62 protein-coding genes and 2 pseudogenes (1 of these 64 running past the window's edge) are annotated in these 55,517 nt (G+C 70.4%); 52 read left to right on the top strand and 12 right to left on the bottom strand.

Annotation, left to right across the window (positions count from 1 at the left end):
- Window positions 1-2,741 carry the 5' portion of a protein kinase domain-containing protein gene (locus IG88_RS40400; RefSeq protein ID WP_158854094.1) on the bottom strand. 106 nt of this gene lie to the left of the window's left edge, so 2,741 of the gene's 2,847 nt are visible here — the first part of the coding sequence; the start codon lies at window positions 2,739-2,741; the stop codon falls past the left edge of the window.
- A 141-nt stretch (window positions 2,742-2,882) separates the two neighbouring features.
- Window positions 2,883-3,923 (bottom strand): LacI family DNA-binding transcriptional regulator, encoded by a 1,041-nt coding sequence (locus IG88_RS0127910; RefSeq protein ID WP_031046911.1) that lies wholly within the window; start codon window positions 3,921-3,923, stop codon window positions 2,883-2,885.
- A 602-nt stretch (window positions 3,924-4,525) separates the two neighbouring features.
- Between IG88_RS0127910 and IG88_RS43495 the strand changes: the two genes are divergently transcribed.
- Entirely contained in the window at window positions 4,526-4,753 is a 228-nt protein-coding gene (locus IG88_RS43495) for a hypothetical protein (RefSeq protein WP_031046909.1), read from the top strand.
- Between the two features lie 279 nt (window positions 4,754-5,032).
- Window positions 5,033-6,142 carry an ABC transporter substrate-binding protein gene (locus tag IG88_RS0127900; RefSeq protein ID WP_031046906.1) on the top strand — a complete coding sequence of 370 codons (1,110 nt, stop codon included), beginning with the start codon at window positions 5,033-5,035 and terminating at the stop codon, window positions 6,140-6,142.
- An 87-nt stretch (window positions 6,143-6,229) separates the two neighbouring features.
- On the opposite strand, the gene IG88_RS0127895 is transcribed toward IG88_RS0127900, so the two are convergent.
- Window positions 6,230-6,856, bottom strand: coding sequence for a TetR/AcrR family transcriptional regulator (locus IG88_RS0127895; protein ID WP_051852096.1), 627 nt, complete (start codon window positions 6,854-6,856; stop codon window positions 6,230-6,232).
- 94 nt (window positions 6,857-6,950) lie between these two features.
- On the opposite strand from IG88_RS0127895, the gene IG88_RS0127890 reads away from it, so the two are divergent.
- The 10 genes from IG88_RS0127890 to IG88_RS43485 all read left to right on the top strand — a co-directional run bounded on the left by IG88_RS0127890 (window position 6,951) and on the right by IG88_RS43485 (window position 17,929).
- Window positions 6,951-7,373 carry a nuclear transport factor 2 family protein gene (locus IG88_RS0127890; protein WP_031046902.1) on the top strand — a complete coding sequence of 141 codons (423 nt, stop codon included), beginning with the start codon at window positions 6,951-6,953 and terminating at the stop codon, window positions 7,371-7,373.
- Complete coding sequence (locus tag IG88_RS0127885) at window positions 7,373-8,227, top strand: NAD(P)H-binding protein (protein WP_031046900.1); 855 nt, start codon at window positions 7,373-7,375, stop codon at window positions 8,225-8,227. The genes IG88_RS0127890 and IG88_RS0127885 overlap by 1 nt, the downstream gene beginning before the upstream one ends.
- Before the next feature lie 755 nt (window positions 8,228-8,982).
- Complete coding sequence (locus IG88_RS0127880) at window positions 8,983-10,176, top strand: hypothetical protein (protein ID WP_031046897.1); 1,194 nt, start codon at window positions 8,983-8,985, stop codon at window positions 10,174-10,176.
- Window positions 10,177-10,864: 688 nt separating this feature from the next.
- Entirely contained in the window at window positions 10,865-11,248 is a 384-nt protein-coding gene (locus tag IG88_RS0127875; RefSeq protein WP_031046894.1) for a hypothetical protein, read from the top strand.
- A 369-nt stretch (window positions 11,249-11,617) separates the two neighbouring features.
- On the top strand, window positions 11,618-13,558 hold the full coding sequence (locus IG88_RS0127870) for an ATP-binding cassette domain-containing protein (RefSeq protein WP_031046891.1): 1,941 nt from the start codon (window positions 11,618-11,620) through the stop codon (window positions 13,556-13,558).
- A gap of 95 nt (window positions 13,559-13,653) precedes the next feature.
- The gene (locus tag IG88_RS0127865) at window positions 13,654-15,126 is read left to right on the top strand and encodes an NUDIX domain-containing protein (protein ID WP_031046889.1); all 1,473 of its coding nucleotides are present in this window, start codon (window positions 13,654-13,656) and stop codon (window positions 15,124-15,126) included.
- 62 nt (window positions 15,127-15,188) lie between these two features.
- Window positions 15,189-16,376, top strand: coding sequence for a M15 family metallopeptidase (locus IG88_RS43865; RefSeq protein ID WP_234332329.1), 1,188 nt, complete (start codon window positions 15,189-15,191; stop codon window positions 16,374-16,376).
- Window positions 16,377-16,521: 145 nt separating this feature from the next.
- Entirely contained in the window at window positions 16,522-17,349 is an 828-nt protein-coding gene (locus tag IG88_RS0127855; protein WP_037836836.1) for an NUDIX domain-containing protein, read from the top strand.
- Between the two features lie 49 nt (window positions 17,350-17,398).
- Window positions 17,399-17,539 (top strand): hypothetical protein, encoded by a 141-nt coding sequence (locus tag IG88_RS43490; protein ID WP_158854091.1) that lies wholly within the window; start codon window positions 17,399-17,401, stop codon window positions 17,537-17,539.
- A 132-nt stretch (window positions 17,540-17,671) separates the two neighbouring features.
- The gene (locus IG88_RS43485; RefSeq protein WP_158854088.1) at window positions 17,672-17,929 is read left to right on the top strand and encodes a hypothetical protein; all 258 of its coding nucleotides are present in this window, start codon (window positions 17,672-17,674) and stop codon (window positions 17,927-17,929) included.
- 202 nt (window positions 17,930-18,131) lie between these two features.
- On the opposite strand, the gene IG88_RS39160 is transcribed toward IG88_RS43485, so the two are convergent.
- On the bottom strand, window positions 18,132-18,545 hold the full coding sequence (locus IG88_RS39160; protein WP_051852095.1) for a winged helix-turn-helix transcriptional regulator: 414 nt from the start codon (window positions 18,543-18,545) through the stop codon (window positions 18,132-18,134).
- Between the two features lie 230 nt (window positions 18,546-18,775).
- On the opposite strand from IG88_RS39160, the gene IG88_RS0127835 reads away from it, so the two are divergent.
- The 3 genes and pseudogenes from IG88_RS0127835 to IG88_RS41710 form a co-directional block, all read left to right on the top strand.
- Window positions 18,776-19,669, top strand: a complete 894-nt coding sequence (locus tag IG88_RS0127835) for an NADP-dependent oxidoreductase (protein ID WP_031046881.1) — start codon at window positions 18,776-18,778, stop codon at window positions 19,667-19,669.
- 208 nt (window positions 19,670-19,877) lie between these two features.
- Window positions 19,878-20,528 carry an NAD(P)-dependent oxidoreductase gene (locus tag IG88_RS0127830; RefSeq protein ID WP_031046878.1) on the top strand — a complete coding sequence of 217 codons (651 nt, stop codon included), beginning with the start codon at window positions 19,878-19,880 and terminating at the stop codon, window positions 20,526-20,528.
- A 1,101-nt stretch (window positions 20,529-21,629) separates the two neighbouring features.
- Window positions 21,630-21,852: pseudogene (locus tag IG88_RS41710) on the top strand (transposase); the annotation flags it as partial.
- A gap of 522 nt (window positions 21,853-22,374) precedes the next feature.
- Here IG88_RS41710 and IG88_RS0127820 read toward each other — a convergent pair.
- Entirely contained in the window at window positions 22,375-23,547 is a 1,173-nt protein-coding gene (locus IG88_RS0127820; protein WP_031046872.1) for a cellulase family glycosylhydrolase, read from the bottom strand.
- Between the two features lie 496 nt (window positions 23,548-24,043).
- Here IG88_RS0127820 and IG88_RS0127815 point away from each other — a divergent pair, with 496 nt between their 5' ends.
- The 4 genes from IG88_RS0127815 to IG88_RS0127805 all read left to right on the top strand — a co-directional run bounded on the left by IG88_RS0127815 (window position 24,044) and on the right by IG88_RS0127805 (window position 28,051).
- Window positions 24,044-25,432 carry a cellulase family glycosylhydrolase gene (locus IG88_RS0127815; protein ID WP_158854085.1) on the top strand — a complete coding sequence of 463 codons (1,389 nt, stop codon included), beginning with the start codon at window positions 24,044-24,046 and terminating at the stop codon, window positions 25,430-25,432.
- Window positions 25,433-25,435: 3 nt separating this feature from the next.
- Entirely contained in the window at window positions 25,436-25,657 is a 222-nt protein-coding gene (locus tag IG88_RS45335; protein WP_078861633.1) for a cellulose binding domain-containing protein, read from the top strand.
- Between the two features lie 88 nt (window positions 25,658-25,745).
- Window positions 25,746-26,990: a mannose-6-phosphate isomerase, class I gene (manA, locus tag IG88_RS0127810; RefSeq protein ID WP_063760650.1), complete on the top strand. Its 1,245-nt coding sequence runs from the start codon at window positions 25,746-25,748 to the stop codon at window positions 26,988-26,990.
- A gap of 89 nt (window positions 26,991-27,079) precedes the next feature.
- Window positions 27,080-28,051 carry an ROK family protein gene (locus IG88_RS0127805; RefSeq protein WP_031046863.1) on the top strand — a complete coding sequence of 324 codons (972 nt, stop codon included), beginning with the start codon at window positions 27,080-27,082 and terminating at the stop codon, window positions 28,049-28,051.
- Between the two features lie 198 nt (window positions 28,052-28,249).
- Here the strand turns inward: IG88_RS0127805 and IG88_RS0127800 are convergent, their stop codons facing one another.
- Both IG88_RS0127800 and IG88_RS0127795 read right to left on the bottom strand, forming a co-directional pair.
- Window positions 28,250-29,278, bottom strand: coding sequence for a LacI family DNA-binding transcriptional regulator (locus IG88_RS0127800; RefSeq protein WP_031046861.1), 1,029 nt, complete (start codon window positions 29,276-29,278; stop codon window positions 28,250-28,252).
- Window positions 29,275-31,713 (bottom strand): glycoside hydrolase family 2 protein, encoded by a 2,439-nt coding sequence (locus IG88_RS0127795; protein ID WP_031046859.1) that lies wholly within the window; start codon window positions 31,711-31,713, stop codon window positions 29,275-29,277. Before IG88_RS0127795 ends, IG88_RS0127800 begins: the two co-directional genes overlap by 4 nt.
- 271 nt (window positions 31,714-31,984) lie before the next feature.
- Here IG88_RS0127795 and IG88_RS0127790 point away from each other — a divergent pair, with 271 nt between their 5' ends.
- The 3 genes from IG88_RS0127790 to IG88_RS0127780 all read left to right on the top strand — a co-directional run bounded on the left by IG88_RS0127790 (window position 31,985) and on the right by IG88_RS0127780 (window position 35,261).
- Window positions 31,985-33,307 (top strand): ABC transporter substrate-binding protein, encoded by a 1,323-nt coding sequence (locus tag IG88_RS0127790; protein ID WP_031046857.1) that lies wholly within the window; start codon window positions 31,985-31,987, stop codon window positions 33,305-33,307.
- A 110-nt stretch (window positions 33,308-33,417) separates the two neighbouring features.
- Window positions 33,418-34,392 (top strand): carbohydrate ABC transporter permease, encoded by a 975-nt coding sequence (locus tag IG88_RS0127785; RefSeq protein WP_031046855.1) that lies wholly within the window; start codon window positions 33,418-33,420, stop codon window positions 34,390-34,392.
- Window positions 34,389-35,261, top strand: coding sequence for a carbohydrate ABC transporter permease (locus IG88_RS0127780; protein ID WP_031046853.1), 873 nt, complete (start codon window positions 34,389-34,391; stop codon window positions 35,259-35,261). The genes IG88_RS0127785 and IG88_RS0127780 overlap by 4 nt, the downstream gene beginning before the upstream one ends.
- Window positions 35,262-35,795: 534 nt before the next feature.
- Here IG88_RS0127780 and IG88_RS0127775 read toward each other — a convergent pair.
- The 4 genes and pseudogenes from IG88_RS0127775 to IG88_RS43480 form a co-directional block, all read right to left on the bottom strand.
- A pseudogene (locus IG88_RS0127775) lies at window positions 35,796-36,587 on the bottom strand (pirin family protein); the annotation flags it as partial.
- Between the two features lie 29 nt (window positions 36,588-36,616).
- Window positions 36,617-38,224: a recombinase family protein gene (locus IG88_RS39155; RefSeq protein WP_267884671.1), complete on the bottom strand. Its 1,608-nt coding sequence runs from the start codon at window positions 38,222-38,224 to the stop codon at window positions 36,617-36,619.
- 15 nt (window positions 38,225-38,239) lie between these two features.
- Complete coding sequence (locus IG88_RS0127765) at window positions 38,240-38,605, bottom strand: hypothetical protein (RefSeq protein ID WP_031046844.1); 366 nt, start codon at window positions 38,603-38,605, stop codon at window positions 38,240-38,242.
- A gap of 3 nt (window positions 38,606-38,608) precedes the next feature.
- A complete protein-coding gene (locus tag IG88_RS43480) occupies window positions 38,609-39,088 on the bottom strand; it encodes a hypothetical protein (RefSeq protein WP_158854082.1) in 480 nt (159 codons plus the stop codon).
- A 244-nt stretch (window positions 39,089-39,332) separates the two neighbouring features.
- Between IG88_RS43480 and IG88_RS0127760 the strand changes: the two genes are divergently transcribed.
- From IG88_RS0127760 to IG88_RS0127615, 29 genes are all read left to right on the top strand, one after another.
- A complete protein-coding gene (locus tag IG88_RS0127760) occupies window positions 39,333-39,605 on the top strand; it encodes a helix-turn-helix domain-containing protein (RefSeq protein WP_031046842.1) in 273 nt (90 codons plus the stop codon).
- On the top strand, window positions 39,602-39,817 hold the full coding sequence (locus IG88_RS0127755; RefSeq protein WP_031046840.1) for a hypothetical protein: 216 nt from the start codon (window positions 39,602-39,604) through the stop codon (window positions 39,815-39,817). Before IG88_RS0127760 ends, IG88_RS0127755 begins: the two co-directional genes overlap by 4 nt.
- A gap of 100 nt (window positions 39,818-39,917) precedes the next feature.
- Window positions 39,918-40,271, top strand: coding sequence for a hypothetical protein (locus tag IG88_RS0127750; protein ID WP_158854079.1), 354 nt, complete (start codon window positions 39,918-39,920; stop codon window positions 40,269-40,271).
- On the top strand, window positions 40,268-40,771 hold the full coding sequence (locus IG88_RS0127745; RefSeq protein WP_234332328.1) for a hypothetical protein: 504 nt from the start codon (window positions 40,268-40,270) through the stop codon (window positions 40,769-40,771). Before IG88_RS0127750 ends, IG88_RS0127745 begins: the two co-directional genes overlap by 4 nt.
- 88 nt (window positions 40,772-40,859) lie before the next feature.
- Window positions 40,860-41,222: a hypothetical protein gene (locus IG88_RS0127735; RefSeq protein WP_031046832.1), complete on the top strand. Its 363-nt coding sequence runs from the start codon at window positions 40,860-40,862 to the stop codon at window positions 41,220-41,222.
- A complete protein-coding gene (locus IG88_RS0127730) occupies window positions 41,219-41,692 on the top strand; it encodes a hypothetical protein (RefSeq protein ID WP_031046829.1) in 474 nt (157 codons plus the stop codon). Before IG88_RS0127735 ends, IG88_RS0127730 begins: the two co-directional genes overlap by 4 nt.
- Window positions 41,689-42,273: a hypothetical protein gene (locus tag IG88_RS39150; RefSeq protein ID WP_037836834.1), complete on the top strand. Its 585-nt coding sequence runs from the start codon at window positions 41,689-41,691 to the stop codon at window positions 42,271-42,273. The genes IG88_RS0127730 and IG88_RS39150 overlap by 4 nt, the downstream gene beginning before the upstream one ends.
- Complete coding sequence (locus IG88_RS0127720) at window positions 42,270-42,848, top strand: hypothetical protein (RefSeq protein ID WP_031046828.1); 579 nt, start codon at window positions 42,270-42,272, stop codon at window positions 42,846-42,848. The genes IG88_RS39150 and IG88_RS0127720 overlap by 4 nt, the downstream gene beginning before the upstream one ends.
- Window positions 42,845-43,420, top strand: a complete 576-nt coding sequence (locus IG88_RS40395) for a hypothetical protein (RefSeq protein ID WP_051852089.1) — start codon at window positions 42,845-42,847, stop codon at window positions 43,418-43,420. The genes IG88_RS0127720 and IG88_RS40395 overlap by 4 nt, the downstream gene beginning before the upstream one ends.
- Window positions 43,417-44,244, top strand: coding sequence for a hypothetical protein (locus IG88_RS0127710; protein ID WP_031046823.1), 828 nt, complete (start codon window positions 43,417-43,419; stop codon window positions 44,242-44,244). Before IG88_RS40395 ends, IG88_RS0127710 begins: the two co-directional genes overlap by 4 nt.
- 1 nt (window position 44,245) lies before the next feature.
- The gene (locus tag IG88_RS0127705) at window positions 44,246-45,313 is read left to right on the top strand and encodes a hypothetical protein (protein ID WP_031046822.1); all 1,068 of its coding nucleotides are present in this window, start codon (window positions 44,246-44,248) and stop codon (window positions 45,311-45,313) included.
- On the top strand, window positions 45,310-45,480 hold the full coding sequence (locus tag IG88_RS43475; RefSeq protein ID WP_158854076.1) for a hypothetical protein: 171 nt from the start codon (window positions 45,310-45,312) through the stop codon (window positions 45,478-45,480). Before IG88_RS0127705 ends, IG88_RS43475 begins: the two co-directional genes overlap by 4 nt.
- Window positions 45,477-46,289 carry an exonuclease domain-containing protein gene (locus IG88_RS0127695; RefSeq protein ID WP_031046819.1) on the top strand — a complete coding sequence of 271 codons (813 nt, stop codon included), beginning with the start codon at window positions 45,477-45,479 and terminating at the stop codon, window positions 46,287-46,289. Before IG88_RS43475 ends, IG88_RS0127695 begins: the two co-directional genes overlap by 4 nt.
- Complete coding sequence (locus IG88_RS0127690; protein ID WP_234332327.1) at window positions 46,286-46,753, top strand: phiSA1p31-related protein; 468 nt, start codon at window positions 46,286-46,288, stop codon at window positions 46,751-46,753. The genes IG88_RS0127695 and IG88_RS0127690 overlap by 4 nt, the downstream gene beginning before the upstream one ends.
- Window positions 46,750-47,556, top strand: a complete 807-nt coding sequence (locus tag IG88_RS0127685; protein ID WP_107452314.1) for a phosphoadenosine phosphosulfate reductase — start codon at window positions 46,750-46,752, stop codon at window positions 47,554-47,556. The genes IG88_RS0127690 and IG88_RS0127685 overlap by 4 nt, the downstream gene beginning before the upstream one ends.
- Window positions 47,553-48,158 carry a hypothetical protein gene (locus tag IG88_RS0127680; RefSeq protein ID WP_051852087.1) on the top strand — a complete coding sequence of 202 codons (606 nt, stop codon included), beginning with the start codon at window positions 47,553-47,555 and terminating at the stop codon, window positions 48,156-48,158. The genes IG88_RS0127685 and IG88_RS0127680 overlap by 4 nt, the downstream gene beginning before the upstream one ends.
- The gene (locus tag IG88_RS39145; RefSeq protein WP_234332326.1) at window positions 48,155-48,361 is read left to right on the top strand and encodes a hypothetical protein; all 207 of its coding nucleotides are present in this window, start codon (window positions 48,155-48,157) and stop codon (window positions 48,359-48,361) included. The genes IG88_RS0127680 and IG88_RS39145 overlap by 4 nt, the downstream gene beginning before the upstream one ends.
- A complete protein-coding gene (locus IG88_RS0127670) occupies window positions 48,358-48,630 on the top strand; it encodes a hypothetical protein (protein WP_031046808.1) in 273 nt (90 codons plus the stop codon). Before IG88_RS39145 ends, IG88_RS0127670 begins: the two co-directional genes overlap by 4 nt.
- Before the next feature lie 2 nt (window positions 48,631-48,632).
- On the top strand, window positions 48,633-49,076 hold the full coding sequence (locus tag IG88_RS0127665; protein ID WP_031046805.1) for a hypothetical protein: 444 nt from the start codon (window positions 48,633-48,635) through the stop codon (window positions 49,074-49,076).
- The gene (locus IG88_RS0127660) at window positions 49,073-49,426 is read left to right on the top strand and encodes a hypothetical protein (protein ID WP_031046803.1); all 354 of its coding nucleotides are present in this window, start codon (window positions 49,073-49,075) and stop codon (window positions 49,424-49,426) included. Before IG88_RS0127665 ends, IG88_RS0127660 begins: the two co-directional genes overlap by 4 nt.
- A 15-nt stretch (window positions 49,427-49,441) precedes the next feature.
- On the top strand, window positions 49,442-50,188 hold the full coding sequence (locus IG88_RS0127655; RefSeq protein ID WP_031046791.1) for a hypothetical protein: 747 nt from the start codon (window positions 49,442-49,444) through the stop codon (window positions 50,186-50,188).
- Window positions 50,185-50,841, top strand: coding sequence for a hypothetical protein (locus tag IG88_RS40390; protein ID WP_051852086.1), 657 nt, complete (start codon window positions 50,185-50,187; stop codon window positions 50,839-50,841). The genes IG88_RS0127655 and IG88_RS40390 overlap by 4 nt, the downstream gene beginning before the upstream one ends.
- The gene (locus IG88_RS0127645) at window positions 50,838-51,065 is read left to right on the top strand and encodes a hypothetical protein (RefSeq protein WP_031046786.1); all 228 of its coding nucleotides are present in this window, start codon (window positions 50,838-50,840) and stop codon (window positions 51,063-51,065) included. The genes IG88_RS40390 and IG88_RS0127645 overlap by 4 nt, the downstream gene beginning before the upstream one ends.
- The gene (locus tag IG88_RS43860; RefSeq protein ID WP_063760649.1) at window positions 51,062-51,634 is read left to right on the top strand and encodes a hypothetical protein; all 573 of its coding nucleotides are present in this window, start codon (window positions 51,062-51,064) and stop codon (window positions 51,632-51,634) included. Before IG88_RS0127645 ends, IG88_RS43860 begins: the two co-directional genes overlap by 4 nt.
- Window positions 51,634-51,828, top strand: coding sequence for a hypothetical protein (locus tag IG88_RS0127635; RefSeq protein ID WP_031046781.1), 195 nt, complete (start codon window positions 51,634-51,636; stop codon window positions 51,826-51,828). Before IG88_RS43860 ends, IG88_RS0127635 begins: the two co-directional genes overlap by 1 nt.
- A gap of 26 nt (window positions 51,829-51,854) precedes the next feature.
- A complete protein-coding gene (locus IG88_RS0127630) occupies window positions 51,855-52,280 on the top strand; it encodes a hypothetical protein (protein ID WP_199807507.1) in 426 nt (141 codons plus the stop codon).
- Window positions 52,277-52,594 (top strand): hypothetical protein, encoded by a 318-nt coding sequence (locus IG88_RS0127625; protein ID WP_031046776.1) that lies wholly within the window; start codon window positions 52,277-52,279, stop codon window positions 52,592-52,594. Before IG88_RS0127630 ends, IG88_RS0127625 begins: the two co-directional genes overlap by 4 nt.
- The gene (locus tag IG88_RS0127620) at window positions 52,591-53,268 is read left to right on the top strand and encodes a 3'-5' exoribonuclease (RefSeq protein ID WP_078861632.1); all 678 of its coding nucleotides are present in this window, start codon (window positions 52,591-52,593) and stop codon (window positions 53,266-53,268) included. The genes IG88_RS0127625 and IG88_RS0127620 overlap by 4 nt, the downstream gene beginning before the upstream one ends.
- Before the next feature lie 94 nt (window positions 53,269-53,362).
- Window positions 53,363-54,274 (top strand): hypothetical protein, encoded by a 912-nt coding sequence (locus IG88_RS0127615; protein ID WP_031046770.1) that lies wholly within the window; start codon window positions 53,363-53,365, stop codon window positions 54,272-54,274.
- A 51-nt stretch (window positions 54,275-54,325) separates the two neighbouring features.
- On the opposite strand, the gene IG88_RS0127610 is transcribed toward IG88_RS0127615, so the two are convergent.
- The gene (locus IG88_RS0127610) at window positions 54,326-54,586 is read right to left on the bottom strand and encodes a hypothetical protein (RefSeq protein ID WP_234332325.1); all 261 of its coding nucleotides are present in this window, start codon (window positions 54,584-54,586) and stop codon (window positions 54,326-54,328) included.
- Window positions 54,587-54,731: 145 nt separating this feature from the next.
- Between IG88_RS0127610 and IG88_RS0127605 the strand changes: the two genes are divergently transcribed.
- A partial coding sequence (locus tag IG88_RS0127605; RefSeq protein WP_420712105.1) for a DUF2637 domain-containing protein occupies window positions 54,732-55,517 on the top strand: 786 nt, incomplete at its 3' end.

Here is a 55,517-nt window from a genome sequence, read left to right as displayed (position 1 = left end):
GCGTCGCGTACCCCGCCGGGCTGGTCGCAGCCGAGCATGGCGTGGGAGACCCGCAGACGCAGGGTCAGTGGGTGCCGTGCGCCCAGTCGCGCCTCGGCCTCGCCGAGGAAGGTGCCGCAGCCGCGGCGCGTCTCCGCCATGGACTTCCCCTCCTGCCCACGCTCCCAGCGAAGGACTCGGGCCGCCAGCTCCTCGGCCGCCTCGTCCAGCCTCCGCTCGCCGGAAGGGGCGGTGTCCGGCGCCGGTGTGGTGGCCGCGGTGTCGACGGCCGGCTCGGTCGGCTCCTCAAGGGCCACCGCGCCGGGAGCGGCGGGCGTGCGGGAGGGCTGGGGCACGGCCCATGTGGTGTCTTCGGAGGCGTGGGCTCGGGTGTGGGCGAGTGTCCGGTAGTGGCGGGTCGCGGGCACGGTGGCGTGTTCCGCGACCAGGGTGCGTGCCTGTTCGGACAGGAGCGGCGGGGCGATGCTGCCCTCGGCGGCTCCGGGCACCAGGATCTCGGCCACGTCGCGGGCCGTCGGCCGCTGTTCCGGGTCGGGGCGGAGGCAGGCCCGGATCACCTTCTGGAGGGCCTGGGGCAGACCGGCGAGATCGGGTGTGCCGGCCCGGATGGCGGCGACCACGGACGGCGCGTCCTGTCCCCAGGGGCTGCGCCCCAGCGCGAGGCGGGCGAGGACGGTGCCGAGGGAGAACACATCGCTGGCCGGCGTGAACGTGGGCTGCTCGCGCAGTTGTTCGGGGGAGGCGTACGCGTAGGTGCCGGCGAAGCCGCGTCGTGGCTCGGTGAGCCGTTCGATCTGGGCGATGCCGAAGTCGATGACGCGCGGGCCGTCCTCGGTCAGCAGGACGTTGGCCGGCTTGAGGTCGAGGTGCACGATGCCCTCGGCGTGGATGGCGCTCAGGGCGACGGCGATGCCCGCCCCCAGCGTGCGTACCAGGTCGGTTTCCAACCGCCCGCAGTGCTCCGCGAGTTCCTGCAAGGAGGGGGCGGCCACGTACGGCACCGCCATCCACGGCGTCGGACCGTCGGTGTCCGCGGCGATCACCGGCACGGTGAACCGCCCGTCGACCCGCTGGGCCGCCCGCACCTCATGGGCGAAGCCCCGCTTGACAGCGGGAGCCGCCGCGAGGTGGGCGTGCAGCGTCTTGACGGCGACCATCAGACCGTCGGGGTCCTGGCACAGGTAGACACGCCCGAAGCCGCCCTCGCCGACGCACTCCAGCACCTCGTACGTGCCGAAGGCTCCTGGCTGGTCCACGACCGGGTTGGGCCGGGCCCGTTCCATCTCCCGCCAGGTCCCGATGGCCGCCGCGTGCGGGTGCACCGCGATCCGGCCGTCCGCGGCGCCTGCGGACGCCCGCTTGCGCGCGGCCTGTTCACCGGTCGCGGGCTGCTCGTGCCGCACCACGACGACCCGTACCGGCACCGGTTCGCCCTCCTGGAAGACGTAGGCCTCGATCTGTACGTTCTCGTCGCTCGGGCAGGACACGTAGACGGCCGGCAGCCCCAACCGCTCGCATACGGCGGCCTCTTCGGGGGTCGGTTGCGGGTCACCGTGGGCGAAGCAGAGGGCCTTCGCCTCACATCCCTGCCGGGACAGGCCCTGTAGCACGGCCGCCCAGTGCTGCGCGTCCCACACGCGCCATGTCACGTCGTCCGGGCCGTCGTTCACGACGGCGAGGCGGGGCGCTTGGGAGCCGTCGGCCTCGCGGGCCAGCACCGCGCATGCCGCCTCCGGCGCCGCCCGCACGGCATCCCCCAACAGCGTCGCGGTCGGTTCGTCGATGCGGAGCACCGGGCGCCGGGCCATGCGGGCGAGTTCGTCGCGCTGTCCGCGGAGGATGTCGTACTCCGGCGAACCCGGCCCCTGGCCTTGCAGTTCCATGCACGCTAGTACTTTTCCGAAGGAGTCGACGGCCGTCTCGTAGTCCTCCGCCGCGACCGCCGCCTTCGCCTGCCGGACGCGTGCGGAGAGGGTCTGTGGGCTGTCCGCCCCGTGAAGTTCCTCGGAGCGCGCGGCTATCTGCCCGTACATCCGGCCTGCGCGCTGGAAGTCTCCTTCGGCTTCGACGGCGGCGGCGGTCGCGTGAAGGTCCCGCAGGCCGTCCTCGCCGCCCTCGTTGCCGAACGGCAGTACGCCGGCGACCTCGGCGTAGCGCTGGCGGGCGATGGTGACGAGCTGGTGGCCGGGGCCGAGTTCCCGTTGCGCGGTCCGCAGCATCTGGGAGAACGCCCGCAGCGCCGCCGCGTTGTCGCCGCTCTTCTGCTGCCAGTAGCCCACCTCGCACAGCAGGGTGAGGGCCGTCTCGGTGCGGTTCTCCGCCTCGGCGGAGCGGCGCATGGCCTCGTAGCGGCGCACGGCTTCCTCGGGATGGCCCGACCGCCCGTGCCAGTGGGCCAGTTGGTGGCGGGCCAGTTCGGTGTCCCGATGGCGTGGTCCCTGGATGCGCTCCCGGTCGGCCATCAGCCGGCCGAACAGGTGCACCGCGGCCTCCGGCTGTCCGGACTCGCCCGTCCAGTGGGCCAGTTGGTGCCGCAGCGCCAGTGTGCTGGCGTCGCGCGGCCCCAGGAAGCGTTCCGCCAGCGCGACCAGGTCCGCGTAGCGTTCGGCGGCCTCCCCCGCATTGCCCTGACGGCCCGTCGACTCGGCCTCCGCGCTGCCCTCCCGCAGCGCCGCGGCCCAGTCCGCGCGAGGTCTTGGCGCCGCCCCACGCAGCTTGCCGAACCACCCCACCAAGCCCACCCCCATCGCCGTAGCCGGACGTGCGTCCTGAGGCCAGTATGCTCTACCCAATCGTTTGCGCCAATCGTTTGGGTAACAAGGCCCGCTGACCTCGTGGGGAAGCGAACCGATGGCGCTCGGGGCGGCTCTACGCTCTCGCGTTCACCGTGGGGGCGGCCCGATCCGCACGCCCGAAGAGGCCCGCACCACCAGTTCGGGCCTGAGCGTCTCCGAGGCGACGGGCTCGCCCGCCATACGGCGCAGCAGCAGCCGCACGGCGCGTCTGCCCTGCTCGGCCATGGGCGAGCGAACGCTGGTGAGTGGTACGGGCAGTTCGGCGGCGAGCGGAGTGTCGTTGAACCCGGCCAGCGCGAGGTCTTCGCCGAGCCGCAGACCCAGGTCGCGGGCGGCGCCCATGGTGCCGATCGCCGCGAGGTCGTTCACGGCGAAGATCGCCGTCGGCCGGCCGGGGCCGCTCAGCAACTCGGCGGCGGCCCGGTGCCCGCCGGCCGTGTCGAAACCGCAGTGCCGCACACAGTGGGCGGGCAACGGCAGGCCGGCCTCGCGGTATCGGTCGGTGAAGCCGGTGGTGCGGTCGGTGCCGGTGCTGGCGAAGGGCTCACCGGCGATGACGGCCACCCGACGGTGGCCCAGGTCCAGGAAGTGCTCGGCCACACGGCGCCCGCCCAGCCGGTCGTCGCAGGTGACCGCAGGGTGGCCGGTGTCGGTGCGGCGGTTGACGAGCACGAAGGGCGTGCCGTCCAGGGCCGGGTCGGCCAGGGCGGCCCCGTCCAGGTGTGCGTCGCCGATGACGAGGCCGTCCACCCGGCGGCCCAGGACCATTCCGATCCGCTCGCGCTGGGTGGCGGGGTCGTCGTGGGTGTTGGTGACGAAGGTGGAGAGCCCCCGCCGGGTCGCCTCCTCCTCCACGCCCTCGTAGATGGTGGCCACCACGATCTCCGAGAGCCGCGGGAAGAGCACCCCGACCAGGTTGCTGCGCCGGGTGCGCAGGCTGGTGGCGTGCGGGTTGGGCCGGTAGCCGAGTTCGTCGGCCAGCTCCCGGATCCGCCGTGCCGTCTCGCCCGACGCCGCGCGGCCCTGCTCACCGGAGGGGCCGTTGAGGACCCGGGAGACCGTCGAGACGTGCAGCCCGAGCCGTTCCGCGATCCCCCGCAGTGTCACCGGACCGCCCTCGCCCGCCATACCCGTCTCCCACCTCGCCGCCGCCTGACCGCCCCCATTGTCCCCAACGGGGCGCATCCGGCGGTCCCGGGGGCGGGCCTGGGACCGGGCGGCCGGAAATGGAAGCGAAGAGCATCGGCCTTGTACAGATGCGCGCTGCTCCACAGACCATCCGTCGTTGGGCACGCATACCCCTTCTCACGGTTCTGTGGCGGGGCAACGGATGGCCGCCGCAGCAGTCTGCTCGCTGGCCTCCGCTGACGGCGTTGCCGGCGATCTGCCCGGCGGTCCAGGAGATCGCGCAGCATCCCGCCGTGGCTCCCCAGGAGCCGTAGCGGTGGCCCTTCTTGGACAGACCCGTCGGGTCGGCGTACGCGCCCGCGTACCGGTACGGCTGGGGGGGTCTCGGCGGTGGCGCCTCGCGGCAGGCCGGTCGGGCCGTAGGCGTAGGCGTGCCCGCCGGCTCGCGGGTACGCGGATGAATCCGGTGTCCACACCGTTCGTCGTCGTGGAGGCGAGGCCGAGGGCGGCGTGGTGCAGCCGGGTGGAACCGGGTGGAGCCGAGTTTGGTGCGTTCGGCCTTGCTGGTGCAGGCGTGGGCCAGGTCGTAGGTCCTGCCGCCCGTGGTGATGCCGGCAAGCCGGCTGTGGTCGGTCCAGGATTCGTTCGTGCGGACGCCGGCGCTCGCGCCGGTGGTTTCGTTGCCGAGGTTGTCGTGGGACCAGCCGGTGGTGGAGCCGTTCCACCCGGTCAGCTCGCCGGCGTCGTCGTACGTGTACGTCGTGCCGCCGGGGCAGGTGTTCCTGCTGACGTCCTGGCCGATGAGGTTGGCGGTTTTCTCCCCGCAGTAGCGAGCCACGACACCTTCCGCGCGCCCGCCGAGTCGGCCTCGAGGACGTAGGAAAGGCGGTCCTGGGAGTCGTGGGTGTAGGTGGTCTGGTAGGCGATGAAGCCTGGCGGCTCAGCGAGCGAAATCTCGATTGCCTTCAGGCGCGGGTGTTGGATCCAATGACCGGCATGATCACCCGGGCGCGCCTGCCTCGGCGGGACGTGATGATCGCGCACCGTCAGCGGCCGGCGCGCGATCCGGGTGGACCGCGACCGCATCGTCCCAGGGGAGACACCACCCGATGAACACGCCACCATCGCCGTCCGGAGCGGAGCACACGGACGGGCCATCCATCCGCCTGGGTGCCCTCGTCCCGCTGACGCGGCCCGGCTGGGTCGAGGCGGGCCGACACCTGCTCGCAGGACTCGACCTGGCCGTTCGCGAGGTCAACGGCGCCGGCGGGATCGACGGCAGACCACTGGAGTTGGTGGTCAGGGACACCGCGGCCGATCCGGAGCGGGCTGCGGCGGCCGTGGACGAACTGGCCCACCTGGGCGTGGCCGCCGTGGTGGGTGAGTATCACAGCGTGGTCGCCCGCGCCGCCGCCGCCCGAGCCGACACCCTCGGCGTGCCGTTTCTCTGCTCGTCCGCGGTGCTCGACACGCTCACCGAGGAACCGACGGAGTGGGTTGCGCGTCTGGCCCCGGCCCAGTCCCACGGCTGGCGGATCTACGCGGATTTCCTCCTCCGCGCGGGACGGCGTCGGATCGCCGTGGCGACCCAGCCGAGCGTCTACTGGGCGTCCGGGACCCGCGTCCTGCGGGACCACCTCGCTCCCCGCGGCGGCACCGTCCTCGAACTCGACACGACGCTCACGCCCGAGGCTCTGTGCGACGCGCTCGTCGAACATGGCGCGACGGCGCTCCTGCTGCTGGCCGGCCATCCGGAGCCGGCGGTGCCGATCGTCCGGGCCGTCCGGGGCGACCGGCGGCTCGCGGAGATCCTTGTCGGCGCTCCGGCCGGACAACCGGAGTTCGCCGAATGGGCCGCGGCGCTGGGTGAGGACGGCGCCGGGATCCCGTTCCTGCGCTACCTGCCCGAGCACCTCGGTCCGCTCGGTGAACGCGTCGGGAAGGAGCTCCGCGAGCGGCTTGGCGAAGCGCCCTCCTTCGTCGCCTTCGAGGGCTGGGACACCGTCGCCGTCCTCGCTGCGGTGCTGCGTTCCCAGGGCACGGACCGGGCGGCCGTCGCCGAGTCATGGCCGCGCGTGGCGGTCGAGGGCACCCGTGGGCCGATCCAGTTCTCCCGCACGCCGGGCATCGGCGTCTGGCAATGGGCTTGGCCACCAGTCCAAGTCGTTGATCGGGACCCGGCGGAACCCGACCGCTTTCGGATCCTCCACGCCGGCTGACTCATCCCACGACCGCAGCCCTCAGCCGACCGCGGCCATGATCGACGTTCCGTCGATCAGCCGGAGCCCGCTGTGGCGTGAACGCCTTCACTGGTGGTGTTCGACGTCGGTCCAGGTTGTTCGATCCAGTGGTACACGGGCTCCCAGGGCTCCGACGGTGAAGGCCGCCAGCCGAGTCCGCATCTGCTCACGAGTCATCCGCTCTTGGCCGACGAGGTGTTCGACGAGGTCGGCGCGGGTGACAGCAAGCAGAGCGTGCGCGGTGAAATCGCTGTCGGCAAGCCCGGGAATCTGCTCCAGTGCGGCCTGGAGCGTGCTGTGCCACCGCTCGTAGTGTTCTGCCGCGTAAGGGCTGTCGCCGCCGGTTCCCTCCAGCGCCAGGGCGAGGTGGCGGTTGTCGATCTTGAAGCACAGCACGGCGTCGAGGAGGGCAAGTACGCGCTCCAGTGGCGGGGTGGCGGGCCCCAGAGGTGGTGGCCCCTCTTCGACGGCGAGCCTGATCGGTGCGAGCCGCATCTCGTAGAGCGCGTGGATCAGGCCGGTGCGGTCACCGAAGCCGCGGAAGAGCGTTGCCTTGCCGACGCCGGCCGCTGCCGCGATGTCAGCCATGGTGACCGCCTCCGGGCTCTCACAACGGGCGAAGAGCGCGTCGGCGGCCGCAAGGACGGCCTCCCGGTTGCGAGTGGCGTCCGCGCGCGGCTTGCGTTCGGGCATGCGGTTCCTCCAATTGCAAAACGGACCCTGGGTCCGTATCGTCGAACGCATGAAAACGGACTCAGGGTCCGTATCGTACGGGACGGAGCACCCCATGAGCATGAACACCGCACCGGTGGACCTGTACCGTCACGGCCTGCAAGCACTGCTGGACAAGGACATTCCCGCCTGGGTCGACCTGTGGGACGAGAACGGGATCTTCGAGTTTCCCTTCGCGCCGGACGGCTGGCCGAAGCGGCTGGAGGGCAAGGCGGCCGTCGCCGAGTACATGCGTGACTACCCCGACCACATAGACCTTCACGACTTCCCCTACGTGGAGATCCATCAGACCACCGCCCCCGAGACCATCGTGGTCGAGATGCGCGGTGTCGGCCGTCTGGTGGACACCGACAGCCCCTTCGACATGACCTACATCGCCGTGGTCACTGTCAGGAACGGCCTCATCGCCCACTACCGCGACTACTGGAACCCGCTCGCCGTCCAGAACCCCGCCACTCACTTCGCCGGGAGCAACTGATGCGCGAATCCCAGAGTTTCACCCTGGTCATCGGGGCCACCGGCACCACCGGGAGTCGCGTCGCCGCCCGACTGGGCGCCACGGGCCGGCGCGTCAAGGCCGCCAGCCGACGCGCCACCCCCGTCGACGGGGCCAGTCCCGTGCGGTTCGACTGGGACGACCCCGCGTCCTTCGAGGGCGCACTCGAAGGCGCGGACCGGGTCTATCTCATCCCGCCGATCGGCTCTCCGGATCCGGCAGCCGTCATGCTGCCCTTTCTCCGGCAGGCCCGCACCGCAGGAGTCCACCGCGCTGTCCTGCTCAGCTCGTCGGCGATCCCCGCCGGAGGACCTGCCGTGGGACAGGTTCACCAGGCCCTGCCCGACCTGTTCTCCCAGTGGGCGGTCCTGCGGCCCTCGTGGTTCATGCAGAACTTCACCGCCGACCATGCGCACGCCCGGACCATCCGAGCGGACGGGACCATCCGAACGGCAACCGGCGAAGGCCGCGTCGGGTTCGTCGACGCCGACGACATCGCTGCCGTCGCCGTGCATGCGCTGACCGAGGCGCAGGCCCCGAACACCGACCTGATCATCACCGGGCCCCAAGCCCTGAGCTACGGCGACGTCGCCGCCGTCCTCACACAGGTCACCGGCCGGACCATCACCCACCGCCGGCTGACCTACGAGCAGATGCGCGACCGCCTGGCGGCCGACGTGCCCGCCGAGTTCGCCGCGCTTCTCGCCGGCATGGACCACGCCATAGCCGAAGGTGCCGAGGACCGCACCACCGACACTGTCCAGCGCCTCACTGGCCGCCCGCCGCGCAGCTTCCGCGCTTTCGCTGAACGGGAGATGATCCGAATCCGGTACTGACATTCACCCGCTCCAACACGCGTGACCAAGTTCCAACGTGCGCCCAGTGGAGATTCTGGGATCCCACCGCCCTTCCCGACGAGCTCGTCCCCTGCCCTCGACTGGCCATCGTGAAGATCCAGAACGGCGAGCTGTACAGCGAGACAGGCCGGCCCGCACGACCGGCACATCGACCGGCGCGTCCAGTCGCGGGCCCACTGCGACAGCCACCGGGCGTCCGGACACCGCCTCGTGGTGATCCGCGGCGAGTCGGCGTCCGGCCGGTCGCACGTGACCCAGAGCCTGCGAGACCGGCCGCGGTATCTTGATCGTGGGCCAGGACGTGATCCGCCGGAACGTGCTCGGGGAACACGACACCGCACGAGGCGCCAGCATCACCCTGCTGGCCACCATCGCACGCGCAGCCCTCGACGCCGGCTTCGACGTCGTACTCGAAGGGATCCCGTACGCCGACCACTACGCGGCCATCCGCCCACCAGGAGGCCACCGTGCCCGCCGAGCAGATGATCCCGCTGCGCGGCGACCCGCCGTTGCCGACGCAGATGTGGGTCCTGGCACCGCAACAGTGGGAGGACCTGCGCGCCCGGCACCTTCCTCACCGGCCGACGCGCGTCTCCAGCCGGCTCCCGCTGCACCCGAGGCCCGGCCGCCCACGCGGCAGTCGGCGTCGGAACGATCCTGCTCGGCGAGCCTTGTAATCTGGCAAGCACCGGACATTCAACGGCTGTTGGCCAGTCAAAGGGGAAGCGGGTCCCATGCGCGAGCGCGAGCGCGAGAACAGCGAAACCAGCGCAGCCCACGGAGTGAAGCGTGCGTCGGCCAAAGGCCGCCAGCCGCAGCACCGGCTGCTGGACCTGGAGGGCACGGCGGGCAACGCGGCTGTCGTGCGACTCCTCCACCGCCCTGATCACCCCCAGCACCCGAACAGGACCCACTCGGCTCCCCCGGCGGCGGTCCAGCGAGCGGTCACCGTAGGCGGTGCGAAAGTCAGCGACCCCAGCCTCTTGATCGAGGAACACGACCTGGCCCAGCATCTCCTCACGGCCACCGGCCAGCAGGTGCTGGACTATCTCAAGCACCCGAGCGGCGCCCACGCTGACCTGCAGGCGAAGGACACCGAGGATCTCGTCATCCAGGTCGAGCGGATAGCCGCCATGATCGACTTGGTCCGCTCCATCAACGCCACCGGAATCCTGGGCCGCAAGAGCCTCGTCGCGCAGGGCGTCGCCCACACTGGGTCGAACGACCGTGGCAACGAGACCTCGCTTGCCGTGAACGTGCTCGACGCGAGAGGCGCAAAGAGCGGCGACCAGATCAAGAACGTGGTGACGAATTCGCTGACAGCGCCCAGCAACGGCAGCTTCAGCGTGGCCATGGAACGCCCCCAGGACGACGACATGGTCCTCGAAGAGTTGGCCAAAGTCACGGGTGGTTCACTGTCCGAGCAGGAGCTCGCCGACATCCGCAAGGCCGCCGGTGGCGACGAACAGACGATGAAGCTTCTCGTGTCGGCCATGCAAGAAGAGAAGCGCTTCGGCGCCCGGAGCAAGACAGTCGAGGAACACGCATCGCTGCTCCAGGAACGGACACAGAACACGGCGATGGCGATCATCAACGAACCGGGTCCTGATGTCGCGAATCTCTCGCCGCGGGCGGCGGCGTACGAGTCCGACGTGCCGTCGGACAGGATCCCTCCGGGTAAGGGCGGGTTCACCTCCCTGGTACTTCCCTCGTGGGTCGAGCCGTACGGTCCTCTGCTGATGACAAACTGGCCGGAGGGGGTCGAGATGCGCTTCGCCGGGTCCAAGCAGGTCACCGCCCATTACCGGGCCCAGGACAAGGACTACCCCGTCACCGTCGAGGCACCGGACTATGGATCCGAGATCCAGAAGCAACTGACGCAGTTCAAACTGATCGCCACGCACATCCTCAAGGCGACCAGTCTGTGAGCACCTCGGTCACGAACGCCGATCGGTCGTCGACGCCACGTTCACGATGCAGGCGGTCCGGCATGTGACGAGGCCGCAGAGGAGCTCATCCATGGGCAGTGCGGCGGCCTCGGTCCCCGGTCGGGACAAACAGGCCGGGCCGGGCCGAGCTCGAGCACGAGCTGACCGCGGCGCGGGCCCACGGCATGCCCGCCCCCTCGCCGCGGCGGACATCAAGAGCTGGGCCGACAAGGCGTGACAGGGAACCGGCCTGCGATCCGTGTCCCAATCCGGGGCGTGGGCACGCGTCTTGCCACAGCCGCCCACAGATGGACGGATCCTCAATGGGTACGGCACAGCGCCTCGGGCTTGCGGCACCTTCGGCCGTCCAGCGTGCGCGAGGAGCCTGTGAAAGACGACGCAGGACGGCCGGGCGGCCGACCCGTCACTGGCCCGTCAGCCATTCCCTCAGGTCAGCGCACCCTTCCGCGCGGCTTCAGCGGCACCGGAGGCAGCACAGGGGCGGGCCTCGGGCCCCGACGCGCCTCCGCCAACTGAGGCCGTGACAAAGGAGGAAGGGAGGAGCCGACAGCCGAAGGGGAAGGTCGATAGACCACCCCGGCAGCCTCCCACCCCACGCCCACCACATCCACGGAACTTACGAAAAGATCAGTAAGTGCTTCATCCACCTGGCCGTTGAAGACAGGACATGGCCTTCATGGAGCAGGGCCTGGGCCAGCAGGCCCGCGACCTGATCGACACCACCAAGGCCACCGAGCCGTGGGAGGAAGCCGTCGCCCTCCTGTGGCACGCCCACTGCCGGCCCGGGGACGCCCCCGTCCCGGAATCTGACCTCGACCGCACCCTCGACGCATCTGTCCAGCTCCTTGCCCACCCCGATGCGCCGACCGCCGTCTTCCAGACCCGCACGGGCCTGTCGGCCCTGGAGCTGGACGGCGCCGGACGCCACACCGCCCGGATACTCGACGCCCCCTCGCCGGCGTCGCCCGACTCGACGCCTACGCCGCACGCGACGCCCTGCAGCACCCCCTCGCCGCCTCTGCTGTGGACGGCCGCGCGACAGACGCGCTGAACGCGGTGACCACCGCAGCCGGACTGGGAGCGGGTGTCCTGACCGCCCCCCATCACGAGGCTCTGACAGGCGCGGTCGGGCACGCCGCCACAGAGCTGGAAAGGCTGCTCCAGGCCGTACCAGCACCCGGCCGGGAAGGGTGATGACCGGGAAGGCCCGCCGTTTCGCTCATGCGGTTGGGCGGCGTCGGCGTTTCGGCCACTTCCTGCCCGCAGCCGCTCCAAGCCAGACCAGGGATCCGACGCCCTCGGGGATCCCTGACGCAGGAAACAACGGGCTTCCCAGCACGACCGAATGACGTGTGTTCGAAATCGCAGCCGTGTCGTTGGACCTCACGACTCAGCCGCAGCGACCGTCCTAGGGGGAACGATGACCTCGGCCATTGCACAGGATCCGCCGCCGCAACCGCCGAAAGGGACCGTGCCGGCAGGCGCACCGCAGGACGCCGGTGTTCGAGAAGAGGAATACCTGTACCGCGATGCGTCGCGGCTCCAGGCCGGCGCCCTGCTGACCTCCCGCACCATGGCACGGCGCCTTCCCTCGCTCGTGCGGCGCTCGGTGCAGATGGCCTGGCGCGTGGACCGCGGCGCCACCATCGGCCTGCTGATCTGCCAGATCGGCACCGGCGTGCTTGCGGCCCTCGGCCTCCTGGCCGTCACGGGCACGATCACCGCACTGGTCTCCTCGGGCGACATCACCGCACGACTGTGGGACGCCGCCCCGCAACTGTCCGTGATCGCCGCCGCCGCCGGCCTGCGCGCGCTGCTGGGCATCGCCGTCGTCTGGCTCACCGGCCGACTTCGCCCTGTCCTCGGCCGGGAGGCGGAGCTGACGATGATCGAGGCCGCGCTCGGTGCCGAGCTGGCCGCGAACAACAAGCCCGGCTACAACGACGCCTACGACATCGCCGACCGCGGCGCCCAGGTCACCCCCGACCTCGTGGAAGAAGCCCAGGACGTCCTCGCAGCGACCGCCACGCTCGCGGCCGGCGCCACTGTCCTGACCGTCCTGCACCCCCTGCTCCTTCCCACTCTCTTCCTCGCCTGCATACCGCAGGCCGCCGCCTACGTCCGCTCCGCCCGCGTGATCTACCTCGCCGGACTGGAGACCTCGGGGCGGCGCCGGATGCTGGGCAAGCTGCGCTGGCACATGGCCTACATGGAGTCCAGTGAGGAGATGCGTGCCTGCCTGGCCGGCCCCTTCCTGATCGGCCGGTACCGCCGGCTGGCCGCCTCGGTCAACGCCGCCGAGCGCAAGGCCGCGAACACCGGTGCCTGGATGGGACTGGCCGGAGCCGTGGCCGGCGGGGTCGCCTCGGCCGCAGTGTGGGTGGCGCTGCTGTGGCTCCTGGCCTCCGGGCGGATGAGCCTGGCGGCCGGCGGCGGCGCCGTCTTCGCCCTGCAGACCGCCACCGGCTCGGTGCGCGGCATCATCAACGGCGGGGCCCGCCTGGTGCGCACCGGCTGGTACGTACAGGACTGGCAGAACTTCCTCGACAACGCCCACGGCCAGGCCATGACCGACTCCCGCGGCACCGCGCACGTGACCGCGGCCCCGGAGCGCTTCGAGGTCCGCGACGTCACCTACCGCTACGACGGCGCCCCCAAGAACAGCCTGAGCAACGTCTCCCTGCACGTGAAGCGCGGCGAGATCGTGGCGCTGGTCGGCGAGAACGGCTCCGGCAAGACAACCCTCTCGCGCCTGCTGTGCGGGTTGCTGCTGCCCACCGAGGGCGACGTGGCCTGGGACCACGCCTCCACCGCGGACCTGGACCCGTGGAGGTCGTGGGAGCACGTCGCGCTGGTGCCGCAGAAGTTCACCTACCTGCCGCTGACGATGCGCGACAACATCACCTTCGGGCAGGGCGACACCAGCGACGCGGCCCTGCTCGCCGCGTGCGAGGCGTCCGGCGCCGCGGAGATGCTGCCCAATCTCCGCTCGGGCCTGAACACCCTCCTGACCAGCGAGTGGTTCGGAGGACAGCAGCTCTCCGGGGGGCAGTGGCAGCGCCTGGTCCTCACCCGCGCGTTCCACCGGCAGGCAGCGCTGCTGGTGATGGACGAACCCACGGCCGCCCTCGACGCCCGCGCCGAGCACCGGATCTTCGCCGGCCTGCGCGAACTGGCCAAGGACCGCGCCATCCTCCTGATCACGCACCGCCTCACCAACGTGGCCGTCGCCGACCGGATCGTGGTCCTGGACGAAGGGCGGATCGTCCAGGAGGGCACCTACGCCCAACTCACACAGCAGCCAGGGCTGTTCCGGACCCTGTGGGAGCTGCAACGCCGGATGAGCGGCGACGCCCCCTGATCACCGGGCCGCGCCGGGCCACCGGTCCGCCGGATAGAGGCACCAGCCCGTTCCCTATGCTCCCTCCGCCCCACGTCCCTCTGAGGTAGTGCCCCATGCCGTTGTCGCACCACCACATCCGCACCACCGTCGATACCTACCTCGCCCGTCACCCTCACGAGCCTGAGCAGCTCAGCGTCCTCCTGGACGCCCTCGACCGGCCCGGCGAGGACATCGCCAGCCGCTCGACCTTCACCGGGCACGTCACCTGCAGCGCGATCGTCGTCGACCAGCTCGGCCGCGTCCTGCACGTGCTGCACCTGGCCAGCGGGAAGGTCCTCCTCCCCGGCGGACACACTGAGCCCACCGACGACTCCCTGGCAGCGGCGGCTCTGCGTGAACTGCACGAGGAGACCGGGATGCCGTCTCGGGCCGTCACGCCGTGGCCGGGCTACGAGACCGTGCCGCTGGACATCGACATCCACGACATCGACGCCCGTCCGGGCAAGGGCGAGCCCGGACACCAGCACTTCGACCTGCGGTTCCTCTTCCGTCTGCAGACGACCGAGGTGTCGGTCGCGCTGCAGGAAGAGGAGGTCGGCGGCATCGAGTGGCGTCCTGTGGACCGGGTGACCTCCCCGGCACTGCGCGAGAAACTGCTCGAACTCCCGCTCCAGGCCGAACCGGAGACGGCCAACGCCTCGGCCCTGATCTACAACGACCGCGGCGAGTACCTGCTCCACCTGCGCGACTACTTCCCCGGTCAGATCTGGGAGCCGGGCATGTGGTCCCTGCTGGGCGGCGGCCGAGAGCCCCAGGACACCACCCTGGAACACACCGTGCGGCGCGAACTCGCCGAGGAAGCCGGCCTCGATCTCGCCGACCTGTCCCCGTTCGGCACCGAGTACGCCTCCCACGACGACGGTGTGAGCGTGCCCATCGCCATCTACGCAGGCCGCTGGAACGGCGACCCGCGCGAACTCCACCTGACCGAAGGCGTAATGCTCGCCTGGTTCGCCCCCGACGACCTCCACCGCCTGCGCATCGCGGACACGACCAGCGACCTCGTACGGCGCCACGCCGCAAGCCTCCCGCCGATGCGGAGCGGACCCGAGCCCGAGGAACAGCGTCCAGCGTCACCGCACGGCACGGTCCCCAACATCATCGGCGTCCACCTCTACCTGGAACGCCCTGACGGGACGGTGCTGCTCGGGCTGCGCCACCCCGACTCCGCGTTCGCGCCGTCCACCTGGCACGTCCTGGCCGGCCACTGCGAGCAGGAGAGCGCCGTCGACTGCCTGATCAGGGAGGCGATGGAGGAAGCCGGGCTGCACATCGAGCGCCAGGACGTGGAACTCGTCCATGTCGTCCACCACATCGGTCAGCCCAGGAACCCGCCCCGCATGGGCCTGTTCTTCCGCGCCCGTACCTGGAGTGGCGAGCCGGTACTGCGCGAGCCGGACAAGTGCACCCAGTGGAAATTCTGGGACCCCGCCACCCTTCCCGACGACCTCGTCCCCTATACCCGACTGGCCATCGCGAAGATCCAGAACGGCGAGCCGTACAGCGAGACGGGCTGGCCCGCATGACCGGCGCATCCAGTCGCATGGCCGCTGCGACAGCGACCGGGCGTCGAGATACCCGCCTCGTGGTGATCCGCGGCAACTCGGCGTCGGGCAAGTCGAGCGTGGCCCAGAGCCTGCGGGATCACTACGGCCGCGGTATCGCGATCGTGGGCCAGGACGTGATCCGCCGGAACGTGCTCAGGGAACACGACACCGCCCGAGGTGCCAACATCGCCCTGCTGGGCACGATCGCACGCGCAGCCCTCGACGCCGGCTTCCACGTCGTACTCGAAGGGATCCTGTATGCCGACCGCTACGGCCGCATGATCGCGTCTCTGGTGCGGGATCACCGCGGGGTCTCCAAGTGCTACTACCTGGACGTGCCGCTGGAAGCGACGTTGGTACGGCACGCGTCGAAGGCGGATGCCGCGTACCTGGCGCAGGTCACCGACGACCATCTCACCTCCTGGTACCGCGAGCTAGATCTGCTGCCCGGCGGGCTGGAGAGCGTGATCCCGGCTGACAGCACGCTGCGGGACACCGTCGCCCGGATCGTCCGCGAGACCGGTCTGCCCGCTGCCGCCCCCGCCTCGCGGCCTCAGTGCAATCCGTCACAGGGAGACTCGATGAACCTGGTGTTGATGTCCGACCCGCAGGTCGCGGCGATCCCCGTGCGCGAGTGCGGAGAGCCGCTCGTCGACGTGCGCGACCACGACTTCCGCGTCGACCCCCGCAGGCAAGACCCGCTGGGGGCGTTCGCCCACGTCCGTGAAGGCGTCCTGGCCCGGTTGCAGCACGCACGCTCGCTCCTGCCCGCCGGCACCGACGTGCTGTTCATCGAGGGCTACCGGCCGCTGGTCCTCCAGCAGCGCTACTTCACCGAATACCGTGACGAGCTGGCCGCCACTCACCCCGACTGGACACCTGAGCATCTGCACCAGGCCGCCAGCCGGTACGTGTCGCCGCCAGAGATCGCGCCTCACTCCGCGGGCGCGGCCGTGGACGTGACCCTCGTCGACCAGGACGGCCACGAACTCGACCTCGGCACCCGCGTCAACGCCTCCCCCGAGGAGAGCGACGGCGCCTGCTACACGCGCGCCGCGAACATCAGCGCCCAGGCGCGCCACCACCGCGCCCTCCTGCTCAACGCCATGGAGGGCGCAGGTTTCACGAACTACGGGACCGAGTTCTGGCACTTCTCGGCAGCAGACCGGTACGACGCCCTGATGCGGCGGCAGCCGCACGCGCGTTACGGACCGGTCGAACTGCCGTAGCTCGCCAATGGACTCGTTGACGTCGCGCCCACGACCGGAGCGGACGGAAAGCATCGAAACGGAGGCACGTATGCCTGACGACACCCAGCAAGCGATCCCAGCCGTCCCTAGCCCGGCGGCCGGAGACGATACGCCCGAGCATCACATGCACCTGCTCGGGCGGTACTACCGGCAGGTGGAAGCAGGGCGCAAAACGATCGAAGTGAGGGTGGCCACCCCGAGCAGGCGCGCCGTCGCCGTGGGCGACACGCTCGTCTTCCACGACCGGGACACCGGGCGGGAACTCGACGTCATCGCTCAGCGGATTACCCCATACCCCTCGTTCGACGACCTGCTCCGCTCGGAGGACACCGCACGCATCCACCCGGACGGGGCGCCCGGCGAACTGCTCGCCGACCTCCGCGGCATCTACCCGCCGGCCGAGGAAGCCCTCGGCGTTCTCGCCCTCGCCTTCGACCACCGCCCCGCCCGACCCGGCCGCCCCATGCCGATGACAGCCGACGAGTACGCGCAGACCGTCCCCCACCACACGGTGTACGGCTGCCTGTACATCCGTGACGCACACGACAGACCCGTACAGCTCCGCTCGGTCTACGGGTCGCGGCTCTGGCAGTTCCCTGGCGGCAACCTCGACGGACCTGGTGAGGACCCGCTGCAGACCGCTCGGCGGGAGGCTGTCGAGGAGACGGGCCTCGAACTCGGTCTGGGTACGCCGAAACTGCTCCTGACGCACTTCGTGCAGGCCGGGCCCCGGTCGCCTCTGAACAAGGTGGGGCTCATCTTCGACGGAGGCCGGCTGAGCGCCGACCAGCTCGGCCGGATCCGCCTCGATCCCGCCGAGCACGACATGTGGGCCGTTCACGACCTCGCCACCTGGCAGGAGCTGATGGCACCGGGTGCGTTTGCCCGCCTCGACGCCGTCGAGCGGGCTCGCTGCGGTGGGGCCCCCGCCTACCTCGTCACCGACACCTGACCCAGCCCGACCGCCCACGGAATTCTTTACGCCTTGATGGAGGTTGGCAGTGAGCACGCAGGACCGCATCCGGCTCATGCTGTGGAATCTGGAGCGTGACGGAGGCCCGGAGTCACAGCCCGGCATCCTGCCGACGCGGTGGCGCCAGGGGTACGAGGAGGCACTGAAAGGCAGCAGCCTGACTGGCTGACCATGCTGGAACTCAAGTACTCACAAACCCGGCCCGACGCGCCACTGGCCGAGAAGCGCGCGGCGCAGCGCCGCTTCGATGCCGCGCAGCAGATCCTCGGTATGCGCGGCATCCGCGCCGCGGTAGGGCAGCGTGCCAATCCCACTGGGCCAGACGACCGCCCTGGCTGCGACCGCCGGGCATGTTCCCTCCGGTCAGGGCGGCCCCCGGCGAATCGACCGCGGCCATCTGGATGCCTGGAGCGTGCAGGCCGTCGAAGACGTCTGCGTACTGGATACCACCGGGCTCAGCGATCACCACGCGGTCATCGTCGACCTCTCCCGTCGCAAGTTGATCGAGGGCTTGCATCGCCACACAAGCGCCACAGCTCCCTGGTCCTTGCCCGTCTGACGAGTCCTGAAGACGCACACCTACCCCGGCATCCCCACTCAGGAGGCAAGCGTGCCCGCCGAGGATGCTGATGGTTCCGGCTATCAGAAGTTGCGCAATGTGTGCCGCAAGGGTGACTCAGGTGACTCAGTGTTCTTGGGGCGCTGCTGGCGACAGTTGCCAATAGCTTCGATGCTCTGTGCACGGGTAGGAACCTCATGCATCAGCCGACGGTGGCCTCGCTGTCGTAGCGGGCGCGGTTGTCCTGGATCTCGTCGTGGTGGGTACCCGCCCAGTCGACGAGGGCGGTGACGGCGTCGAGGAGGGTGGTGCCCAGGTCGGTCAGGGCGTATTCGACGCGCGGGGGCACTTCTGGGTAGGCAGTGCGTGTGACCAGGCCGTCGCGCTGGAGCTGGCGCAGGGTGTGGGTGAGCATGCGCTGGGAGATGCCGGTGACGGCGTGCTGCAGGTCGGTGTAGCGCAGCGGGCCGTGCTCCAGGGTGCCGATCACGAGCACGGTCCACTTGTCGCCGGCCCGGTCCACGATCTGCCGGATCGTCTCGCCCTGCTCGGCCGGCCAGCGGGCGCACGGCCCCGACGGCACGCCGGCCCGCTCGTCATTCGCGTCGGCCCGCATGACGCACCTGCCTTCCCGGTTCCGCACACGCGTGTGCCTTTTGTAGACCCTTCCAGGCTGACGCAACATGGGGTTACGCACCAAACGTACGTAAGGACCAATCGGTTTGTAGCGGGACATTCTCCCGGCGTGAACCCCGCGTGGATTCTCGCCCGCGCCCGCGAGACAGGACGTCACCCCTACTCAACGCTCGGGCGGCACCCGCCCGAGCCTGGAGGAAGAGCATGATCATGCGCGCCGCGACTGTTTCCCGCTTCGGGGGCCCCGAAGCCGTCGAGATCACCGAGCACCCCCTCCCTGAACCGGGCGAAGGACAGGTGCGCGTCAAGGTGAAGGCTGCCGCGATCAACCCGGTGGATGTAGCTATGCGCTCCGGTGTCTTCGGCGGACAGGGCCCTGTCGGGCTCGGCTTCGACGTGGCCGGCGTGGTCGATGCCGTCGGCCCCGGCGCCGACTGGACGGTGGGCGAGCGCGTCTTCGCGGTGGTGACCGGGCACCACAAGCCGCTGGGCACTCACGCGGACTACATCGTCGTGGACGCCGGCATCCTCGCTGCGTCCCCCGCCTCCCTCGACGACGTCCATGCCGCCACGCTGCCGCTGAACGCCACGACCGCCTCCCAGGTGCTCGACCTGCTCGACCTGGACCCGGGGCAGAGCCTGCTGGTCGTCGGCGCGCACGGCGGGGTGGGCGCCCACGCGGTGGAACTGGCCCACCAGCGGGGCCTGAAGGTCACCGGGACCGGGGACCCGGCCTTCGAGGACTTCGTCCGAGCCCGCGGCGCCGATCACTTCCTGGCCCGTGGCGAGACCTTCGAGCCCGCGTCCTTCGACGGTGTCCTGGACACCGCGAGCCTGGGTGCCGCCGCGCTCGCCGCCGTCCGCGACGACGGCGCTTACGCCGGCCTGTGGCCCGGCAGCGAACCCGCCTCCGAGCGCGGCATCCGCATCGAGGCCGTCAGCGTCCAGTCCGAGGCCGCCCTCCTCGTTCGCCTGGCCCGCCTCGCCGACCAGGGCGTACTCTTCACCCGCGTCGCCCAGACCTACCCCCTGACCGCCGCGGCCGAGGCCCACGCACGACTCGCCGAGGGCGGCCTGCCCGGACGCATCGTCCTCGTGCCGTGAACCGCTCGCCCGCTGACGAGAGGCATCGGCGGCGCCGTGCGCAGGTGCCGCCGATGCGCCTACCCCCTCCCGCATCCGAACACCCCCCGTCCACGTCGACCGCCTGGACGCCAGCAGCACTGCCAGGCTCACCGGCGCCCTCGACGAGCGCCCCGTCCCCTCACCTGACACACCGCACGGCGGCACCACGAACCACGGAGGACATCCCATGACGAACATCGCTGTCTTCGGCGCCAATGGCACCATCGGCTCCGCCATCGTGCGCGAGGCCCTGCGCCGGGGCCACCGCGTCACCGCGGTCGTCCGCGACACCGCGAAGATCACCGAACGGTACGCCGACCTGACCATTACCACGGGCGACGTCCTTGACCCGCAGTCGGTCACCGACGCCGCGAAGGACCAGGACGTCGTTGTCAGCGCTGTCGGCGGCGGCGACGGCCCCGGTCACCTCGCCACCATCCGGCCCGCCGCCGAAGCCCTCACCGAAGGTCTGCGTTCCCTCGGCGCCCGGGCCCCCCGCCTGATCACCGTCGGCGGCGCCGGCTCCCTGCGCACTCCCGACGGCAAGCAGGTCTGGGACGCCCCCGGCCTGCCCGGCTTCCTCCTGCAGATCATGCACGCCCACGGCGACGCCCTCGACCACTACCGCACCGTCACCGACATCGACTGGACCAACCTCAGCCCTGCGGCGACGATTGCCCCCGGTGAGCGCACCGGCGTCTACCGGACCGCTCTGGACGACCTCGTCACGGACGAGAACGGCGACAGCACCATCTCCGTCGAGGACTACGCCGTTGCCCTCCTCGACGAGATCGAGCAGCCCCGCCACCACCGCCAGCGCTTCACCGTCGGTTACTGACCACCAGCCCCGCGCAGCCAGACCGCTCTACCGACGTTCCGCGAGGCGGGAATCCACTGGTCTACAAGATCACCGGGGCGAGCTGCTGGTGTATGACCATGCCCTTTGTAACGCTCGATGGAGAGCCCGCCAGTTCTGCGGCCGTCAGCCTGTCTGCCTGCGATGGCCGTCTCGACGCCGTTCAGCCTTCCGCAAGGCGGTTGGCGACCCTGGCGAGGTACGGCCGGCTCCCTCGGCGGCGTAGGTGTTGTCCTGCCCGCCGATGCGCTTCCAGGAGTCGGCGGTGTTCTGGTGGACACCGAGAAGTCGGCTGACCATGACCGCGGGCAGTTCGGATGCCAACTCGACGAGGGCAGGTATTGCGAGCCATGCGTGGTTGGACGCCGAGCCCTCGGAGGCGACGGACGAGCTGGCTGCGGCTGAGGTGCTGGGCGAAGAGGAGAGCGAGAAGCCCGGCCGCCTTGTCAGGCACCGGGACCCCGCCGTCGTGGATGAGCCGGTTGACCGGCTGCCAGCGCGTGTCCTGAGCGATGAGCTGGCCGGTGAAGGTGGGGGCAGGAAGGTCGACGCCCAGATGGCGGGTATGGCCGTTGCGGCTGCTCCAGGCAAGGAAGCCGTGTACGCGCGGGCCGCGGGCGGGGTAGTCGTCCGGCCAGGCGTCCAGAAGGTCCTGGGTGCATGCGCTGAGGGCGACGTCCTGGGTGTGGAGCCAGTTGAGCAGCCGGATGACTGGGTGACGTGGGCGCGGACGCCATGCGCTTGTGCCTGGCTGACCAGGCGGCGTCGGGAGAAGCGACGGAGGCGCCGCAGCAGGTGCCAGGTGACGTACGCCTGGAGCACCTTGCGGCTCCCCGGGGCACAGACCTGTGCGGTCCGTGTCGCAAGCCAGCGTTCGAGGCCAGCGAGTTGTTCGTCGCGCGCGGGCAGGGCACCGCCGGCGACCAGGTGCATGCGGAGGTTGTCGGCCACCTTGGCCGGCCGCAGGCTGTCCACGGTGGCATGCGTGACCGGGCCGCTTCCGGCTGCCAGGGCGCGCAGCGCGGTGAGCCGGGCGGGGCGGCGGTTCAGCCAGTACAGCAGGTTGGTGCCGGGCTGGCCCAGTCCACGAACCCGCTCGAGCGACTGAACCCGGGAGATCGAACGCCGCACCGATGTCGTCCAGGTCTTCCCGAACCCGGCCGCCGTCCTCCGCCTGGCCACCGCGGTCCTCGCCGAACTCCACGACGAATGGATCGCCTTTCCTCGCCGCTACCTCTCCAACGAGAGCATGGACGCCCTCTATCCCGACGACACGATCGTCCTGCCCGCCGCATCAGACGACTGATCGCCTACACCACAAGAAGGGGCATGACCAGGAACTCCGAATGCCCACGAAGAGCGAAGAGACTCCGAGTAGCCCGCATCGGCCGTAAGACGCGTGTCGTTACGGCGTCCCTGCTCCGCGTACTCGAAAGCGGGGATCCGGAGTGTAGCGATGCCTGCACCGGACGCAGCACCACTCATATTCCATCTACGACGAGGCTCCGCCAGCCTTTCCAGTGGGGTCTACCACCCACCTGTGACCTCGACCGACGAGCCGCAGACTGACGAACTCTGAATCTCTGCGCCTCTCAAACCCCGCACGTTCATCCTTGCGCGGCCCTGCACCTTCGGGTGGCGGAGCAGCGGGACACCTGCGCGGCCGGCCGTGATCCGTTTCTGGAGCTCCTGGTCGCGCTGTACGAAGCGGCACCCAGGCGGCCCGAATTCGGATCCTCACGTCCGTGGCCAACGCCTGACGTCGGCGTACGGCCGAATGCCCCGCCCCTGGGACTTCCCCTGGGCGGGGCACTACCGCATCCGCCGGTCAGCGATCCGCCGCGCCACCCCGGACGACACAGGACCGGCTGTTCTCCCAGCCCCACCCGTCACCGTCGGGATCCGAGGCGCTGCCGTTCACGCAGTAGGGGTAGCCGTTGGGAGCGGTGCCGCCCGTGCTGCCGTCGTCACCGCCACCGTCGTCACCACCGCCGTAGACGGTGGCCGTCTTGGACGTGGCGGCGATGCCGTTGCTGCCGTTGAAGAAGCGGTCGCCCCAGTTGGTCAGCGAGTTCGGGTCGAAGCCGTTGACCATGTCGAGGTACTCGACCCCGCTGCCGTTGCCGCTCCAGGACCAGCCGATGTAGCCCACACCGAGGGACTGGGCCGTCGCCATGATGGCGTCCTCGTCGGGGTTGCCGTCGCTGTGCTGGTCGCCGAACTCGCCGACGACGATGGGGAGTCCGTTGCCGACGAAGGCGTTGAGGTAGTCCTGTACCTCGGCGGCGGTGTCGTAGACCCCGTACATGTGGATGGAGAAGACGGTGTTGCGGTCGGGATCGGAGGCGAAGACCGAGGCCGCGTCGGACCGCATCGTGCCGGACCAGTCCTGGCCCCAGTTGGGTGCGTCGACCATGAGGGCGTGGTCGATGCCGGCGTCGCGGAGCTTGGTGATGGCCGCCTTGGTGGCGTCGGTCCACGCGGTGTAGTTCGTGTTGCCGAAGGGTTCGTTGCCGATGTTGACGACGACGTAGTCCTCCTGGCCCTCCAGCGCGCTCTTCACGCTGATCCAGTAGTCGGCCGCCTGGTCCAGGCTGGTCGCGGCGCCGTCCTCGCCGTAGCCGGTGGTGTCGTGCACCTCCAGGACGCAGATGACCTTGTTCTCCTTGCACTGCTCGATGAGTGTGGAGACTTGGGAGGCGTTCGTCTTCGTCCAGCGGCCGCCACTGCCGAGCACGACGCGGACGGTGTTGGCACCCTTGGCCGCGATGTCGGCGATGGAGCTGGTCTGGTCGGGGTACCAGGTGTAGGCGTGGTTGACGCCGCGCATGACGAATGCGTTGCCGTTGCCCTCGACGACGCGTCCGTCGCTGACGTGGATACCGCCGTCCGCCGCCTCCGCCTTGCCGGTTGACGGCCCGGCGAGTGAGAGCAGCAGGCCGAGGACGGCGGCGAACGCCATCCCCGCCGTCGTGATGAGTGTGCTTCCTGGCTTTCGCATGTGTCTCCTCGGGGGTGAGTGGGACGGGGTGACGGCTCCTGAGCGGGTGCGCTGGACGCGCGGTGTCGGGGCATGCGGATGACAACGATGTCAGACGGCGAAGGTGCCGCCCGGCGCAGACCCTCACAGGCGTCGGGGGTTGCGGAGCAGGCGCCGGACAAGCGGTGTGACGGGGACGACGAGGCAGCCGGAGGGGGCTGCGGACCGCCCAGCGCCACACCATGAGGCACCGGATGTTCCATCCATGTCAATAGACGGTTCAAGATTCGCCTCAGCAAGTCGAGAAGCCCCGGCGCACTAAACCGCTAAACGCTCTGCCCAGCGCCAAGAGACGTTCAAGAGTGGGCAGTTACCTGCAAGAACACACTCTGCGCGATTGATTGACAGTCGAAGTAGACGCCCCTACGTTCCTCCCTGGTTAACCGGTACATGCAAGTCACCTCCGAACGAGGGAGCCGCTATGCATGCTCACCCCCTCCCCTCATCCAGACGGTATGTGACGCTTCTGATGCTCCTGCTCGTGGCCGCGTTGGCGGGCGCGTGTCTGTCGCTCATGCGCCCGCCCCCGGCCTCGGCCGCCACCGAGGACTCCTTCGTCACGCGCTGCGGGATCCGCTTCTGCCTCGACGGCGAGGAGTACTACGTCGCCGGCGCCAACGCCTACGACCTGTTCACCTTCGGGTCGGGTTCCGGCGACACCGAGTCGCAGTACATGGACAAGGAACGCATCGACGCCCACATGGCACGCATGCGTGACGGCGGTGTCGACGTCGTGAGGCTGTGGATGTTCAGCCACGAGAGCTGGCACGGCTTCGAGAAGTCCGAGGGCGTCTACGACGAGCAGCAGTTCGCGCTCTTCGACTACGTCATCGAGTCCGCCAGGTCGCACGGGCTGCGCCTCATGCCGGTCTTCGAGAACTACTGGGAGGCATACGGCGGCATCGACACGCGCCTGAGCTGGGAGGGGCTGTCCGGTGGGCAGCCCGCCCGTGCCGCGTTCTTCGACAAGGACCGCTGCCCGGGATGCTTCACGTCCTACAAGAACTACGTGAGCCATGCCCTCAACCGGACGAACCACTACAGCGGTGTCAAGTACAAGGACGACCCGACCATCTTCGCCTGGGATCTGATGAACGAGCCGCGCTACGAGGGCCAGAGCGACGAGGAGAACGTCGAGGGGACCACGCTGCGTGCCTGGGTCGACGAGATGGGGGCCTTCGTCAAGGAGATCGACCCCAACCACCTGCTCGGCGCCGGAATCGAGGGACACGGCACGCAGTACGGCTTCGGCGGCGACGAGGGCAACCCCTTCGTCCACCTCCAGCAGTCACCGTACCTGGACTTCACCTCGGCGCATCCCTACCCGACCGAGTACTGGGCCGACCTGACTCTGGACGAGACGAAGGAGCTGGTCCGGGCCTGGATCGCCGACTCGCACGAGAAGGTCGGCAAGCCCTTCTTCATGGGTGAGTTCAACGTCCACAACGTCGACCGGGCGGCCTGGTGGAGCGAGATCTACGCCGACTTCGAGGCGGCCGGCGGTGACGGCAGCGCCTTCTGGTGGTACCAGGACCGCGAGATCGACGGGAAGTTCGGCGTCACCCAGGGCGATCCGGAACTCGACGTGTTCCGTGCCCACTCCGCCCGCATGGCCGCCAAGAGCGGTCGCACCTCCCCGACCCGCACCCCGTCCTCCTCGCCCTCCACCGGAGAGCCGACGACGACCCCCGAGCCGACCACCACGCCGGACCCGCCCGGCACGCCCACCGCGTCACCCACGGCCGGCACACCGTGCCGGGTCGACTACCGACTGTCGGACTGGGGAACCACCTTCAACGCGGACGTCACGATCCACAACACCGGCAGCACGGCGGTCGACCAGTGAGAGCTGTCGTTCACCTTCCCCGGTGGCCAGTCCGTCACGCAGATCTGGAACGCCACCCGCGTCCAGGACGGTCGCAGCGTAACCGTGACCCACCCCTCGAGCTACAACACGTCCATCGCACCCGGAGCGACCGTGAACTTCGGGTTCAGCGGCGCCTCGCAAGCCGGCACGAACGGCGTTCCGGACTCCTTCACGCTGAATGGAACAGCCTGCTCGTCAGTGTGAAGGAAAGCCGACCGCACCAACTATACCGGTTCAATAACGGGACCCAGGCAGCTCACGGAATCTGTTCAGACACGGTTAACGTACGACCGTGGATCTACTTCAACCGATCATCAAGCCGTACGCATGGGGTTCACGCGATGCACTGGCCCGGCTGCAGGGGAGGGACACCCCGTCGGCCGGGCCGGAGGCGGAGTTGTGGATGGGCGCGCATCCGTCCGGCCCCTCGGGGCTGACCCGCGACGGACGGGCCACGACACTCCTGGACGCCGTGGCCGGCGATCCGGACGGGGAGCTGGGGGGCGCCTGCGCCCGGACGTTCGGAGGCAGGCTGCCGTTCCTGCTGAAGGTGCTGGCCGCCGAGCAGCCGCTGTCCATCCAGGTGCATCCGGACCGGGACCAGGCCCGCTCGGCGTTCGCCGCCCAGCAGGCCCGCGGCGGTCACGGCCCCTACGCGGACGACTGGCCCAAGCCCGAACTGCTCTACGCGCTCAGCCGCTTCGAGGTCCTGGCCGGATTCCGCGACCGCGAGGAGGCCGCAAACCTCCTGGAGAGCCTCGGGGTCGACGACCTTCGCCCGGTGATCGGACTACTGCGAGCCGGCACCGGTGAGCAAGCCCTCTCCGAGGCCCTGCGCGCCCTGCTCGAACGGGCGCCGGACGATCGCGCGCCGCTGGCTTCCGCCGTCGTGGCGTCGAGCCGCCGCCTGGCGCGGTCCGCGCACCCTCACGCGGCCGCGTACGCGGCGGTGGAACGCATGTCAGGACATCATCCCGAAGACCTCGGCCTGGCGGCTTCCCTGTTGCTGGACCACCGGGTTCTGGAGCCGGGCACCGCCCTGTTCATGCCGGCGGGCGGACTGCACGCCTACGTGTACGGGGTCGGCCTGGAACTGCTCGCCAACTCGGACAACGTGCTGCGCGCGGGACTGACGTCCAAGGAGGTGAACGTGCCGGAGCTGCTACGGATCACCGACCCGGCGGTGCGCGTGCCGGTGGTCGTGCCGAGGAGCGTCCCGGGGCCGGGTTCAACCTGGCTGTACGACTGCCCGGTGGCGGAGTTCGCGCTCTACAGGACCGATCTCGACGGCTCCGGCGGGCCCCTCGTACCCGCGTCCGGCCCCCGCATCGCCTTCTGTGCGGACGGATCGGCCCGACTGAGCACGAGGACCGGGAACTCCGAGCCGCTGCGCCTCGGCCCCGGCGCCTCCTGCTTCCTTCCCGCCTCGGACCAGGACGTCCTGGTCGAGGGCGAAGGAACGCTGTTCGTGGCCACCGTGGGCCTGCTCCCGGACGAGCACAGCGCGATCGCCCAGAACTCGTTCGCTTCTCTGTAATGACAACGTTGTCGCATCACCGGTTTCCTCGTCGCGTCCACATCACGCTTCGAGGTTTCCGGTGACCGACTGGAGAAAGGACCACATCGGTGTACGCCGCCCTGGACATCGGAGGGACCAAAATCGCGGGAGCGCTGGTGGACGAAGGGGGGTCCGTCGTCCACCGAGCCGAACTCCCCACACCCGCGCGGGAGTCCGCCCAACGCATGGCACGGACGATCGACGCCGTGATCGACACCCTGTCGGCCGCCCCCGCCTGGGGCACCGTGCGTGGTGTGGGCATCGCCAGCGCAGGCCCCGTCGACACAGCGGCCGGCACGGTCAGCCCCGTGAACATTCCCGCCTGGCGGGACTTCCCCCTCGTCGAGAGTGTGCGCGCCCATCCGCTGCTCCTCACCGGTCTCGAACCGGTCCTGCTCGGGGACGCCGTGGCCATGGCCGCCGCCGAACACTGGCTGGGGGCTGCTCGGGGCGTGAACAACGCCCTGTGCATGGTCGTCTCGACGGGCGTCGGGGGCGGATACGTCCTGGGCGGCCGACTGCATCCCGGCCCTTCGGGCAACGCCGGGCACATAGGCCACATCTCCGTCGGCATCGACGGACCGCCCTGCGCCTGCGGGGCGCGGGGATGTGTCGAGGGGTACGCCAGTGGGACCGCCATCACCCGTTACGCCGTGCAGACGGGCTGGTCGCCGGGGCCGGGTTCGCAGCCCTCGGCCGCCGCGGTCGCCGCGTCCGCACGCGAGGGCGACGAGCGTGCCCTGGCTGCCTACGACCGTTCGGCCCGGGCGCTGGCCGCCGCGATCGCGGGCAGCGCGGCGTTGCTGGAGATCGAGGTCGCGGTCATCGGAGGCGGTGTCGCACAGGCGGGCGAGACGCTGTTCACGCCCCTGCGCCGCCATCTGCGCGATTTCGCGGTCCTCGACTTCGTGCGTGATCTCAAGGTGCGTCCCGCCGCTCTGGCACGGGACGCCGGGCTCATCGGTGCGGCGGCGGCGGCCCGGCAACAGCTCCCCGAAGGGAGCGGAGCTGCATCGCGCGTTCACGAAACCAGCGCTTAACCGGTTTTGTGACTCTGCTGGAGCCGTGCGGCTCACGGGGCAGCTCTTCGCTCTCATGGGCAGTACCCATGTGCAGTGCCCTTGGGTGAAACTTCCGGTGCACCTGCCGCGGTCCGGGGGCATTTCCACGGCGCTCTCGGTGACACGCGAAGGGGCGCGGCATGACGCCGCGCCCCTGGACCGTCTCTGCCCGCCCCTCTACGACGGGGGCGGTGCGGTCGACGCCCGCGGTACCAGCGAGGGCGTCGCGACGGGCCCGGAGGTCACGTCGTGGCCCGCCAGTACCTCGAACAGCACCCGCGCGACCTGCGCACCGAACCCGTGCACGTCGTGGCTCATCGCCGAGAGCGTCGGATGGGTGAGCCGGCACAGCTGGGAGTCGTCCCACGCCAGCAGTGACAGGTCGTCCGGCACGGAGACACCCATCTCGGCGGCGACACCGAGTCCGGCGACCGCCATGATGTCGTTGTCGTAGAGGATCGCCGTGGGGCGCTCGGCGGACAGCAGCAGGGAGCGTGTGGCCCGCGCGCCGTCCTCGCCCGAGAAGGCCGTCTCGACGTGCGGTCCGCCGTCGAGGCCGAGTTCGCTCATGGTCCGTTCGAACGCGGTCGTCCGGATGGCGCTGTGCCCGAGCCCCCGGGGACCGCCCACGTGCGCGATGCGCCGGTGCCCCAGCACCGCCAGGTAGCGCACCGCCTCGGCGACGGCCGCGTCGTCGTCGGTCCACACCGACGGGAATCCGCCCGTGAGGGACGGGTGACCGACCGCCACAGCAGGGAGGCCGATGCGCCGCAGCGGGGCGATCCGTGGATCCTCGTGATGGAAGTCGACCAGGATCGAGCCCCCAATCTGCCGCTCCCGCCACCAGCGTTCCTGCAACCCGATCTCCTCCTCCAGCGAGCCGACCAGGCGCAGCAGCAACGAGCAGTCGCGCTCGGCCAGCACGCTCTCGATGCCGGAGACGAACTCCATGTAGAACGGCTCCAGGCCGAGCAGCCGGGCGGGCCGGCAGATCGCCAGGCCGACGGTGTCGACGGACTGGCGCGACAGGCTGCGGGCCGAGGAGTTCGGAGCCCAGCCCAGTTGCCGGGCCGCCGCGAAGATCCGCTCCCGGGTGGCGTCGGACACCCCCGGCTTGTCGTTGAACGCCAGGGACACGGCACCCTTGGACACGCCGGCGGCCGCGGCGACGTCCTTGATGGTGACGCGTACCGACGGTGCGCTCACGCCGGTTCCACGCAGAACAGCGCCGCGCGGACGGCATTGGCCCCGGTGTCGGCAGCGCCCGTGACCCTCAGGCGGAGTTGTTCGCCGGGGAGGAGGGTGCGCAGTCCGGTGTCGCAGACCGCGGCCGGTCCGAGCCGGTCGGCCTGCAGGAGGAGGTCGCGTACGAGGGTGTGTGCGGTTACCACGACCTCGACATTACCCGTCCCGGCACCCATCGGGGACTCCACGGCCACGTCGTAGTGCGGGACCGGGTAGGCGAACTCGCGGTCCGTCACGGGCAGGTACACGCTGCGCAGGTCCTCGCTGTCCGCGACGAGGAACTCCTTGGCGGACCCCTGGGCGGGGGCCAGGTCCTGCGGCACGGTCCGGCGGTGCACCGCGCGGGCCGCGACGGTCACGTCGATCACATGCTCGGCCACCTCGGAGCCGTCCGCCCGCAGGCGTCGCAGTCTGATGCGCGCCTGCCAGGGCTCGGCGGACTGGTTGACGGCGGCGAGGACGGGGAGGCCGTCGTCACCGTCGCCCGGCTGGAGCGTGAGGAGCCGGTCCGCGTAGACCCGGCGCAGCTCGTGGTACAGCGGCTTGAGCCGGCCGTCGCCGTCGATGGCCGCCCAGGAGCTGACCGGCCAGCAGTCGTTGATCTGCCAGACGATCGTGCCCGCGCACACGGGCCAGTGCGAACGCCAGTGCTCGATCCCGGTGGCGATCGCGCGGGCCTGCACGACCTGGGTGAGGTAGTGCCAGCGGTCGAAGTCGCCCTCGGGCAGCACGAAGTGGCGCTCCACGCCCCGGTTCAGCTTGCCGTTGCCGTCCTCCGCCTTCTGGTGGTGCAGCATGCCGGGCGAGTCGGGCGCGAGCCGTTCGCCGGGCAGCGCGCGCCGCAGGGTCGCCATCGCGGGCGGCGCCTGCCAGCCGAACTCCGACACGAAGCGCGGCACCGAGTCGCGGTATTCGGCGTAGTCCCGGCGGTTCCAGACCTCCCACGAGTGGTGAGTGCCGTGGGCCGGGTCGTTGGGGTGGTGGTCCCAGGAGCCGGACCAGGGGCTGCCCGCCGTGTAGGGGCGGGTGGGGTCGAGTTCGGCGACGATCCGTGGAAGCAGGTCCAGGTAGTAGCCACCGCCCCAGGAGTCGCCGCGCAGCTCGGGCTCCCAGTCCCAGTCGCGGAAGCCCCAGAGGTTCTCGTTGTTGCCGTTCCACAGCACGAGCGAGGGGTGCGGCATCAGCCGGACAACGTTGTCGCGAGCCTCGGCCTCGACCTCGCCGCGCAGCGGCTGCTCCTCGGGATAGGCGGCGCAGGCGAAGAGGAAGTCCTGCCAGACCATGAGACCCAGCTCGTCGCAGGCGTCGTAGAAGGCGTCGTCCTCATAGATGCCGCCACCCCATATCCGCACCAGGTCCACGCCCGCGTCGGCCGTCTGGCGCAGCCGGGTGCGGTAGCGCTCGGGGGTGATCCGGGACGGGAACACGTCGTCGGGGATCCAGTTGACCCCGCGCGCGAAGATCCGTTCGCCGTTGACGACGAGGGTGAAGCCGGTGCCGTGCTCGTCCGCCGAGCGGTCCAGTTCCACGGTCCGGAAGCCTATGCGCCGGTGCCAGGAGTCGAGGGGCCGCTCTTCGCCGGCCGCCTCGACCAGGGCGAGTTCCAGGTCGTACAGGGGCTGGTCACCGTATCCGCGAGGCCACCAGAGGGCGGCTTCGGGCACCTCCATCGTCAGTACGGCGTGTGTCCCCTCCACCACCCCGCGCGCCTCGGCGAGGCCGTCCCCGACGGTGGCACGTACGGCGAGCGGGCGGGCCGTCCCCTGCGCGGTCCGCTCGATCTCGACGCGTACCTCGACGCGGCCGGTGCCGTCGTGGACCGTCACCAGGGGGCGTACGTCGGCGAGCCGGGCCGTCGACCAGCGTTCCAGCCGGACCGGGCGCCAGATGCCGGCGGTCACCAGGGTCGGGCCCCAGTCCCAGCCGAAGCTGCTGGCCATCTTGCGGATGTACTGGAACGGCTCCGGGTAGACGTTGGGGCGCTCCCCCGTCAGTGCCCGCACCGAGGCCGCCTCGTCGTAGGCGGAGGCGAAGTCCACCTCCAGGCGCCCGTGGCGGCCGGTGACGTCGAAGCGGTAACGCCGGTGCATGTTCCGGGTGCGGCCCACCTCCCGGCCGTCCAGCGTGATGGTCGCGGCGGTGTCGAGTCCGTCGAAGACCAGGTCGGTCCGCTCGTGCCCCTCCCCTGCGGTGTCGGAGGCCGGCAGGTCGCGGACGTAGGTCCAGGCCCGCTGTCCGACCCAGGCGACGGCGGGCTCGTTGACGCCGAGGAAGGGGTCCGGGATCAGGCCGGCGGCGAGCAGGTCGGTGTGGACGCAGCCGGGGACCTGGGCGGGCAGCGGGTTGTCGCTGTGGCTCAGGCTCCAGCCCTCGGCGAGCGGGAGGACTTCCTTCATGTACGGCTCCTTCGGCGGGACGGGCCCGATGTCGTATCAACGCGGCTCAACCTAACCCCACAGAAGTGAACCGGTCTAGCCCTCTTCCCTTGACAGGTGTCCATACCGAAGCGCAGTTGGCGCATCAATAGCCCGGCTGACCCTCTCACCTCAGGTAACGATTGAGTATCGCGGAGGTTTGGAAAGCTTTACCGGTTCACGAGCGCCTGACATAGTCGCCGTCAACCACCACCGGAGCCCGAGCCGTAATCCTTGGAAAGGAGCTGGGCACATGGGGAAGAGGACGCTGAGCGTCGCACTGCTTGCCACCGCGATGCTGACCGTTGCGGGGTGCAGCGGAGGGGGAAGCGCGGACGCCGGCGAGACCGCCGCCGCGCCGGTGAACCCGGACGGCGTCTCGGGGGACATCACCGTGCTCACCAATCGCACCGACCTCGTCGAGGACGGGACGATGAAGAAGTACGCCGCCGAGTTCAACAAGACCTACCCCGACGTGAAGGTCGAGTTCGAGGGCCTCACCGACTACGAGGGAGAGGTGAAGATCCGTATGAACACGGAGGACTACGGCGACGTCCTGCTCATCCCGTCGGCGGTCGCCAAGGGCGACTATCCCAAGTTCTTCGCGCCGCTCGGCGAGACCTCGTCGATGAAGCCCACCTACCGTTTCACCGACAAGACCGATGTCGAGGGCAAGACCTACGGCATCGCCACCTTCGGAACCGCGAACGGCCTGGTCTACAACAAGGCGCTGTGGAAGAAGGCCGGGATCACCGACTGGCCGACGACGACCGAGCAGTTCCTCGACGACCTCAAGGCCGTCAGGGACAAGACCGGCGCGACCCCGTACTACACCAACTTCAAGGACGGCTGGCCGCTGGAGAGCCCCTGGACCAACAGTGTCGGCTCCGTCAGCTGCGACACCCGGGGCCACGACAAGCTCGCCGACATGGACAAGCCGTGGGCCGAGGGCAACGACCTCGACGCCCTCGACACCCTGCTCCACGACATCGTCCACGAGAAGCTGTCGGAGAAGGACCCGGCCACCACCAACTGGGAGAGCTCCAAGACCCTCCTGGCCAAGGGCAAGGTGGGCAGCATGGTGCTCGGCTCATGGGCCATCAACCAGATGCGGGACGCGGCCGAGAAGGCCGGCCAGAACCCCGACGACATCGGCTTCATGCCCCTCCCGTACCAGAAGGACGGCAAGTTCTGCTCCACCCTGGTCTCCGACTACCAGCAGGCCGTCAACATCCACTCCGACCACAAGGAAGCCGCGCGGGCGTGGATCGACTGGTTCACCGAGAAGTCCGGGTACGCGGCCAAGGAGGGCGCTGTCTCGGCCCTGAAGGCCGAGGGGATGCCGGAGACCCTCAAAGACTATGTTGACAACGATGTCAAGATGATTGAGCGTTCCGCGGCGCGGACGGCCGAGGTCGACGCCATCGACAACGCCTCCGAGATCGGACTCAACAAGCCCGACTACCGCAAGAAGCTCATCGACATCGCCCGCGGCGCCACGGACGGGAGCCTCGACGGCTACTTCGAGGACCTGAACAAGCGCTGGTCCGAGGCCAGGCAGACCGTCGCCCCCTGACCCCGGCACCCGTCTGAACCCCGCACCCGCCGGGTCCCCTCCCCGCCTCCCCCGAGAACGGGACTCGGCGCACGGTGCCTCAGCGGACGACGAAAGGCCCTGGCTCCGCAATGACCCGAACCGCTTCCACCGCTTCACCGCCCGCCCCGGCCGTTGGGACGGGCCCGACCGGCAAGCAACCCACCCGGCATCGCGCGCGGGCCGGCGCCTCGTGGCGCGACCGGCCGCTGCGCAAGCTCACCCCGTGGCTGTTCCTGCTGGCCCCCCTCGCCCTGCTGATCACGTTCACCTACGTGCCGGTGGGCAACATGATCTACTACAGCTTCACCGACTGGGACGGCATCAGCCCCACCCGAAACTACGTCGGCACGGAGAACTACACCGAGATCTTCACCCGGCCCGAGCTGTTCCGGGTGTTCGCGGTGAGCTTCTACTACCTCGCGGCATCCGTCGTACAGATCGTCATCGCCCTGTACTTCGCGGCCGTCCTCAGCTTCGACCTGCGCTTCAGGAACCTGTTCAAGGGCATCCTGTTCTTCCCGTACCTGATCAACGGTGTCGCGATCGGCTTCGTCTTCCTGTACTTCTTCCAGGACGGCGGCACGCTCGACTCGGTCCTGTCCTGGTTCGGCGTCGGCACCGACCACGCCTGGCTGGGCACTCCGGAGTCGGCCAACACCTCCATGGCCGGGGTGTCCGTGTGGCGCTTCACCGGCCTGAACTTCGTGCTGTTCCTCGGCGCGATCCAGTCGATCCCCGGCGAACTGTACGAGGCCGCCCAACTGGACGGCGCCGGCCGCTGGAAGCAGTTCCGGCACATCGTCGCGCCGAGCATCCGGCCGGTGCTGAGCCTGAGCGTCATCCTGGCGATCTCCGGCTCGCTCTCCGTCTTCGAGATCCCGTACATCATGACCGGCGGCGCGACGGAGACCTCGACGTTCGTCATCCAGACGGTGAAGTTCGCCTTCCAGTTCAACAAGACCGGCCTGGCCTCGGCCTGCGCGGTGGTGCTGCTGGCGATCATCCTGGTGATCACCTGGATCCAGCGCCGCCTCGTACCCGACGAGAAGGTGGACCTCGTATGACCCTCACCGCCCCGGCCCGCCGCGCGCAGGATCGGGCGCGCCGCCGCCCGCGCGTCAGCACGGCCCTGACGTACCTGTCGCTGGTCGTCGCCTCGCTCGTGGTGCTGCTGCCGCTCGCCGTGGTCTTCCTGACCTCTCTGAAGTCCTACGGAGAGATCTCCGACGGCCAGGGCGCGCTGGCCCTGCCGGACGACTGGCTCAACTTCTCCAACTACGCCACGGCCTTCAACGACGGCCACATGCTGCAGGCTTTCGGCAACACGGCCTTCATCCTGCTGTTCTCCATCACCGGCACGGTGATCATCGGCTCGATGACCGCGTACGCGATCGACCGCTTCGACTTCCGCTTCAAGAAGCTCGTCATGGCACTCTTCCTGATCGCCACGCTGGTGCCGGCCGTGACGACGCAGGTGGCCACCTTCCAGGTGGTCAACAGCTTCGGGCTGTTCAACACCCGCTGGGCCCCGATCCTGCTGTACATGGGCACGGACATCGTGGCCATCTACATCTTCCTGCAGTTCATCCGCGGGATCCCGAAGTCCCTCGACGAGGCCGCGCGGCTCGACGGCGCCAACTCCTTCACCATCTACCGGAAAATCATCTTCCCGCTGCTCAAACCGGCCATCGCGACCGTGGTCATCATCAAGGGCATCACCACGTACAACGACTTCTACATCCCCTTCCTCTACATGCCCGCCGAGGATCTCGGAACCATGTCGACGGCCCTGTTCCGGTTCAAAGGGCCGTTCGGGGCGCACTGGGAGAACATCTCCGCGGGAGCCGTCCTCGTCATCGTGCCGACGCTGGTGGTCTTCCTGTTCCTCCAGCGCTACATCTACAACGGCTTTGCCCAAGGGGCCACAAAGTAGCGAGTCCCCCGCCGCGTCGGATCTGCCGGACGAGGCGTTCGGCGTACTGAAGGCGATGTCGGAGCCGCCCCGCGCCGCAAGGCGACCAGAAACCTTGGAAGAGGCGCAGCCGGCTCCCGCAGGGGACGGCCGTGGCATGAAGTCGTCGGCTGTACGGACCAGCCGTCTCAGCGGGACCTGGCCCGCGACCGTTGCCCCTGGCCGGTCGCAGACCAGGCACTCGCACGTGGCACGGTTCTCGTTCCGAGGGGAACCGATCCGACCAGAATACGGCGGAACCCCGGACAGGCAGCGGTTGGCCGGCGGGCGGAGCCGGGCGGGATCGGCCGGAAACGGCCGTTGATTCACAGACGCCCCTGAGTTACCAAGTGTCCTGCCGGAGCTGCCCACAGACAGCCACACCGTGGAATCGCCAACCACTTCGACATGAGGCCGGCGAGCTGTTCAGGCGCTTTCCGGCAGGTGGACCGAGAGTAGTGAGAATTGCTAACCGCTCATGCCCAGCGATCAGCAAAACGGACGCATTACCGCAGGTCAGCGCACTCTCCCCCGCGGTTTCAGCGGCACCGTCGGCAGTGACGGCGCGGGCAGTGGAGCACCGTCGTAGCCCTTCACTTCGCCGAACCGTGTCCCTTCCATCCAGTCCCGGCGGGCCTGTTCGATCTCCTCCTGGGAGCGCCCGATCCAGTTCCAGAACATGATCAGTTCCTCCTCGAACGGCTCGCCCCCCAGGAGCATCAGGCCCGCGTCCGAGTCGGCCCGCAGGGGCAGCTCGTCGCGGCCGCAGCCGAGGTAGAGCATCGAGCCCGGCACCAGGGGGACGCCGTCGACGTGGGCCTCGCCGCTCATGGCCAGTACGGCGTACTCGAAGTCCCGTTCCAGGGGCAGGCGTACGTCCGTGCCGGCGGCCAGGGTCAGATCGGCGCCGACCAGAGGGGTGTACGTCGTGCCCGGTGAGGTGGCCGTGTCGAGGGTGCCCAGGAGGACGGTGGCCGTCAGGCCGGGGGCGGTGACCCGGGGCAGTTCGGCGTGGAACTCGAAGTGCGGGTCGGTGTGGCGGTGGGCGTCCGGGAGGGCCACCCAGAGCTGGGCGCCGTGCAGGAGCCGGGCGTGCTCGCGCGGGCTCTCCTCCGAGTGGCTGATCGCCCGGCCGGAGGTCATCAGGCCGAGCTGACGCGGGCGGATGGTCTGCAGACTGCCGGTGGAGTCGCGGTGCAGGACCTCGCCCTCGTGCAGCCAGCTCACCGTCTGCAGGCCCATGTGCGGGTGCGGCGGCACCTGCATGCCGGGTTCGTCGGCGATGTCGTCGGGGCCGTAGTGGTCGACTGATGTTTATGGCAAAGCACACCCCGAAGCTACTCGGGATCCGGCGGCGCCCACACCGGGATCACCTCGACCCGGTCACCCGGCCACAACTCGACCCGCCGGATCAGCTTGGCGAGGGCGAGCCGCTTCGACGCGACGCTGATCGTGTCCCACTCGGCGATCAGACCGAGGATCGTCTCGCGGTGCGGCACCGGGCTCGGCGGCTCGGCCGGCTGCTCGGGCCCGAGTGCGTCGAGTTCCTTCTGCTTGGCCGCGATGTCGCCGTTCAGGCTGTCCCGGGTCCGCAGGTACGAGTCCCGCGGGATGTCCCCCATGCTCAGCCCCTTCGTAGCCCGGTCGAGGGCGCCCTGCAGTTTCGCGATCTCCCGTTCGAGCCGCTTCCGTTTCTTCGTGACGTCCGGGGCGATCCGCGGCTTCGGCAGCACGATCCGCCCGGAGATGATCGCGTCGATCTCCTCCCGGACGCCTCCGAGCCAACGGTGCACCTCTTCTTCGACCAGGGCTCGACGGACCCACACCGGCTCGTGGTCGACCAGGCCCCGGGAACGCGGTCCGCACCGGTAGGCGTAGCCGGGGTTCTCTTTGTTCTTCTGGTGGATACGTGCGGCTGCGCGTTTGGGGTGGTCGGAGAAGCAGATGCCGCACTTCGGTAGTCCTGCGAGCGGGTACACCGGGTTGAGCGCCCGCGCCGGCGTCACCCGGCGGGACTCCCGACGGTCCCGGTAGTTGTCCCACTCGTCGCCGTCCCAGATGGCCTCATGCTCGGCGGGCCGGTAGTCGTAGTGGTCGCGTTTCTGGCAGCGGGCCGGGTTGGGGCACCCGCTGTCTGGCTTGTGCACGACGAGCAGGCCGGCCGGGAACCCGCTGTCCATGTACCACTTGACGGTCTGGTCCTGCCACGGGGCGCCGCGGGTGTTGAGCAGTCCGAGGTCGTTCCACCATCGGGCGATGTTGCCGTACCCGGTCTTGCCCGCGTTGTACCGCTCCACTGCCTCGTGTGCCGGTTCGGCGTGCTTGGCGATCACCTCGTACCACTCGTCTTGGGTGCGCCACCCGCCCTCGCCGTCAGGGAGGACCCGCGGGTGCCACTTGTACCCGAACCGCTTCCCGCCGGTGGCGGGCAGGCCCAGGCTGCGACGCAACTCGTGCGTCTCCTTCCACTGCTCGCCGGCGCGGTCCGATTCGAACGCGGCGATCTCCAGGAGCATGCCGCGGGTGAAGCGGCCGACCGCGGTCTTCGCGTCGACTTCCTCGGTTGCGCTGATCAGCTCGCCGCCGACGCTCTCGATCCGGGCGAGGTTGATGGCGACGCCGTGCCGGTTGCGGCCGAACCGCGAGAACTTCCACGACCACAGCTCGCGTTCCGGTCGCTGCGGGTCCTCGACGATCTCAATGCCGCGCATCACCTTGCGCTTGAAGTTCCTGCCCGTGGCGTCGTCGTCGACGATCCACTCGGCGACGTACCGGTTCTTCCGGGCTGCCGCGTCCTCGACGACGCTCTTCTGAATGTCGACGCTGATCATTTCCTCGCGCCACGTGGAGACGCGGGCGTACCCGATAACGGGAATCAGCTCCGGCGTTTTCGCGGCAGAATGCAGCGTCGGGAAACCATTCCGTGTGCCCCTAATTACAGACACCAAACCCCCTACTTTTTATGCGCTCCCGTTTCGACGCATTGGAGGGGCATCGGGAGGGGTTGGAAGGGCTACGATTTCCGCACCTTGCGCGCCCTCGGCGTGGTCCGTCATGGCGTCGATCCGGGCGGCGTTCCAGCCCAGTTCGGTCCACTGCTGCCGCTCCTGCTGCGTCAGGCCGCTGACGCGTGCCTGATGGGTGATGACCTGCCGCACGCTGGTGCGGCAGGTCCGGTGCAGGCTGACGGCGATGGATATCAACAGGATCAGCAGGCCAACCCGGAAGAGAGCTGTTCGGTCGACGAGGGTTCCGTACGCGGCCAGCACCGCCCCCACAGCAGCGCAAGCTTTGGCCAGAACTTCGACTGTCTGCCGATCCCGCATTGCTCACCCCTCCGCCGCAGCACCCCCCGCCGAGCTGCCGCCGTCTCCTGTTGTGCTTTGTTTCCGCATTCTTCTGACCATGGTCGCGAACCACGCTCGGTCTTCCTCGGGCACGCCAGCAGCCTTTGCGACTTCCTCGGGAGTCAAGCGCTTTCGGGACAATACCGCAGCTTGACCGGTTTTTGATCCGGGCTGCGAAAAATCGTCCGCTGACGCCTTGCCACTCCTGACCAACAAGTCCGAAATGGGAATGCCTGTGCCCCGGGAGAAAGTAAGTAGCGTCTCGTAGGACATGGATTCGCCGGCCAGTAGGCGACTGATCATGCCGCCTGCGAGCCCGGTGTCGTCGGCGAGCTGCTTGCGGCCGCCGCGCCGGTCAAGGTCGTATCCCTTGTCGGTCAGTACACCGGTAAGCCACGGCAGCCAGTCAGGGCGCTGTGCGACGTCCCCGCCGGTCTCGTGATCGTCATCTCGTCTCCGCATGCGCGCAGGCTACCGCTACTGGAAGCAGGTCTTGCCAAACTTCCAGTAGCGGAACCGCAGGTCAAGGCCATTGCCGTACAACCTTCCGCCGTTGTCGCACGTCCGGTCGCATGCTCGAACACACGTCCGGTTTCCGTAAGTGGAATGTACACCGGAGTTCCTTCCGGCGCTGGAACTTCCACCATCGGAAGGAACGTGCTAGCTTCCTTCCATCAACGGAACTTCCACTGATGGAAGGAAGCCGATGGACACCATCGTGCTCAACGTCACGGCCTTCGAGGCGGTGACCAGCGCCCAGGGCCACACCACCTACGAGCAGCAGACGGCAGCGACCGGACTCAGCGTCGGGGTGCTGCACCGGCTGCGCAACGGTGGGCCGGCCAGTCCCATGGCGATCGCCCGGATCTGCAGCACGTACGGCGCCCGCTTCGACGAGCTGTTCGAGTTCCGCGCGGTCACCACGACGCGCAGGAACCCGCGGCCCGTCCGCCGGCGCGTGAAGGCAGCGGCGGCATGAGCGCCGCTCAGTCGCTGGACCGGGCCCGCGCCGTGCGAGCTGCGGCTGACGCCCTGGTCGACGCCGTCGCCGAGCGCGCCGCGCGGACGCCGAGGGAGGCGGCCGAGGCCGCGTACTACCCCGGCCACCGGCTCGGCTCCGTCGAGGCCATCGAGGCCGAAATCGTGCGCCGTCGCCGCGCGGAGACCGGCGAGCAGCCGGCCGCCGCCTAGCAGCACAGCAAAGGGGCCGTCCCGCAACGGCCAAGCAGCGGAACGACCCCAGGGGCACCGCCCCACTCCATCCCGCGAGGACAGAAAGAGAGGCGACGCCGTGAGCGGCAAGCCTATCCCTCTCCGTAAGGCGCTGTTGCAGCGCACCGACCCGCAGATCCCGGCAGTCGAGGCGACGATCGACTTCCTCGACCTGCCGACCGCCCGCGAGCCGATCGCCCGCGAGGACGGCGTGCACGTCGTCGTCGCCGGGTCCGAGCAGTTCGCGCAGTGGATGCACGCCCTCGGCGGCACCGTGAACCGGGCCCCGGCGCTCGACGGTGCGTCGCTGTGGACGCTGCGTACCGAGACGCCCCGCCGCGGCGACGGCTCGACGGTCCGCATCCGCGTGCACGCCGTGTTCGTCACCGACGAGTGGGTTCCCGAGCAGTTCCGTGGGCCGGTGGCGTCATGACGAACGAGCAGATCGAGCGGGCCGCCCGCATCATCGCCGCCGCGCTCGTCCACGGCACGACGACCGACCCCGCGTACGAGGCGGCCCGGCTGCTCGACGAGCAGGGGCTGCTCGCCGCCGCGCCGGCCGACCCGTTCGAGGCGCCCGGCCGCAACCGTCCGGCTGCGTCCCCGGCCGCCGTGGCCGCGCTCGCCGACTGCCGCCGCGCGAAGAAGATCGCCGACGACGCGCAGGCCCTCGTCACGGACCTGCCCGGTGCCCCCGAGGTCGAGGCGGCCGGCGGCGAGGTGAAGTTCGTCGTGCACCCGCGGTCGCTGGCCGACTGGAAGCAGTGGCTGGACCGCCTGGGCATCGGTGACGCCCGCGGGCGGTCGACCGGAGCGGCGATGGTCGTGCACTGCACGTACCTCGGCGTCCGGGCCCGGCTCGTCGGCTACGGGGTGCCCGCCATGTACAGCGAGCGGAACGCCGCGGTGTACGGACGGGCGGTGCGCTCGTGATCGAGGACATCGCCACCGCCGAGAACTTGATCGTCGCCGGGCTGCTGATGCTCGCCGCGATCCTCCTGACCCTTGCTGGGGGGACCCGATGACCAACCACACGCCCGTGACCGGGCCGTTCCGTATCACGGTCGAGCCGATCCCGACCGGTGTCACGCTCGACGTCGGCGCGTTCGTCGAGCACGTCGTGCACGACGTCGTCGCCGCGCTGCTGAACGACGACACGTACGCCGACCGGTTCGACGCGCTGCAGGACATGCAGCCGCAGGACCCGCACCAGCCCGAGCGGTCGCTGCCGTTCGAGGAACTCGTCGCCGACCTGGTCGCCGTGGCCGGTACGAAGATGCCGGTGTACGGGCTGCAGGCGCTTGCGCTGGCGGGCCACGTCGAGCAGCTTGCCGCGCCCGTCGTGGCCGCGCTGCAGGCCGCCGAGGGTGGTGCGGCCGCGTGAAGAAGACGCATCGCGACGAGTGGCGCGTGATGGTCACTCTCAAGCCGCGCCGTCCCGCCGACCTCGGGCTGACCGGGCTCGACGAGATTGCCGAGTTCATCGCCGTTGAGGGGCCGATCACGGTCGCGGTGCTGCCGCGTCGTCTCGGCAACCTCGGGTTCGGCGCCCTGTCCATGAGCGACCGACTGATCAGCCGCGACATCGAGGGCGACTACCGGCGTCGCTGCGAGGAGATCGCCGCCGAGCTGCGGCACCGCCCGCACGTCGCCGAGGTTGAGGTGACGTGCACCGAGACGCACATGTGCTCGTACTGCCGTCGCCCGTGGGAGGAACTGACCGCCGAGCAGGCGGCCGACCCGCGGATGCGGATCGACGAGCACAGCGTCGAGGGCGAGCCGACCTGCTGCGACCGGTCGATCGACGAGTTCCGTGCCGAGCGTGGGATCCCGGCCGAGGGCGGTGCGGCATGAGCGACGCGCCGTACACCTACCGCGACACCGACGCCATGGTCGAGCTGCAGCTCGAAGTCGCCGAGATCCGCGAGGGCGTCACCCGCTTGATCGTCGCGCTCAACGGCTACGACTTCGGCGGCGACCGCGTGACCGCATGGCTGACCCTCGACGAGGGCCGCCGCATGGCCGACGCGGTCGAGAACGGGAAGCCGTTCGAGTGCACCGACGCGAGCGGCGACGTGATCAAGGTCGCGCACGACGCGCTGCAGACGACGATCGGGATCGTCGAATTCGGCGACGAGCCGCCGGTGTCCGTGTCCGTTCGGCTGGACGGTGCCGCCGCCGTGAGTGCCCTCGCCGAGCTGCGGTCGCTGTGCGGTCCGGTTGCCGAGCCGTTCGTGCCGCGCACTGAGCGGGCGTACTGGGAAGACATCGCCTCCGCTCTCAACGCTGCCGAGTCGGTCGGCATGTCGATCGGGATCGACCTCGACGGCACGCTGACGGACCGGAACGCGTGGTCGGTGGTGTGGGACCGGGCTGCGAAGCAGTGGAAGGTCGCCGGGCACGAGGACGGTGCCGAGGCGGGTGAGCCCGCATGAGCGCCCGCGACGAGCTGTACGAGTACGCCGACAGTGCGCACCTCGGCGGCGACACCCTCGATGAACTGCTCGACCGGGTCGAGGACGAGGCATCAAAGCGCACCCGGCGCGAGGTTCTCGGCGACGACCTGAACCCGTCGACGCTCGTACTCGACGCGCAGGCGTACCGCAGGCTCGCCGACGACGTGCTCGCCACGATGCCCGACCCGGACCGGTGGGACCTCGACGGCGACGAGGGGTGGATCTGCGCGCAGTACGTGAAGCACATCGCCACGCAGCTCGCGCTCGCGACCGAGTTCCGGGTGCCGCTGCCCGAAGGGCTCGGCGGGTACGCCGAACTCGTCGTACAGCGCGAGTCGTCCGGCTCGGACCGGTGGGCCGTCACGGACGGCGCGTTGGTCGGGCTGCAGGCGTGGGCCGACGACCGGTGGCAGTACGTCACCGACGTGGGCCGTGCCGCGACGTTCGTGTACAGCCTCGACGACGCCCTCGACATGGCCGAGCACGTCGCCCGGGTCGAGCAGGAGAGCCACGACGCCCGGATCCGCGCCGCCCGTGAGGGTGGTGCCGAGTGAGCGCCCGCACGGTGATCGAGCACGCGCTGCGCGTCTACTACGCCGACAGCGTCGACCCGCAGCGCGTCGTCGACCACCTGCTCACGAAGTACGACGCGGAACGCGACGCCACCACGCCCCTGTGGGTTGCCGACTACGACAGCGCTCCGCTGACGCTGCACCGGACCCGCGAGGCCGCCCGCGACGCCTGCGACGACATCGCCAAGGTGGACGCGAACGGCCAGCACTGGGACTGGCGCACTGAAGAGGACGGGACCGACCGGCAGTTCTGGGCGCACCCCGACGACGACCGGCCGACCGGCTACACGGGCGGTGCCGTCTGGCAGATCACGGTCGAGCCGAGTGAGAAGAGCATCCCGGCCGGCGAGCAGCCGGTCGAGGACGTCGCCACTCACCGGCACCCGCGCCCCTGCGAGTTCCCCGAGGTGCTGCCGTGCCGGTGCGTCCGGCCCGGCCGGCTCCCCGACAGCTCGTTCGTCCGCGCGAAGCAGCTCGCCCGCGTCTCCGGGTTCTTCCGCTGCGTCGCCCTCGGTCGAGCCGCTGCTGCTGATCTGCGGAGGGCCGCAGCGTGACCGACCCGAAATGGGCCGTCGCCACCGAGCGGGGTCGCTACTACCGCGACCCCGCCGGGGGGCCGGATCTCATCTCCGTGACCAACTGCCTGTCGAGCATTGCCAAGCCCGCGCTGCTGCCGTGGGCCGCCGGGATGGCCGCCGACGTGGTGCTCGCCGACCCGATCGGTGTCGCCCGCCGGGCCCGTACCGAACCGGCCGCGCTCCGCACGGCGCTCGTCGCCGCGCACCGGCAGTACACCGAGAAGGCGCAGAACCTCGGGACCCGCGTCCACAACCGGGCGCAGGCGCAGGTGTTGGGCGTGCCGTACCCGGCCGACCCCGAGGTCGAGCCCTACGCCCGCCAGTTGGCCGCGTGGTTCCGGCTGTGGCGCGTCGACCTCGCCGAGGACGTCGTGACCGTCGAGACGACCGTGATGCACCGGCAGTTCGGCTACGCCGGCACGGGTGATCTGTGGGTGTGGCTGCCTACCGGGCTGTACCGGCGGCGGCAGCTCTGGCTCATCGACTACAAGACCAGCGCGAAGAAGCCCGTCGACACGGTGTACGACGAGCAGCCGCTGCAGCTCGCCGCGCTGCGGCACGCGCCCGAGTGGCTGCTGCCCGACGACACGTCCGAGCCCGCCCCGCGGGTGCACCGGACGGGGCTGCTGAACCTCAGGCAGAGGGCGCACCGGTTGATCGAGGTGCCCTCCGGGCCCGAGCAGTTCCGCGCGTTCCTGGCGGCGTCCCGCACCGCCCGCTATCTGCACACCGCGCCGAGCGCGTACACGACGGTCGTTCCGCCGTGGGCGCCCGGCGCAACCGAACGGAAGGCAGCCTGACATGGGCTCCCGTATCAAGACGATGAAGCGGCAGGCCGCCGAGTTGGGGCGGATCCGCACCGGCTACAGCCGGCCGAACCCGGACCCGAAGAAGGGGCCGATCCCGGTCAAGTCCCGGACGTTCGTGCTCACCTCCCACTCCCGTGACTACGTCGAGGCCGCCGCGAAGCTGTACGGCGGCAAGGTCGAGCAGTGGACGCCGCAGCGGTCGACGATCGCGCAGTGGCGCGTCATCACCGAGGCGCCCGAACTGCGGGCGATCCTGCCCGCCGGGGACCCGCTGTCGCAGAACTACGAGAAGTGGGACGGCGGCGGCTGTGAGCGCCGCTGCGACGGCGAGTTCGAGTCGATCAAGCGGCAGCCGTGCGTGTGCCTCGCGAAGTTCGGCGAGGACTGGCACGAGCGCCCGCCGACACAGGTATGCCGCCCGACCAGCCGCATCGGTGTGTTCCTGCCGGACCTGCCCGACCTCGGCGTGTGGCGACTGGACACCAAGAGCTACTACGCGGCCGACGCGCTCGCCGGTGGCCTCGACACGGTGCTGCAGGCCACCGGCGGCAAGGGCCTGTTGCCGGTCCGCATGTGGATCGAGCAGCGGACGGCGGTCCGCGAGGGCAAGACGAAGCAGTTCCAGGTCGTCATGTTGGTGCCTGCGCTGCCGAAGCTGCGGCACGCCCTGTCGGGGCCGATCTCGACGGCGGCCGCGCTCGACCCGAGCAGCCTGGACCGGCCGGCGATCGAGGCCGCGCCCGCCGAGCGGCCCGACTACCTCGCCGACGCCCGCGCGTGCCGGACCGAGGCGGACGTGCAACAGGTCTGGCACCGGGCGCGGCACGCGGGCCACGGCTCCGACGAGCTGCTCGCCGATCTGCAGGCGATCGCTCGGGACATCTCGAAGGGCATCGACCCGAGCACGGGCGAGATCCCCGCCGACCAGGACGACGAGCAGGGGCCCGACGCCGACGGCGCGTACGACGTCGAGGTCGTCGACGACGAGCCGCCGGTCGCGGACACGGCCGCCGTGTCGTGGCCGCAGGCCGCGCAGCCCGGGCAGGGGGTGCGCCGGTGATCCCCGAGGACATGAACCCGCCCGCCCACTTCACCCGCAACAGCCCGGAAGAGCGCGAGCGCGCCACGATGCAGGTGCTCGCCAACGCGACCGATCGCGACGACGCCCTCGACCTGCTTGCGCACCTCGGGCTCGACGTGCCCGCCCGGAAGCAGGTGACGGCATGACGTGGCACCTGGGCCGGTGGGCCGCTTTCGACACGGAGACGACCGGCGTCGACGTCGAGTCGGACCGGATCGTGACCGCCGCGGTGTACGGGCTCGGCGGCGGCATGCCGGTCGAGCCGAACGACTGGTTCGTCGACCCGGGGATCGAGATCCCCGAGGGTGCGACCGCCGTGCACGGCATCAGCACGGAGGAAGCGCAGACGAAGGGCGAGCCCGCGAAGGGCGCCGTCGACCACATCGCCGACGTGCTCGCCGGGTATGCCCGCGAGGGCGCGACGGTCGTCGGGCACAACGTGGTGTACGACCTGACGCTGCTCGACCGGGAGCTGCGCCGGTACGGGCTGCCGACGGTCGACGAGCGGCTCAACGGTCAGCCGCTGTACGTCGTCGACACGGCCGTGCTCGACAAGCACGCCGACCCCTACCGCAAGCGGGTGTCGGAGACGCAGGGGCCGCGGCAGCTCATCACGCTCGCGCAGGTCTACGACTTGCCGTGGGACGACGACAACGCGCACGGCGCGTCGTACGACGCGGTGATCGCCGCGCGGGTCGCGCACCGGATCGGGACGCTCGCGCACATGGCGCGCGCCGACTGGCCCGAGCGGATCCGGCAGGTGCGGCGGCCGCGGTATGGCGACTTCAACGGGCTAACGCTCGCCGAGCTGCACGCCCGGCAGGTCGACCTCGCCGCCGAGCAGGCCGCCGGTCTGCAGGCGCATTTCCGGAAGACCGACCCTGACGCCGTCGTCGACGGCGCGTGGCCGCTGCGCCCGTGGGTCGAGCCGAGCACCGAGGGGGAACCCGCATGAACGAGCGACCGATGATCGGATTCGACGTCGGCCCGGACGGCGCCCCGGTGGTCGTTGTCATGGTGCAGCGCGACGGCTCGTACACCGTGCACTCCGACGACGTGTGCAAGCAGCTCGCCGCCGACCTGCTGCACGGGATCGCCGACCGGCTCGCCGCCGAACACCCGCCGTTCCCCTGCAAGCCGCAGGAGCAGCACGACCGCCCGGCCGAGGACGAGCCGGCGAACCCGTACGCGGGACGCCTCGACCGCGACCGCGGTGTGTACCGCGACCCGCGCGGCGACTCGTGGGACCTGTCGCTGCTGTGGCGCGACGAGTTCGACCGCGAGTGGCGGTGGCATGGCAGTACGGACCGGCTCGGCGAGCCGATGCTTCGGGCTGAGGACGACGGGGAGGTGCAGCCGCTCGGCGTGCTGCGTGCCCTGTACGGGCCGATCAGTCCGCGCTCGGGCGGTGCGGCATGACGATCCGCTCTATCTCCTTCGGCGGTGGCGTGCAGTCCACTGCGCTGCTTGTCCTCGCCGCGCAGCGCCGGATCGACTTCCCGCTGTTCCTGATGGCCAACGTGGGCGACGACTCCGAGAACCCGGCGACGATCCGGTACGTCGACGAGTACGCCCGCCCGTTCGCTGCCGAGCACGGAATCGACCTGGTCGTGCTCGACCGCGTCAAGCGCGACGGCACGGTCGAGACCCTCATGGGCCGGCTGACCCGGGAAGGGTCGCGGTCGCTGCCGATCCCGGTGCGCATGTCGAACGGGGCGCCCGGCACCCGGAGCTGTACGGCTGACTTCAAGATCAAAGTGATCGCGAAGGAACTGAAGCGGCGCGGCGCCACCGTGGAGGACCCGGCGACGATCGGTATCGGAATCAGCGTCGACGAGATCCACCGGGCGAACAACCGGCGATGCGAGCCGCACGAGCAGATCGTGTACCCGCTACTCGACCTCGGGCTGCGGCGCATCGACTGCGCGCGGGTGATCCGCGAGGCCGGACTGCCCGTGCCTCCAAAGTCGTCGTGCTACTTCTGTCCGTTCCACCGCCCCGAAACGTGGCACGACCAGCGACGCGACGAGCCGGAACTGTTCGAGAAGTCCTGCCAGCTCGAAGAGCTGCTGAACCGGCGGCGCGACGAACTCGGCAAGGACCACGTGTACCTGACCCGCTTCGGCCGCCCGCTGCGCGAGGCGATCCCCGAAGGGGTCGACGTGCTGCCGATGTTCGACGAGGCCGACGGACTGTGCGACTCCGGGTGGTGCATGACGTGACGACGATTCCCGGGCTCATCGCCCCCACCACGCGCGACGACCGGCTCTTGGCCCCGGCCGGGTTCCGCGTCATCGGCCTCGACCTGTCACTGACCTCGACCGGTGTCGCCCTGCCCGACGGCACGACGTACCGGATCAAGACCCGGGCCACCGACGGCGACCGCCGGCTGCTGCACATCCGCGACAGCATCCGCGACGACCTCGCCGAGCACCGCCCGCACCTGGCGGTGATCGAGGACCTGCCCAAGCACGCCATGGCGGCAGGGATCACGGCGAAGGTGCACGGCGCGGTGCTGCCCGAGCTGCTCGACGCGGGGGTGCCGTACGCGTACATCGTCCCGGCGACGCTCAAGTCGTTCGCCTGCGACGACGGGCGCGCCGACAAGAGCGACATGGCGGCGGCCGCGTACCTCGCGGCGGGCGCCGAGTTCGTCGACGACAAGGGCGGCGACCAGTGCGACGCGTGGTGGCTGCGCGCGGCCGGTCACGACTGGTGTGGGGTGCCGCTGTTCACGATGCCGGACGCGCAGCGCGATCGGCTGTGCAAGGGGAAGTGGCCGACTGCGTTCGTGCAGCGCAGTGCGATGGGGGCGGGCGCGTGAACCGGCGCCGCGCCACCGTGGGCGCCCCGACGATCCCCGGCACGGCCGTGACGCCGCCGCGCCGGACCGCCGACGAGATCCTCGCCGCCACCGCCCGGCCGGTCCCGCCGGTCCCCGGGCAGGGCGATTTCGTCGACCACTGGCGGGAGTCCGGCGCCCTCGACGACGACCAGGTCGACGCACTCGGCGGCGAGCAGCCGTGAACGGGATCGGGCCGACGCTCGGCAACCCGGCGCCCGGATTCGGAATCCGGTTCCGGTTCGACAGCAAGGCACTCGACATGGCCGCCGCCGACTTCACGTGCCGCTGTGGCCACGCCGAGGACGCCGTCGGATACGCCGAGGTGCAGGCGCTCGCCGTCCGATACGCGCGGCACCGCCGTGACGCCTGCCCGATCCCCGAGATCCGCGCTGCGGGCGCCCGCGAGTACGCCGCCCTGCAGCACTCACTCAGCAAACGACGGAGGAAGTAGCCATGCCCAAACTGGACAAGGACGCGGCAGTCGAGGTCAAGCTCGACAGCGCCGCCGCGATGCTCGAAGCGTCGCTCACCGAAGAGCAGCGCCGAGGGCTGTTCGAGCACCCCGGCATGTGCGTGGTGGTGGTCGCCGAACTCCGGTCGGTCCAATACACCGGCCACGCGCAGGATGAGGACAAGTCCCCGCAGGTGAAGCTGCGCATGTCCCTGGTCGAGGCCGCCCGCGACGACGAGCAGACGAAGCTCGTGCTGGAGGTCATGCGGGCGATGATGCGCCGCCGGAAGATGGACGACACGCTCGACGAGATCGGGCCCGGTAAGACCGTCGTCGAGGACGCGGTCGCCGAGGCGCTCGCCGGCCACCCGACCGAGACCGAGTACGACGCCCACCAGGAGTTGAAGCGGCGGCGGCGCGGGTCGCGTGTGGAGCAGCACGGGTGACACGCCCCCCGGGCAGCAGTGGCGGCGCACGTCGTGTGCGCTGCCGCTGTGGCCGCACCGTCTGGCGGCAGTTGGTCGGCAATCGTGCGGCGCTCGATGTGACCGCCGACGCCGACCCGCTCACCGCGACGGCGGCGGCCGCGCTCCGGGAGCCGAACCGGCTCGACTGGTGCACGAAGGTCACGAAGGCCGGAACGGTCCTGCTGTGGGCGGACTGCCACCGCCGCCGAGCGGACTGCGACCGGCCCCACGTCATCGACCACCAGTGCACCGCCCCCGCACCACCCGCGCGGCCCGCCCGCCGCACCCGCAAGCCGCCGCCCGTCCCGGACGGGCAACTGACGCTCTGATCATCTGGAGTCCCCATGCCGTGGTTCGTCATCGACGACAACAGCCACATGCACCCGAAGTTCGTCGCCGCGAAGAATGCGGCGCTCGGGCTGTGGGTCCGTGCGGGCGGGTACGCCGCGCAGCACCTCACCGACGGCATCGTGCCCGGCGCCATCGCCAAGATGTACGGCACGCCGGGGCAGGTTCGGAAGCTCGTCGAGGTCGGGCTGTGGCACGAGCACGGGCACCGGTGCTCGCACGCGAAGTGCCTGCAGCCGGGCCCGGGCGACTACGCGATCCATGACTATCTCGACTACAACCCGACCCGCGCCGATGTGCAGGCCCGTCGGGAGCGGGAGGCGGAGAAGAAGCGCCGGTACCGCGCCCGCGGCGAGCAGTTGCCGCTCGACGAGCCCGACCGGACGCCGCCGCCCCCGCCCCGGCCGCGCCGGGATGATGCCGGGCCGATCCCGGCCGGCTGGCAGCCGACCGACGCGGACGTCGAGGCGGCGCAGCTCGCCCGCGCGGACGCTGGTCTGCCGCAGCTCACGCCGCAGCAACTCGACACGGTCACCCGGCGGTTCGTGCGCCGCATGACCGACGACCAGGTGCGAGCGGCCGCGTGGGGCGGCCGCTGGCAGGGGTGGGTCGAGCGGGAGCGCACCGAGCCCGCGCCGGCGTCCCCCGGCGGGACCGTCCTGCAACACCCGGCCATGACCAAGAGCCAGCAGCAGCGCGCCGGCCTCGACCGGCTGCGCCAGAACGGAGGGCACTCCGCATGACCCTCGACGAAACGATCGACCTCCTGCAGCAGATCGCGCTCATCGACGACCGCGTCGTCAAGGTCGACGACGCCGAGCAGCGGGCGCAGGTCACCATGTGGGCCGCCGTACTCCGCGACGTCCCGCTCGCCTTCGCGGGCGAGGCTGTCGGCCAGCACTACGCCGAGAGCGCGTGGGCCGTGATGCCGAAGGACATCGCCGCCCGGTGGCGCGACCAGGTGCGCGACCGCCTCGGCAGGTCGACGGGCACGTTCGAGCCGGCCGATCACCCGTACATCGACCCGGACGACGAGACGGGCAACGCGTTCGTGGCCGCTCTGCGCGGACAGCGGGCGGCGATCGCGCGGGGCACCGACGAGCCGGTCGGGTTGCGTGAGCTGCTGCCGCCGCCGGGAACGGACCTGCGCAGTCGGGCCGGTGCGCTGGTGCCCGCGAACGAAACGTTCCGTGCGGTGAAAGAGGAGCGGTACCCGCGGCGTGCGCGTTCGGCCGGGCCGCCCGAACTCGGCGTGCACTGCCCGAAGTGCGGTTCGTCGCCGGGGCGCCCGTGCCGTCTGCCGCACAACAACCGGGCGATGGAGAAGTGCCACCCATCACGCCGGGACGTGTGGGAGGCGCAGCAGAGCGCCGCGACCGAGGCGGCCGACGCGTGACCGCCGATCCGCGTCTCGCCGAGGACGTACCGACCGGCGCGTTCGGCGGGCCCCGCCCCGAGTCGCGTGTCGAGCCCTGGACGAAGGCGGAGCAGGCCCGGCACTACGCCGACTTGACCGCGGCACTGCGCGGGTGGCGGGACGAGAGCGAGCCCGCCCGCCGTGACCGCGAACGCCACTGGCCGCCCCGCACCCACACCACGACTGATCGGAGCGCAGCATGACCGAGAACCTGACCGCCGTCGAGGCACTCGCCGCGTTCGCCCGCCGCCACACCGACGACCGCGCCGTGCAAGCACTCGTCGACGCCGCCACCCTCGAACTCGCCGGCCGCACCGTCGTACGCCCCGACCAGCAGGTCACCCCGCGCCGATTCGTGCTGCGCCGCGGCACCGACGTCTCGGGGGTCAGCGGTACCGGCGACGTCGCCGACGGCGTGCTCTGGCCCGACGGCACTGCCGCCGTCCGCTGGCGCGGCGAACACCCGTCCGCCGTGCACTGGGACCGCGGGAAGGCGTCCGTCGAACTGATCCACGGCCACCAGGGCGCGACCGAGGTCGTATGGCTCGACCAGGACGACGAGCCGGCCACCGCCCCGGTCCCGGACGCGAACCCGGCCGCCGCGTCGCTGCGGCTGCGCCGCGTCGTCGATCACGCCCTGAACAAGGCCGTGCCCTGCCCGAAGTGCACGCGCACCACGACGTGCGGGTGCGTGGCCGACCGCACCGAGAGCCGTATCGACGCTGTGCTCGCCGCGCTCGCCCCGTGGCTCACCGACGGGAAGGCCGCCTGATGCCCGCCCGCCGCTGCGTCCGCGGGCATTTCATCCCGGCCGCCGCCCCGACCGACGCCTGCACCTGCGTCATCACCCGCCGGTCCCGGCGGCGTCGTACCCGCTGGCTCGACCTCGACCTGTGGGGGCAGGGCCTGACGGTCCTGCAGCGCCACTCGATCCGCACCGTGCCGATCACCGGCTCGTACCTGTAACCCGCCCGCCCCGCTATCCACACCCTGTGAGGTACCCCGTGGACAACAACCAGCAGACCACCCCCGCGACCGCCGCCCTCGATGAGATCCGCCGTTGGAGGCACCAGCACCACCGCAGCGACGCCCCGCTGTTCACCGAACTCGACGCGATCCTCGACCGGGCCGCCGTCGGCCGGATCGAGCGGCGTCTCGACCTGCCCGAGGCGACGTCACTGCCCGAGGCCGTGAGCGCGTATCAGGACGTGATGCGGCTGCGGCGTCAGATCCTCGCCGACGCCGCCCGCGCGTGGGACCTGGTGGAGGCGCGGGCCATGCGGCAGATCGCACGGTTCCTGCCCGTCAAGGACGACGTGACGACGACCGAGATCGTCGCCGACGCGACCGGGCTGCAGGATGCCCTCGACCGCGCGGCCAAGAGGGAGCGCCGGTTCGGGCTCGGGAGGCGTGTGTGATCGCGCTGCTGCTCGTCGGCGTCGGGTTCGTCCTCGGCTACGCCGCCCGCCATGTTCGCCCGCTGGCGCTGATCGACGACTGGGCGTGGGAGCAGGACTACGTCCGGGCCCGTGATCTCCGGGACGACCCGGCTCGGCGGCGCCGGCCGGGCTGGTGGCTGGCGCAGGTGGTGTTCGCCGTCGAGATCGCCGGGATCTTCGCCGTGCACCCGCGGCGGACGGCCCGGCAGTGGCGGCAACGCCACGATCCGCCGCACAAGAGCCCGCCCGTGATCGTCATTTCGACGACCGACAAGGAAGGAACAGCCCGATGACCCGCATCTTCTACGACACCGAGTTCCGCGAGAACGGCCGCACGATCGACCTGATCAGTATCGGCATGATCCGCGAGGACAACGGCGCCGAGCTGTACCTGATCAACCGCGAGGCGCCGTGGCACGAGATCGTTCACCACGAATGGCTGAGGCAGAACGTGCTCACGTCGCTCCCCATGAAGTGGCCGCTCGGGCGCGACGACAACCCCGGTATCTGGCAGTGGGACCGCGAGCACCTCGACATCACGGCCGTGGTGACGCACCAGACGATCGCGAACCTGGTCGCCGAGTTCGTTCTCGCCGCACCCGACCCGCAGCTTTGGGCCTGGTACGGGGCGTACGACCATGTCGCGCTCGCGCAGCTCTGGGGCCCGATGATCGACCTGCCCGACGGCGTGCCGATGTGGACCAACGATCTGCGGCAGGAGTGCGAGCGGCTCGGGAACCCGCGACTGCCCGAGCAGCCCGAGGGCGAACACAACGCGCTCGCCGACGCCCGGCACAACCTCGTGCGTGCGCAGTTCCTCGACAGCATGACGCGCGAGCGCGTCGCATCCGAGGTGAGCCACGTCCTCAACGACCACCCCGAGCACAACCGCACCGACGAGCACGACCACGTCGTACGGGAGATCACCGACGCCGTACTGCGCACGCCGTCCCCCGGCAGCGCCTGACACGACGACGGGGCGCCCCCATCCGGCCAGATGTCCGGGGCGCCCCACTCGCGGTGTGATCAGCCTACGCCCCACGCACAACACGGAGCGCATCATGCCGCACACCGCACCCCGCCCCGCCCTCGACGACCTGCAGACCATCGTCGACCACTGGCAGCACCTGCGCGCCCTCATCGACACCACACAGACCGTCGACACGTGGCCGCCCACCACGAACACCGCCGACTACCTGCGCGCCCTCGACGACCAGGACGCCGCCGAGGTGACCGCCGCGCAGCAGATCGCCGCCGCCCTCGCGCACGCCATCGACCACCCGCAGCAGCTCGTCACCCACCACGACGAGCACGGCCGACCCCAGTACCGGTGCGCGCACTGCGACCACACCGGCGAGGGCCTGCCCCACCCCGCCCGCGAGGACCGCGACCCGCAGCAGCTCGGCGAACGCCCGGTGCCGATCCGCCTGCACGTCGCCGACGCGAGCCGCGCGATCGAGGTCGCGCTGTGCGGGCTCGCCGACCGGATCGCCGTCCGCGACGCCTACGATCCCGCCGACTGGCACGGCGGGGACCGGGCCGAGCGCACCGCGCCGAACGCGGCCCGCTGGTTGATCGGCCGGCTGCGGGATGAGTCGTGCTGCCCCACCCACGACGCCGAGCAGCAGCAGATCGTCCGGTACGCCCGCGAGGCCGCCGACCGTCTCGACCGCGTCGTCGGGCTGCGTCGCTCGTCGGCCGTGCTCGGCATGCCGTGCCCGGGGTGCGGCGGGGACCTGGTCGCCCACACCGACGGGGGTGCGATCGAGCGGGTGACGTGCTCGACCGGGCTCGTCGACTGCTCGGCGAGCGCGCGGTTCGACGTCACGATGCGGGCGCGGGTGTGGTCGTCGCCCGAGGAACTCGCGGACCTGCAGCGGCAGGTGCAGGAAGCAGCGCGCCGGCGGAAGAAGAGTGAGGCGCGGGCGCGGCAGCGTGCGGCTGCTCGGGCCCGGCAGGACGCCGCGGCGTAGACACAGCACGGCCCCGCCGGGTGCTACCTGGCGGGGCCGCTGCTTGCTCGCCTACTGCTCGGCTTCGTCCTCGACCCGTCTGCGGCTGTCCCGGGCTGCTGCCCGCTCGGCGAGCGCGACGAAGAACGGCCGCGCGAGGTTCCAGTCGATGACGTTCGAGCGCCCCACCTTCACGACCGGCGGGAATCCGGGCTGCGCCTGTAGCTGCGAAACGCGCTGGTGCGTCATCGACGGCGCGATGCCCTCGGCGACGACGCGGCGGGCGCACTCGCGGAACGACACCATGTCGGGCGCCTCTCCTCCGTCGGTCATGACCCTCATTCTCCGGTTGTGACTTGCCATATGGCAAGTCACTCCCTAGCTTGGAACTGCACGCGGTAAGCCCCGGCCGGCGCTGGCACGCCACATGGCCGGGGCGGACCGTGCCCCGCAGCCGCGACGCCGAGAGGTCCGATCCGTGCGTGATGGTACTGGCGAGCAGATCAGCCCGCCCAAGAGCAGCGACCGAGCCAGACTCACCCCCCTACAGCGCAGGCTCGTCGCCGGCGTCGCCGTCGGCGCCGTCGCGATCATGCTGATCGGGTTCATCGGCTCCTACGCCGCCGTACGCACCCTCGCGGAAGCGAAGGACTTTGGCGCGTTCGCCGTGCTGTTCCCGATCGGCGTCGACGCCGGAATCCTCGTACTGCTCGCCCTCGACCTGCTGCTCACCTGGCTCCGCATGCCCTTGCCGCTGCTGCGGCACATCGCATGGCTGCTCACCGCGGCGACGATCGCCTTCAACGGCGCGGCCGCGTGGGGCGACCCGGTCGGCGTGGGCATGCACGCCGTGATCCCGATCCTGTTCGTCGCCGTCGTCGAGGCCGCCCGGCACGCGATCGGCACCGCCGCGGACATCAGCGCCGCCCGGCACATGGAGTCGGTGAGGCTGTCCCGGTGGCTGCTCGCCCCGGTGCGCACCTTCCTGCTGTGGCGGCGTATGAAGCTGTGGGAGCTGCGTTCGTACGACGACGTGATCCGGCTGGAGCAGGAGCGGCTCGTCGAGCGGCTGCGGCTGCGCGCCGAGTACGGCCGAAGGTGGCGGCGGAAGGCTCCGGTCGAGGTGCTGATCGCGTACCGGATGACGCGGTACGGGCGCCCCCTCGCCCCGGCCGAGGGCGTCGTCGACGTCCCCGCCCCGGCCGCCCCCATCGAGCAGCCCGCGCTCGGCGCCCCCGCCCCGCAGGGCGCCCCGGTACTGCCC

It is taken from the genome of Streptomyces sp. NRRL F-5650, assembly GCF_000721365.1.
In the GTDB taxonomy this organism is placed as follows: domain Bacteria; phylum Actinomycetota; class Actinomycetes; order Streptomycetales; family Streptomycetaceae; genus Streptomyces; species Streptomyces ardesiacus.
The sequence above is the reverse complement of the archived record's forward strand: the minus strand, read 5'-3'. Positions and strand labels throughout refer to the sequence as shown.

Coding starts and splice junctions, on each gene's coding strand:
- IG88_RS0127910 (WP_031046911.1), bottom strand. CDS start 3,923: ATGGCGGGCGAGGGCGGTCCGGTGACACTGCGGGGGATCGCGGAACGG.
- IG88_RS0127900 (WP_031046906.1), top strand. CDS start 5,033: ATGAACACGCCACCATCGCCGTCCGGAGCGGAGCACACGGACGGGCCA.
- IG88_RS0127895 (WP_051852096.1), bottom strand. CDS start 6,856: ATGCCCGAACGCAAGCCGCGCGCGGACGCCACTCGCAACCGGGAGGCC.
- IG88_RS0127890 (WP_031046902.1), top strand. CDS start 6,951: ATGAGCATGAACACCGCACCGGTGGACCTGTACCGTCACGGCCTGCAA.
- IG88_RS0127885 (WP_031046900.1), top strand. CDS start 7,373: ATGCGCGAATCCCAGAGTTTCACCCTGGTCATCGGGGCCACCGGCACC.
- IG88_RS0127880 (WP_031046897.1), top strand. CDS start 8,983: ATGCGCGAGCGCGAGCGCGAGAACAGCGAAACCAGCGCAGCCCACGGA.
- IG88_RS0127875 (WP_031046894.1), top strand. CDS start 10,865: ATGGCCTTCATGGAGCAGGGCCTGGGCCAGCAGGCCCGCGACCTGATC.
- IG88_RS0127870 (WP_031046891.1), top strand. CDS start 11,618: ATGACCTCGGCCATTGCACAGGATCCGCCGCCGCAACCGCCGAAAGGG.
- IG88_RS0127865 (WP_031046889.1), top strand. CDS start 13,654: ATGCCGTTGTCGCACCACCACATCCGCACCACCGTCGATACCTACCTC.
- IG88_RS0127855 (WP_037836836.1), top strand. CDS start 16,522: ATGCACCTGCTCGGGCGGTACTACCGGCAGGTGGAAGCAGGGCGCAAA.
- IG88_RS39160 (WP_051852095.1), bottom strand. CDS start 18,545: ATGCGGGCCGACGCGAATGACGAGCGGGCCGGCGTGCCGTCGGGGCCG.
- IG88_RS0127835 (WP_031046881.1), top strand. CDS start 18,776: ATGCGCGCCGCGACTGTTTCCCGCTTCGGGGGCCCCGAAGCCGTCGAG.
- IG88_RS0127830 (WP_031046878.1), top strand. CDS start 19,878: ATGACGAACATCGCTGTCTTCGGCGCCAATGGCACCATCGGCTCCGCC.
- IG88_RS0127820 (WP_031046872.1), bottom strand. CDS start 23,547: ATGCGAAAGCCAGGAAGCACACTCATCACGACGGCGGGGATGGCGTTC.
- IG88_RS0127795 (WP_031046859.1), bottom strand. CDS start 31,713: ATGAAGGAAGTCCTCCCGCTCGCCGAGGGCTGGAGCCTGAGCCACAGC.
- IG88_RS0127790 (WP_031046857.1), top strand. CDS start 31,985: ATGGGGAAGAGGACGCTGAGCGTCGCACTGCTTGCCACCGCGATGCTG.
- IG88_RS0127785 (WP_031046855.1), top strand. CDS start 33,418: ATGACCCGAACCGCTTCCACCGCTTCACCGCCCGCCCCGGCCGTTGGG.
- IG88_RS0127780 (WP_031046853.1), top strand. CDS start 34,389: ATGACCCTCACCGCCCCGGCCCGCCGCGCGCAGGATCGGGCGCGCCGC.
- IG88_RS0127765 (WP_031046844.1), bottom strand. CDS start 38,605: ATGCGGGATCGGCAGACAGTCGAAGTTCTGGCCAAAGCTTGCGCTGCT.
- IG88_RS43480 (WP_158854082.1), bottom strand. CDS start 39,088: ATGCGGAGACGAGATGACGATCACGAGACCGGCGGGGACGTCGCACAG.
- IG88_RS0127760 (WP_031046842.1), top strand. CDS start 39,333: ATGGACACCATCGTGCTCAACGTCACGGCCTTCGAGGCGGTGACCAGC.
- IG88_RS0127755 (WP_031046840.1), top strand. CDS start 39,602: ATGAGCGCCGCTCAGTCGCTGGACCGGGCCCGCGCCGTGCGAGCTGCG.
- IG88_RS0127745 (WP_234332328.1), top strand. CDS start 40,268: ATGACGAACGAGCAGATCGAGCGGGCCGCCCGCATCATCGCCGCCGCG.
- IG88_RS0127735 (WP_031046832.1), top strand. CDS start 40,860: ATGACCAACCACACGCCCGTGACCGGGCCGTTCCGTATCACGGTCGAG.
- IG88_RS39150 (WP_037836834.1), top strand. CDS start 41,689: ATGAGCGACGCGCCGTACACCTACCGCGACACCGACGCCATGGTCGAG.
- IG88_RS0127720 (WP_031046828.1), top strand. CDS start 42,270: ATGAGCGCCCGCGACGAGCTGTACGAGTACGCCGACAGTGCGCACCTC.
- IG88_RS0127705 (WP_031046822.1), top strand. CDS start 44,246: ATGGGCTCCCGTATCAAGACGATGAAGCGGCAGGCCGCCGAGTTGGGG.
- IG88_RS0127695 (WP_031046819.1), top strand. CDS start 45,477: ATGACGTGGCACCTGGGCCGGTGGGCCGCTTTCGACACGGAGACGACC.
- IG88_RS0127690 (WP_234332327.1), top strand. CDS start 46,286: ATGAACGAGCGACCGATGATCGGATTCGACGTCGGCCCGGACGGCGCC.
- IG88_RS0127685 (WP_107452314.1), top strand. CDS start 46,750: ATGACGATCCGCTCTATCTCCTTCGGCGGTGGCGTGCAGTCCACTGCG.
- IG88_RS0127665 (WP_031046805.1), top strand. CDS start 48,633: ATGCCCAAACTGGACAAGGACGCGGCAGTCGAGGTCAAGCTCGACAGC.
- IG88_RS0127655 (WP_031046791.1), top strand. CDS start 49,442: ATGCCGTGGTTCGTCATCGACGACAACAGCCACATGCACCCGAAGTTC.
- IG88_RS40390 (WP_051852086.1), top strand. CDS start 50,185: ATGACCCTCGACGAAACGATCGACCTCCTGCAGCAGATCGCGCTCATC.
- IG88_RS43860 (WP_063760649.1), top strand. CDS start 51,062: ATGACCGAGAACCTGACCGCCGTCGAGGCACTCGCCGCGTTCGCCCGC.
- IG88_RS0127635 (WP_031046781.1), top strand. CDS start 51,634: ATGCCCGCCCGCCGCTGCGTCCGCGGGCATTTCATCCCGGCCGCCGCC.
- IG88_RS0127620 (WP_078861632.1), top strand. CDS start 52,591: ATGACCCGCATCTTCTACGACACCGAGTTCCGCGAGAACGGCCGCACG.
- IG88_RS0127615 (WP_031046770.1), top strand. CDS start 53,363: ATGCCGCACACCGCACCCCGCCCCGCCCTCGACGACCTGCAGACCATC.
- IG88_RS0127610 (WP_234332325.1), bottom strand. CDS start 54,586: ATGACCGACGGAGGAGAGGCGCCCGACATGGTGTCGTTCCGCGAGTGC.